This window comes from Microcoleus sp. OTE_8_concoct_300 (assembly GCF_031383065.1).
GTDB lineage: Bacteria > Cyanobacteriota > Cyanobacteriia > Cyanobacteriales > Microcoleaceae > Microcoleus.
Genome location: NZ_JANMZH010000104.1, coordinates 1 through 57,671, shown reverse-complemented (window position 1 = coordinate 57,671; position 57,671 = coordinate 1). Strand labels below are relative to the sequence as shown.

Genomic DNA, 57,671 nt, shown 5'->3' with positions numbered 1-57,671 from the left:
TGATTCAAGTATATTTTCTGACTTAGCCGCCCGTGTTAGGCGGCTATTTGTAAAAATGGAGGTAAAAACGTGGCAACAGTAACAGCAGGAACGGACGAAACAGCTAACGCTACAACAATCGAAGGTAAGTTGTTTCAAGTAGCACACTTAATCAACAGTGCAGAAAAGGGGTTAGCGGCCCAAAAATTAAGCATTACCAAAAGTGATGATTTAATTTTAGAAGGGAATTTTACAATGCCAGGCACTGTTACGTACAACGTCTCAACGGGAATCTTTTCTGTTGCAGCAGCACCATATTTACCAACACTTCCTTTTAGTGCTGGTTCGCCAGTTGGGACAATAAAATCTACTACTCTCAGTCAATATTTTATTGATGTAATTTCTTATATTGTTCATTGGCAAAAACAACCCGCTAAAAATCCAAACAGCTTGACTAACTGTACATTAAGCTTCGATTACAATTCTTTGGAATATGTAGGTAGGATTATTTTGCCTTATATTTCAACCTTGGGTCAAAACGGTTCAATTATTGAAACAGCTACAGAATGGTTGGTAACGTGAATAGAAAAAATTATCGTGATATGGTTCTGACTTACGTAGATAAGTTAGGAGAAATTGACAAGCTAGAAGATGAACTTGTTAATTCTGAAGGAGAAACAGGTGAACTAAAAGAAAAGATTAACGAGTACAAAAAAGAAGTAAGTGAATTAAAAAAAGAAATTGACAATCACAAACGGAGAAAGTAAATGACTCAAAGTGGAACTTGGGGAGTAACGATTGAAGATAGCGCGCTTGCTTTCTCAACCGAAGGTATTCAGCCTGGTAAATGGCTGCAAAATACTGCAAGTGAAGTATGGGGAGCTATCAAAAAAGGGGTACAGACGGTTATTGATTTTGGTAAAAAGATTTTTGAAGGAGGGAAAGAGCTGCTCGCCGCAATAGGGCGGGGTGACTGGGGTTTGTTTGGTCAGTGGTTGAAAGATGACCCGTTGGGCTTCCTTGCGGGCGGTGCAGCGGTAGCCGTTGCAGGATGGTTTATCGGTAGTGCCACAGGTTTGACCGCTCTTGCACAGGGTGGTATTGCATCAATGTGGAGTGCTTTAGGAAGTGTCAAGCTAGGCGGTGTTGCACTAGGAGCAATGCTTCCTACCCTTCAACAAGCAATTGTTGGCACTACAAACACAATTATTAATGTTGACTGGCTGCAATCTGACAGTGCAATTCTTGCTGAACTACAAGGTGTTCATAGCGCTTTTATGAATACCTTCGGAGAAAGCGTAGGTAGGCTGCTTGTGGGAATGTTTTTAGGAGGGGGGAAGTCTAATCCTAAATTGACATTAAATATTACAGGTGCAGCAGCAGTTTCGATTCAGGCAGAGCAAGATACAGGAAATAGCATAACTGAAGAGTTGATTGATGAATTATCAGACCTCACCAATGCCTTTATTCGATATGCTCGTAATCTTGCTTTTAAAATAGGGTATATGAATTTACGAAAATATGCCCGAGAAAATATTAAAACAGGTATTAAAGCGATTGATGATAAAATTGCTAACTGGGGATTACAAGAGGGGCAGTCTTTTGTTATCAATCAAAAAATTGATGATAAAATTGAAAAAATCACTGACACTAATCCTGACTTAGGTAATTTTTTAGAAGGACTTAAAGAAGGAGCGCTTGACGGGTTCAATGAGTTTGTCGCAATGACTTGATTCAAGTATATTTTCTGGCTTAGCCGCCCGTGTTAGGCGGCTATTTGTAAAAATGAAGGTAAATACATGGACACAGTTACACGTACATTTCCAATTAGTCTCACCAGTAGCTATACTGCTAACTCAATAATTGAGTTTTGCCATTTTAGAGACATGGTTTTTGATATCGATGAAAGAGTAGGTGTATACCTAGAATCTTTTTTCTGTAATTTAAATTTAAAAAGTTTTAATTTAGGAGTAATTCCTGATTTTGATGGTGATGAATCTGAAGCGGAAAAAATGGCGAAATTTAGTGCCGCAGAAGCTAAAAGTCAAAAAGTAGGATTAAGAATCCTAGCTCGGAAAAACAACATAGGTGACTGGGGAGAGGTAGCAGAAATAATTCTCATAAATAGAGGCAGAAAAGATTATTTTGATTTGTTACAGCCTTATTTAGCCAAAAATCAAGTATCAATTCTAGAAACAAACGATGCTTTGGCTATTCAATTAATAGATTACGGCAATGGATTACTAAAACAAGGTGACAGTTTACGTATTCAAGCAGGCATTACTATTACCATTGCAAAAAAAAATAGTTTAGAAGCTTTTGAGGCGCGGCTTGCTTCGTTAGAATTAGCAATAAAAGATAGAATAAATAATATTGCGCCAAATAGCCTGTTAGGTCGAAACACAGGCGTTGGAGTAGTAGAAGTTATTAGTCAATCAAAATTTGCTACCCCTGCAATGATTGACGAGGCAATTATTGGCTTAGTAGGTGGCGCGCCCGGCGCTTTAAATACATTGATAGAGCTTGCTAGTGCTTTAAATAATGACGCTAATTTTGGCGCCACAACGATAAATTTAATTGCTACCAAAGCACCGTTAGTCAATTCCTTACAGCTAACAACGCGTTCGGGGAGTAGTGGTGTATTTGATGCTAACAATTGGTCGCTAACATTCTTTGCGGGGCTAAAGTGGCTGGATGGAGGGGTGACGAACCTAGGTTTACCAACTGGCGTCAACACTGGGATGATAATCCAGTTTGATCCACTATTATCCACATCTGTTGCCAACAAATACTTGGTACAGATTCATTTTTCAGGGATTCGATTATTCTTTAGAATTCAAACTAATAGTGCTTGGGGCGCGTGGCGAGAAATTGCCAGCACAGTAGTTGCGTAATTTTTAAACATATAATTTATCTATGTCTCGTAACCCAAGAAAATCCCAACCTAATTTATCTAAACCATCCGAGGGGGGTAATTTTAGTGCAGGGAGAAAACCTAGTGAATCAACCAATCCGTTAAGTGGGTTAAATATCTCTAAAGAACGTGAGTTAGGTAGTGCAGGAGGTATTAAAGCTACAGGAAAGTTAACTGTTGGCGTAGATAATTTAATAGGGCAACAAGGACTCGATATTGAAATTGATGCGAGCAATCGTACCGCTCAAGCTGGGCTTGGAATCGGCAGCACTAAGGGTAAGTTAGGAGTAAATATTGGCGGGAGGATTGGGTATGATGAAGACGGAAAAATATCAATTAAAGGTGCTGAAGCGGGTGTTAATATTGTTGGGTTTGGGGGTAGCGCAAGTATAGACGAAGATGAGGGAATTAGAGGCTCTATTAGTGCTGCCGGAGGCAAAATTGAAATCGGAATAGGCAAAGATGGCAAAAAAAGCGTATCACTCTGTTATGGTGTACCGGGTGGTGAATTGTGCGTTTCTTTTGAGCCATCTTCAGAATTTAAAATACCAACAACACCAACAGTAAATCCTGGGATGGGTTATAAACCCAATGAAATGCCTCAATTAGATGAAGGATGTGTATACCATTTCTTGATTCTATGTAAAAGCTACAAATTAGAATGGTTCGACTTAATCGATCCAAATTATTTAATCGAAGGTCTGTGGAAAGACAAAAAACTTACCTATGGGGAAGGAACAACTTATATTAAAGATATTGTGCAAAATGCGGACAACACAGGGTGGGCTTTAGAAATTGACTCAAGTGATTCCAAGATGGTAAAAACAAGTACCTATTGGTATCACTACAATTTGCCAGACTACCGACGTGAGGAAGCATGGGAAATAAGAGGGAATGCTTGCAGCCCTGCTGAATTTACATACTACTTAGAAAGCTATTATAAGCGAATTTGGCCGTGGTCAAACGCCCTCACGATAGTACATAAACTTTTATATTGCAATGGTCCACAACCACCGGAAGATAATCCACCGCCACAGGAGCCACCACCACCACGTACTGACTTTTTAAGACTACCCAATTACCCACAACATTTTAAACGTATGAACTGCTGCGACAAAGTTGAAGAAATTTATAAGTATTTAGGAATTGCTAAACTTAAAAGAAATAAATTTCCAGTATCTAACGCTTTTCTCGTACCAGGGGGCGGCGGCAGCTCGGACTGCTTTGACTATTATTCGATTATGCAGGCTTTGTTTAGAATGCTGGCTAACGGTTTAATTATTAATCCTAAAAGTAAGCCGTTGGGTAGCGAATGGCAAAGCGTTAACGCTACCGCTTGGGCGTCAGCTATGTATGAAATGATGGCAGAAAGTATGAGTGACGGGAATAGCACTCAACGGTTTGAAGTAGCCGCAATAATGCAACTTGTTCAAATAATGTCAACTCTAGCTGAAAATGGAAGGAAAATTGAGTTTGTGGCTGATGCGATTGGGCTTGAACCTCTACCTACGCCAGAAGAAGTTCCCGTTTGTTTTACTATTTACGAAGAACATAAAGGGTTTGGTAAGAAGGAACCTAAAAAAATTAACGTATCAAAACTTAAAACAGACGATGATGTCGAAAACGTTCTCGGTAAAATGCTAAACCCTAGCTTGATACCGATTACAGCGTGGAAGTTTAAACCAGGACAAATATCAATAAATGAGGCGTTGAGGAGTAATGGCTAAATCATCAGGCGGTAGAAGCTCGGGTGGTAAAAGTTCAAGTGGTGGTGGTACTACCAAAGCAGCAACAACAGAACAACAGAGAGCAACGGCTGGCAAAGGTGCAATCAAAGAAGAACTTTTGAGAAAAAAGGATGAACTCATTAAACTCAAATCTCTTGACGTTTTTCTCATAAAAGATGTCCTTGGAACTAATCCCAAAAAAAGTGACATGAAACCAGAACTAAAAGAGATAGTTAAGCGACTTAGAGCAAAAAGCTCAAAGGGTGTTTAGGAGTCCATTTTTACAAATAGCCGCCTAACACGGGCGGCTAAGTCAGAAAATATACTTAAAAACAGAGAAAATTCACTTACTCTTAAATGTTATGTATAAAATAATACATTGAGTTTTTGTTCCACCGTGTAAGCCGTAGTTTTTGCCACGTTAATATTAAGTCCTCGTGCTATGTTTGATACATCAACGATATACGTAAGGGCAGTCACAATGAACGTTTGGAGCTTAATTATCAAGATTTTTACGATACTGGTAGAGCGCGACGCTATCCTGTCAGAGCGTATCGCTAAACTGGAAGAGGATGCCGGGCTTGAAATCACAGGCGAAAGCGTTACTCAATCGCAACTGCAAGCGCTACAAAAGTCGTTAGAATCTTTACGGGAAGCAATGCCGGGAAATCCCGCTGCGGGTAATTTTAAAGAGTTACCCGTAGTTACAGACGGCGAGTTACAGAGTGAATTAGGTAACTTAGAATACGATCATGCTCTCACTACTCCAGAGGAAGCTCTTGCAGATGCTGTTATATTCGGCTTCACCCCAGAGGAAGCTCTTGCAGATTGTCACTTTCAGATTAATATGCTTCAAGCAAATTATGACGAGCTTGAGGATAAGTATGAAGCGACAAAGCGAGAGCTTGCAGGATTACGATCGCAGTTTAAGGCAGTGCAGGCTATCCCCCAAATCACGTCAGCACCTGAAATTGAGCTACCAGACCCCGCCGACTTACTAAATCAATTCAAGGCCAAGTAACCCAAATCGAAGCTCACCTACAGCTAAACGAAGGCAATTTTGAAGATAATTGAAGAGTAAGCCCCGAAAGGGGAAATTAAGAATAATTATCGCCCCCTTCAAAAGGGGCTTTACTGCAATTGCTAGCAAATTAAAATATTCAAGTATATTTTCTGAGCTTAGCCGCCTAACATAGCCGCCTACTTGTAAAAATACCAGCAGATACTAAGACAAGCTCTCCTACTTTAAGTCACACTATGCACATTATGTGAGTGAAGGTTTCCTTCTTCCGTGCCGGGCGATCGCCAATAAAAAACCGCCCAATAAAAAACCGCCCTTTTTAGGGGGCGGTCGGTAAGGTAGGGGAGTAGGGGCTAGATATCAGTTATCTCAACCTCTGTATCAATCCCTAAATAGTGCCTTTGGATTACCTCAACACTGTTACCGCAGGCGGTTGCAAGTAAAAGTAGGTCTGTACCTGCGTGTGCTTGCAAGGTAATAAATGTGTGACGAGTGTGGTAGGGCGAGAGACAGCAGCCAATAACGCCAGTATCTGCCAATTGAGTAACAACACCAGGGTAATCATATTTAATACCCTTTTTAGTAGTATTTGAATTTACCCACTTTTCATATAACAAACCGCTGGTATAAGATGTACCCGCACTGTTAACAAACACTAAATCAGTAGACTTAGCATCTACAGGTTTGATTTTTAACAGCAGGTTTTCGAGTTTGGGGTATATCTTAAACAGTCGGATTTCACCCGTTTTTGTGACCTGTGTATTTTTGAGCCTCCCATTATATGACTTGCTAAATCGAATGTAATTTTTGTGTTTTCCCAAAAAAACATCCTGCCACCTTAACGCAAAAGCCTCACCACTGCGACACCCAGTCAGAAATAGAAATTCAACCAAAGGGCCAATTAAACGAGTAGCAGGTTTTTCTGATTCGTAAAAAGCCTTGATAATAATGTCACGTTCCTCCCTGGTAAAAGCACGTTTATCATTTTCTTCGGGATTTGATTCGATGTCGTCAATTTCCCACCATTCTTTAGTCACCCCTTCAGTTGTTACGGTTGTTTTGTACTTGTCAGCTTTATTCTCGGTTCCAGCTCCTATGAATGGATTAATTGTTATCTTTGTTTTACCTTGAGACTGCAAATGCAAAAAAGCTTCTGATAAAGCAGCAGTAACTCTACTTATCAGTCGAGGTGAACCCTGTAGTAACGGCACAAAACAATGATTGTCAGCTAAAGGCTTGTCCCATATCGAATTTTTCGCACTTATAAATTCACGCTTAGTCTTATCCCAAACTAAACCTTTTATTGCGTTAGTAAAAGCACTAACGTAATGAAATTCATAAGTTGTTTCTTCTAGCTGTGGCTTTTTCCACTCTAGGTATGCTTCCCACATTTCCCCCACGGTGATTTCTGGCTTAGCCTGTACTGTGCCTGGCAGTTGAAGCACATCGGCGAGTTTGGCATATTTGCCACCCCCCAGTCCGTACTTAGCCAAAGTAGGGTCAAACAGTTTTTCCCATTCTGGGTGGTCTAGGTCGGCTTCGAGTGCGATTGCAATTTGCGACGCCCGCTTCCAGTCCTCTGGGTTGTTCTTGTAGCCGTACTTACCTATCCCTAGGCACTTAGCTTTACCGTTGAGCGGTTTGCCATCCAGTTGTTCCCACAGCGGGTTATGACGCTTGGGGAAGCGCAAGGCTAAGGAGCCTTTGTCAGAGTACACGGTTACATCACACGGTTGGGGACGTTTGTCAGCTCTCATGGTTGTTTCTCCTGAAACTATTGGTTTTTCAAGGTTCTGGTTTTCTAGACTTTTTCTAGGTTTTTGCTCTAGCCTGTATTTCTGAGCTTAGCCGCCTAACATAGCCGCCTATGTTTCAGAACAGCATAACATAGTTTCCTGTCTAGCCGTCATGCTGGATATGCAAGCAGAGGCACACTTGCAGCCAGAGTATCTCGAAATTAACCCGATCGGCAAAGTACCGGCAATTGTTGACGGAGATTGGAAACTTTGGGAATCCGGGGCCATTCTGCTGTATTTAGCTCAAAAATATGGTAAAATGCCCGATAGTTTGGAGCAGCAAGCTGAAATTGTGCAGTGGGTCATCTTTGCTAACGCCACCCTCGGGCCGGGAATATTTACAGAAGCAACTCGCGATCGCGAAACTCCCCGCTTGTTAAAACCGTTAAATGAAATCTTCGAGAAACAGCCGTTTTTAATGGGCGATGAATTCGGCGTCGCCGACGCAGCAGTCGGGTCAATTTTAGCCTACATTCCAATGATGCTAAAACTAGACCTCAGTCCTTATCCAGCCGTTTTAGATTACATCAAGCGGATCTCAGAAAGACCGGCCTTCAAAAGTGCGATGGGCGGTAGCTGAAGGAAGGTACTACACGGATTAATTATTCATCTCTCTCTTCTCTTCCTCTGCGGTCTCTGCGGTCTCTGCGGTTAAATCATTCCGAAACAACCGTAAACGAGATCAGCCCAAAAACTCAACACGTAAAAGCAGGAGCAATTCATAAATTGCCCCTGCTTTTACTAAAATCAAACTTATCTGAACCCGACAGCCGCCTGCCAAACAAAAGCCAGCAGCAAGAAAAATACGGGAATGACCGGCAAAACATTAACCAAAGGCTCAAAAATCGAATAAGCTTCGGGCAGTTTTGCTAAGAGTAATGCAGCTTCCATGAATCAACCTACCTATCCAACACAATTTTATTGACACTCCCCGCGCGATCGCGACGGGGATTCTTAAGACTTTCGGGCCTTAATATCCCTATTGCCAGGGTTTCCGGGCGCAATCCTTTTGCCAAAAATGGCGGTCTGCTATCCTAGCCTTGCAACTAGCTCCTCGGTCGTGACTTTCCTCCAGTCCGGGGGTAGGTTTTAACGTCTTTTACTGACGATTTTATCGGTTCAGAACCTTAGTATTGGTTGTGATTAATTATTTTGAGCATCCGTACTGCTGTTAAGCTAGATACTTGATTTCTCAAAATTCGCAACTGTCGAATCTTTTGACGATAGCACACTTGCCAGACATTTGTGCAATTGGTGTATCTAATAGGCAGGATAAATCCTGCCATGCCCTTTCATCCCTGGACTCTAGTCACAGGGTTTTCAGGGTATTTTTTATAATTGTCGCATATCTTCACCCCAGGCAATCACGATCGATCGACTCTTGGTGCGAGCCAGCCGGCAAACTCTTCAGTAAATCGATCGGCCAAAATCGCCTCCCGCATCCTCCCTGTAAAGCGAATCAACTCCGTCACATTGTGAATCGCCAGCAAAGTATACCCCAGCACTTCGTTAGCCCGCGCCAAATGGGCCAAATAAGCCCGACTGAATTTTTGGCAGGTATAACAAGGACAAGACTCATCCAGCGGAGCAAAATCCTCCCGGAATCGAGCATTTTTCAAATTCCAGCGTTCCCCACCTACAAAAGCCGTCCCGTGGCGGGCCAGCCGAGTTGGAATCACGCAGTCAAACATATCTACGCCACTCGCCACCGCCAGCGCCATTTCCCGATAAGTCCCAATCCCCATCAAATAACGCGGTTTATTTGGCGGCAACAGGGGCGCTGTCACCTTGACAATCTCCGCGATCAAATCCCCCGATTCCCCGACGCTAACCCCGCCGATGGCGTAGCCTGGTAAATCCAAATCTACCAACTGGTTCGCCGCGCGCGATCGCAAATCGGGGAAAACGCCCCCCTGCACGATCCCGAACAAAGCTTGATCCGGACGCGAGTGAGCTTGAATGCAGCGTTGCAGCCAGCGGTAAGTGCGATTTGTTGCGGCCTCCACCTCCTCCCGTGTAGCGGGGTAAGGGGGACACTCGTCAAAGGCCATAATCACATCGGCGCCCAACTGATTCTGAATTTCGATCGATCGTTCCGGCGTCAAATTAATCATGCGGCCATCGCGGGGAGAGCGAAAAGTCACCCCATTCTCAGAAATAGTCCTCATTTGGCTCAAGCTAAACACCTGAAAGCCGCCCGAATCCGTCAGCATCGGGCCCGGCCAAGCCATAAATTTGTGCAATCCGCCAGCGCCTGCGACAATCGCTTCCCCCGGCTGCAAGTGCAAGTGATAAGTATTTGCCAAAACCATTTGAGAACCCGCCGCCTCAAGATGTGCCGGTGTCAAAGTTTTGACATTAGCTAGCGTCCCCACGGGCATAAATTTAGGCGTTTCCACAACACCGTGGGGAGTGGCAAAAACCCCTGCACGCGCTTGGGTATGGCTGCAATTAGCCTGACATTTAAAAGAAAATCCCGTCTTGTCTTCAGTCATTAGTCCCCGACGATCGTTAACCGCTACTCGGCCGTCCGTGTTATCAAAAATCTGGGTTTAAAACCCTGTCCTTCTAGGACGGCTTTAATTTCTTAAATCCCTTCCTAAAAGTCAGGAAATTTCTAGTATACTAGAGTAGTCAAGGTTAAACTCCTGTGCCCGAAGTGAAACAGGACATGAGACACACTTTTAGGCATAAATTGTTGGACGCAGAGCAGCGAAAACTCTTTAAACAGCTCGAGGCTGAATTCAGTAAGCCTTAAACCAGCAAAAACAAACTATTTAGAGACGTTCTGGCAGAACGTCTGTACAGTAGGGTAGGGCATACCCAAACTCTAGATAAATATTCTAGTACGCTTTTGGAGATAGACCCGCTGGGATTGTCTAAGTTAGGCTCGATACTTGGTTCAATTGAACGGGTATTTGGTTTAAGTAATGCCGTAAGGATAGTCAATTTTAAGGTCAGTCGCTGAATTAAGAATCCCCACGCCTTTAGGCTGGGGAGTGTCAACTAATCTATTGTTGTTGATATACTCACCGCCCTAAAAGGGCAGTGATTCTTGACGCTTCATTGGGAGATGCTACGGTCGTAGTCTTACTTTCCCTCTGCGTCCGTTTAGAGTCGTGGCGATATCCCATCCCGACTTTCTCTATATTTTTAGCGGCGTTTCCGTCTCTGTCGTGATGCGTCCCGCAATTGATGCAGACAACTTCGCGAACAGAAAGGTCTAACTTTCCCCATCTAAAATCGCATTCAGAGCAAACTTGACTGGTAGGCTCCCACCTACTAATTACCCTGAAATCGCGTCCAAACTTATCGCACTTAGCTTCGCAGAGAACTCGGAATTGATACCATCCTTGCCCACTAATTGCTCTTGCCAAGCGTCGATTTTTTACCATCCCCGACACGTTTAAATCTTCCAAAACAACAGTTTGGTTTTCTCTGACTATTTTGGTTGACAATTTGTGCAGGAAATCGGCGCGGCTGTCTGCTATCTTGTTGTACTGGCGGGCTATCCGAATTCGAGTCTTGTTCCTGCGCCTTGAGTCATGCCGCTGGCGGGCTAACTTCCTTTGCAACTTCCTGATTTTGCGGTCTGGTTTCGAGTAATCCGGGCTTTTTACCTGCGTTCCATCACTGAGGGAGGCAAAAGTTTTTAGCCCCAAGTCTATCCCAACTGATTGGTTCTTCGGGATCGGATTTGCAGGATTTATTTCGACTACAAAACTCAGGAAGTAGCGGTTTGCACAATCCTTAATTACCGTTACCGATCCCGGTTCTGAAGGAATTCCCACAGGCGAAATCGGACTGACATCTCCTACCTTAGCTAAGTAGACTTGGCATCCCTTAATAGAGAACCCGGATGTGGTAAACTCCGCAGATTGGCTGTTGGTCTTTTTCTTAAACTTGGGTGTCCCAACTTTTATTCCCTTTCTCTTCCCCTTGCGGTCATCGAAAAAATTTTTGTAGGCTACTGATAAGTGCCGCAGAGATTGTTGCAATGGAACGCAAGACACATTGTTAAGCCAACTCCGCTCTTGAGTCTTTTTGGATGCAGTTAATAAACCTGACAGTTGATTGTAATTGGGCAATCTTTCCGAACTTTTGCACAAATTTAAAGCATCGTTCCAGACTACCCGAATGCAACCGAACAACTGAGCTAAACTCTGCCGTTGTTGGTCTGTTGGATAGAATCTGTAGCGATATCTTACTTTCATAGCGGGGTTGATTTACTATCTAAAATAGTACCATATTGGCAGCGCACAAAATGGTACTATTTAAGCTGTTGTGCATTTAAAATGCGTATTTCAGAGGTTGAAACCCAATACTTGCTTAGATAGCCTCGAAAATTTAAATGATGAACAGCTTATGCGTATTTTTATTTCCATGCAACTTATGCCATTGAAGAGTAAAGCCGTCCTATAAAGACGGGGTTTCTACCCTGTTTTCTGATGACATCGCGACAAAAAACTCACAACCCCGCCCAAAAACGGATACAAGTTTCCGACAATCGTCGTGGAGGACAAAAAATTTTAGACCTTAGTTCTAACTCCCAGATTTAATGCTGCAAGTAAATCTAAAATCTAAAATCTAAAATCTAAAATCGACTGACTGACGATTAAAACGGGGAATCATCCTCATCCAATTGCAGATCCCAGTTGCCGGAGAGTACCTGATCGACAACCGCATCCAAAGCCGCAGCATTTAAATTCCGGGCGACTTGCTCTTGCAAAGGATTGGAGAGGGGAATTAACCGCAACTGCCGTCCGTCTTGAATTAAGTCAAAATAAGCACCATCGACCGGGGACTGTTTCAGTTCCAGGTAATCAAAACTATACACGTTCAAATAAAGCGCATGGTTGGCAATCAGGGTAGAACGATGGGGGTTGGCGAAGACTTCGAGCACATACCCTTCCCCTTCGCTGTAAATCTGGCCATCTTGTATGTGAAGGTAGCGGACACGTCCTAAATCAAACAGCAATCTTTTGATATCGCGTTTGTTGACGACAATCCCTGTATCGATGATGCAAGGAGCAACTACCCTGTTATTCAATTGGTCGTGACTCATGTAGTAAAAGCCTCTGTTGTAGTATGTTCCCGTTTTGGAAATCAGGGAGTTAGCTAGAATTCTTGGTACGGGAAACGGGGATCTTGAGTTTAGTCATTTTAGATAGGGAGATTCGGGATCGCTGCCGGCAGAGGTTTTCGGGGGAAAAGAGCGGGCGACAGGAGGAATGCCCAATCCAAAGGACTAGGGTATTACAGCTCCAATTCTGGCACACGCTAAGGGATTGACAACTGTATACGGCATGAAAAACTTTCAATCTTATGGTGGATGATAAATTGGTTCGGTCTACAATCAACTTTTTCCGGAATCAAGGTGCTGCCATCGCAGCTGCAGTCGCTTTTTATACTTGTTTGCCAGTACCGATGTCTTGGACTTTGGAGTTTCGGGGCATTGCTCGCTTGGCACCGGCGATCGGGCTTTTGATTGGGGGGATGCTGGGACTGGCGGATGTTGGGCTGCAGTTGTTGGGAATGCCTGCTCTGACTCGATCGGCCTTGGTGGTAGTCTTGGGCATCGCCGTGACTGGCGGGCTGCACCTAGACGGGGCAATGGACGCGGCGGACGGGCTGGCTGTACCCGACCCGGTACGCAGGCTGGAAGTCATGCGGGACAGCGTTACAGGGGCCTTTGGGGCGATGGCTGCGATCGCGATCGTGCTGCTGAAAACTGCCGCTCTCTCCGACTTGAATAACTATCGGTGGCTGGCTTTGATGGGTGTGGCGGGTTGGGGGAGGTGGGCCCAACTGGTGGCGATCGCCCGCTATCCCTATCTCCGGGCCGAGGGTAAGGGAGCTTTTCACAAAGAATCGATTTATTCTCCTTTTGATTTTATCCCCGGAGTGCTGTTGCTGCTGAGTTTGAGCGTGGTGCAAGTTGTCTTGGAGGGCGATCGGTGGCTGTTGGCGGTGGGGATGGCTTTGGGGGGCAGTGCGATCGGGATTTTTGCCGGAGCCTGGTTTAACCACCGTTTGGGCGGCCACACTGGCGATACTTACGGTGCTGTAGTCGAGTGGACGGAGGCTTTGTTGCTGTGTCTTTTGGCAGCTTTGGAAGGGTAAGTGATGCCATGTTGCTATAGTTTTAGTGAAGACTTTAGTCCTCAATTTACCAAATAACGACGGTTCTAGCAGGTGGAAACCCGCACTCATCGGGCAATGGTTTTGATCCTGTCTGCCCTCAAATGCCACGCTAGATTAGATACAGCAAACCTCAAACTTTAAAGAAAGCTATGGGATACTTTATTGCTGCGATCGTCCTCGGAATGTTAATTTGGGCTGGGTTCGAGATTGTCCAAACAATCCGCAATTGGGAAACGAATCCCGAAGAAACTACCAGCAAAATTCAAGCTGAAATGGTCCAAGAAACATATCGCGGTCAATTTGGTGCTGATGCGCTGGAGGGAGGGAGTCAGGCTGTCGGAAACGCACTCCACGCCGGCCACTGCGCCGCCGAACCTGCAGCTTGCGAATCTGCTCCAAGTGCGATCGGTCATCTGGTAGAAGGCTTGTTGCACGTGCTACACCATTAATATCGTGTCTGCTAGCGTAATATCAAATCTGTTAGCCTCGGAATTATTGATATCTCTATTCTCTGCATCTGCGTGAATCAGCGTCAATCCATTGTCATCTGCGGTTACCAAATTCTCTTTTTTTAACCGCAGATGAGGGCAGATTAACACAGATTAACGCAGATGAATTAGAGCTGTTCCGGTCGCCACATCGGTGATTGTTGACTGTTGACTGGATTTTACTATTCCGATGCTACCGGAATTTATATAAAATTTGCCAGTGTTTTTGGTGCTGTAGGGGCGGGTTTATGAGATTATTAGTTTTTGGCGTTGATAGTTGGTAAAACCCCCCCTACCCTGGCGCAAATTATATAAAAAATAACCAATCAAACATGATATAACCACAGAAAATGAATGGAAAAGGCAATTTAAAATTTTCCATTCATTCTCAATTTTTACGCTTTCGGCTCAACCCAAATCGTCACCCCCTCAACCCTCAAACCTTTGCCACGAGTGCCGCAATATTGACCGTTAGCAGTAACAGGAGTATCGCCCACATTTTGAATGTGAGCCGTATAAAATACGTCATACTTATCAGATTGCGGTCCAGTCAGTCGCGCGGCAAATCCCTCAATGCGCTTAGCTTGGCCCCGGAAACCGGCCAACTCGCCTTCGGAGATCCAAGCAGTATCGCCAACTCCTTCAACGTGAGCCATGTACTGCAAGTTTAAACCGGGAACGGGAGGCTCTATTTGAATTTGAAATCCTTCGACGCGGCGGCCTTGAGCTTTAGTACCCGCGTATTCTCGATCGCTAAAAGTTCGATCGCCAATTCCTTGAATATGCGCCAACACTTTTAAACCCACAGGCGCCACTGTTTGGGAACTCGCAGAGGGTGCGATCCAAACTTTGAGGCCCTCTATTCTCAAAGCTTTGCCGCGAGTGCCGCAATATTCGCCGTTGGAGGACACGTCGGTGTCGCCGATATTCTGAATGTGAGCGCTATAAAATACGTCGTATTTATCAGCTTGCGGTCCGCTCAACCGCACCGCAAATCCTTCAATTCGTTTCGCTTGACCCCGAAAACCCGCCAATTCTCCTTCGCTTAACCAAGGAGTGTCGCCAACAGCTTCGACGTGAGCCATGTACTCGACTTTTAAGCCGGGAATTGGCGGATCGATATTAATTTGAAATCCTTCGACGCGCCGCCCTTGACCCTTAGTACCCGCGTATTCTTGAGAACCGAAAGTTCGATCGCCAATTCCCTGAATGTGCACCAAAACTTTGATTCCCAAAGCGGCCTCTACTTCCGCCGCTTGTTGAATATCCCGAGGTGCCCCAAAGACAATGTTCCCCGAACCCGTTTTCTGGAGGGACTGAGGTACTTCTACGCTGGGAACAATAATCACCTCGTGCATGGGGGCCGAAGGTGCGGGGGATTCCAAAATCTGGATCTGTGGCGCCACTGCAACTTGTTTCGGCGCCACATTTCCTGACGGGATGATAATCACTTCCGGCAAGGGTTCGGCGCTGATTTTTTGTTGGGGCGCTGCTGGAAATCCGGGTTCGATTTTAGCAGGTGCTGCTTTTACCATCTCAGCAATGGTTAATTTGCCTCTGGAAATGGCGACGGCTATTTGTTTGCCAAAAGCGGCGCTGACTGTTTCTTCGAGGATTACCCACTGTTCGTCGTCTAATTTGTCTTGCTGTTCCACCAAGGCCAGCACTGCTGAAACTGGGTGTTTGCCACTGACTAAGGATTCTGCGTCGGAATGCAGTTGAGTTGGGGTTGATTCGGAAATCGCGCGCTGCAGTTCGCGGGCTTTGGCATGAACTGATTGTAAGGGCGCGAAGTCGCTTTGTTCGCGGTGGGCGATCGCCAATACTCGATCGATCACTTTCAAAGCTGCGTCGCGAATGGATGCTTTACCTTCGGAAGCTGCTGCTGTCTCGACTAAGTTTTGAATGTCTTTGAGGGAAGTAATTTCCCCTGGGGCGATGGCGGAGTTGTTTGCTTCGATAGCTTGTTTTTGCACAGCCGCAAAGTTGCGGCTGTAGGCTACGACTTCTTGCAGCAAGCTGTCGGAGGGAGGAAGGCCGGAGTCTTGCAGTTGTTTTGCTGCCATTAACAGGCGATCGGCCAAATTAGCATAAGTTTCCGATAGTCTGGCTATTTGTTGTAACAACTCTTTATGAGCTAGTTCCATATGTCTTGCAGTAAATATTTAACTTGCTGATTATAGACGCTGAGCGTCTTCTGAAGGTATAAGGCAGTAGTCATTAGTCATTGGTCATTAGTCAGATCTTCCTTGAAGATTTTCCCACTCTGTCGCGCGAGGGCGCGAGGGCGCGAGGGCTGGGACACTCGGACACTCCCTCACTCGGACACTCCTCCACTTGGACTCTCCCATCCCCCCCGTGATAGCCATCACAGCCGTGTAAATATTTCGTCACACTCGGAGACTCCGGCTGTCACCCCTGCCCCCTAAAAATGTCACACAAATCGAGCAATAGCCGTCACTGCAAGTTCAGTTAAAACGTTTGATACTGAGGCGTCAAACAATAAAGCGCAGAAATATTATGGTACTGATTCGCGACCTCGCCCAACAAGCTCTCGCTCTAGGCTATCTAACTATTGAAGCAGAAAATCAACTGCGGCGGATGTTAACTACCACCAAGTATGAGTTGGAAGACTTAAATGCTTTTATGGCTTTGCAACTAGCAGCCATGTCCGGTTTGGTGAAACAAGAGTCTCGCGAGCTGAAACAATTTGAAATCTTTGGCGAGACGGGTTCGGAAACTTCCTGTTAGTAATTAGTTTGCTTTTGATCTGTTCAAATTAGTAAGGGGACATTTCGATGGTGCAGATTCGTGAAGTTGTAAAACAAGCTATTGCCGCTGGATATCTTAGTTTGGAAGCCGAAAATGAAATGCAGCAGATTTTTTCCTCAGCTAAGTGTGATTTGGAAGATTTGAATGCTTTTATGAGCTTGCAGTTAGCTGCGATGGCGGGTCGCGTGAGGCAAGAGTCTTTGGAATCGATAAAAATGTCAAATTTTCACGACAAAAACTAATCAGCTTTCTTCTGTCATCAGGCTAGATAAATATTAATTTCTAGCTCAAAAAAGGCTCGTCTGAGAATTTAATTGTGCCAATTTATAGGCGCAACTAATTAATTAATTAATTAATTAATTAATTAATTTCAAAAATTTCGCTATTTGGGTTCGCTCAGTATTGAGCAAAATCAACTCAAATTAAAATAAATATTTAAGTCTCTACTGAGCACTTTAGTCCTCAAAGGCAAGGCTTGGATAACCCGAGCTGTCAAGGTGTAGTCAAGGTGTTTACGTCGTAACCTTTGATCATTATTCTTGTGATGTTATTTATTATTAATTGTCTATCAAATGAAGAAGATTTATCGATCGCCCGAAGCAGAGATTTCAAGTGTGTGAGCGACTTTTTCACCACCTTGACAAATTGAGATTGGATGAGTGGCAACAATTTACAGCCTATCCCCGGTTTATGAATTAGGGACAACCACCGGGTTCCGTGTCCCTACGGCGGGGATAGAGCTAATATTATGTACCCTCAATCGACTGCAATCAAATTGGTTCGTAGTGAGGACTAAAGTCCAATGGCACTGAAAAAGTGAGCCCAAAAAAATCTGTAAGGCAAGATCTACATAGATAATTGCCTTACAAACCAAAATATCTCTCTCCATTATGCCAAATCGTGCGTGCATTCTTAAACAACAATTTTTGCAGAGCGTTGCCTCACCTTGGGAGAAGCTGCTGCCAGAAGAGTTAGTCCAGGAGCTTCTAGCGGATGAGAAGATCACCTACTACCAAAGCATCTACACACCGATAGTCACCTTGTGGGCGATGATATCCCAGGTACTCGATCCCGACAAAAGTTTGAGTCAAGCCGTGAAGCGGATGAGTACGTGGCCCAGGGCGGCCGGAGTCAAGCCTCCTTCTTCTGATACCGGGGCATACAGTAAAGCTCGTAAGCGACTACCAGAAAAACTCGTTCAACAGTTAGTACCCATAGTCGCAGAGGCTCTAGAAAAGCAAGTTCCCATAGAACAACAATGGTGTGGACGACGGGTGCGGGTACTAGATGGGACAACAGTGTTGATGAATGATACTGCTGCTAATCAAGCCGAGTATCCGCAACAGAGCAATCAAAAAGCTGGGTGTGGATGGACCATCGCTAAAATAGTGGTACTCTTTTCATTGCTCACGCTTGGCTGTGGTATCCGCTGGCATAGCTTCCGAAAGCGAGCAGTGAGATTGTGATCAGCCGTTTGATTTATGCAAATTTAGTCCCCGATGATGTGATATTGGCAGCTCAAGCTTATGGTAATTATGTCGATTTAGTTTTGGTAAAACAGCAAGGAGCAGATGCTGTTTTCCGTAAAAATCATCTCCGTAAAACTGACTTAAGGGCGGGGAAAAAAGTTGGGAATTGGCGCTCACAAAGTCGTCTGGAATAAGCCCCAACAGTGTCCCAACCACATGACTTTTGAGGAATTCGAGGCATTGCCTTCTAGTTTCATCGTCCGGGAAGTATGGCGAATTAAGCGCCGCGGCTTCAGAGCTGAGCGTATCATTGTAGTGACAACATTGGTGGATGCCAAACGGTACACTGTTGAAAACTTGACTTTTTTATATGGGTTTCGTTGGTCGGCAGCCGAAGTCAATTTACGCTATCTCAAAACCAGGTTAAAAATGGAGATGTTAACAGCTAAAACTCCGGTGATGGTGAGAAAAGAAATCTGGACACACTTATTAGCTTACACTTTATTACGTACCATTATGTGGCAGGCTGTATCTTCGTCAGAAAATACAGTTTTTCAACTCTCATTCCAATCAACCAGGCAGCAGTTTAATTTGTTATTGACGCTGTTGGCAACTACAGGAAAACGCCAACAGCGACAATGGCGTCAATTACTTTTGGAACAGGTGGCAACTAATTTACTTACGATTCGACCTGAGCGTTCTGAACCTAGAGTTTTGAAACGCAGGCCGAAACCGTATCCTCGAATGCAGGAACCTCGCTCTGTCTTGAAAGCTAAACTGCGGGTGTGATTAAGCCTTTTTCAGTGCCATTGGACTTTAGTCCTCATAAAACTCCCTCGGACTTCCGTCGTCACTATAAACTTTATAAGGGTTATTTTACCAGACATTATATAATGACCGAAAGCATCCAGGATACAAGCCCCCGGATTCATCCGTCCAGAAATAAAAAACGTGTATCCGATGAAACTTGCCCCCCGAATTTATCCGTGGTCAATGCTTCAATCTAAAATCTAAAATCTAAAATCTAAAATCTAAAATCTAAAATCGATGGACTGAGACTATTTCCGACTCCGACGCTCTAACTTTTTAATTACTCTCAGAACAAACAGCGACATTAAAGCGCCAATTAATGCCAGTTGCCACAACCCGCATCCTGCCGCAGTTCCTAAAGCTGCTGACACCCAAATAGCGGCGGCAGAGGTGAGGCCGTGAACTTCTACTTTGCCTATTTCCTGTTGACTTTGCCGCAGGATTTCTCCGGCTCCCAAAAACCCAATCCCGGCAGTAATGCCTTGAATTACGCGCTCTACAGCATCTAGTCCGTTTTGATTTTTACCCATTGCCAGCGGTATTAAAACAAACAGTGCAGAACCCATACTTACTAGCATATGAGTTCTCAATCCCGCTGGTTTATTTCTGAGTTGGCGCTCCCATCCAATAATTCCGCCAACAAACATGGCTAGGCACAACCTTAACAGTATGCCTAGCCAATTATCGGGAGACCACAAGTTAGCGATCGACAATGTTTTACTGCAAATAATTAATCGGAAGATCCCAATATTAGCGGAGTACGATGTCCGATCGCAATCTTACTGCCAAATCTTGTTGCGGGCGAATCACGATCACGTCAACGCTGCGCCGCCCCAACAATGCACCAGCTAAAGCGCCGATCCCAGCGCCTCCCAATACTTCTTCAGTCGCGATCGCTTTGTCGCCGGTAATGCCTGCTAGTGCTGCTGCTGCAGCTGCACCCAATGCTGCACCTTGCGCTAATGAACCTGTGCTACTACCTTTTTGGACTCTTTCGGTTCTGGTAATAATTCCTGAAGTTCCGTCAATCCGATAGCGTTGGCGGCGGCTGATAATTAACTCTCTGGCAACAAATTGAGTACCCATTTGATTGCCTCTTCTGACAGGTTGCAATGCCCCGACTATCTGGCTGCCTGCGGGGATTAATACTCTGCCTTGATCGGTGCGGATGTCTCGCGCTACTGTTAAAGTTAAAGGTGCAGTTTCTTCGCGGGTGACAACTATTTTGTCTTTTTCATAGCTAACTGGAATTACACTGCCCGACGGAATTCGGATGCTATCAAATTGTGAAGTTCGTTGTTGAGCTTCTGCGGGAGTAGCTACCACCAGCGGCGCGCTGGTTCCAACTGTAATGCCCAGTGCGAGGATGGCTGCTGTTGCTGAACGCCATTTTTGAGAAGTAATCATAGGAATTGTCTCCTTGCTGCAGTTTTGGTTTACTTAGGAACGCACTAATGCTAAATTAGTTTCTGGTTTCGCATTCATCTGATGTTTTAATTATGGCAGGCTGGAATTCTACAAGTTGGGAAGATAAGGTAGATAATCCAGAATTTTAATATTTGGAAAAAGAGAGAAAATCCGCAAGACAGGGGCGATCGGGAAGATAAGGAAGATAGTCATTAGTCATTAGTCATTAGTCAGCAGTCAACAGTCATTAGTCATTAGTCAGCAGTCAGCAGTCAACAGTCAACAGTCAACAGTCAGCAGTCAACAGTCAACAGTCAACAGTCAACAATTAATTGTTGAGAGCGTTTAAGGCTAACAATCCAGCACCGAAAGCTGGTTCGTATCGGGGCGAAATTACCTTAGCTTTTGGGGCGATCGCACTTATTGCCGCTTCAAACCGACCCCGGCAATTTGCCTCGCCACCCCACACACCTCCTATGAGCACAATTTCAAATTCTTCTGTTTGGTTAAATAGCGCTGAAATGGCTATTTTTGTTGAAGAGGTTAATTCTGCCACAGCACTATTGATAATGCCGTCAGCGACGCGATCGCCCTCTACTGCGGCTCGATCGACAATCGGCGCCAAAGCTGCAATTTCTTTCACTCCCCAACCGCGCCGGTAAACGACTTCTACCAATTCTTCTAGGTGATTTAGGCCTAAATGGTTTTGAAATTTTTCCGCAAGTGCTGTAAACTCGGCGCGTCCGTCATAGAACTTCAAAGCAGCTTGCAAACCCTCAATGGCGATGTCATATCCGCTGCCTTCATCGCCTAAAATATATCCCCAACCGCCGACTCGTTTAGTTTTCCCTTGACTGTTTTGCCCGAAAACAATCGAACCGGTTCCTGAAATAACGGTGATACCCACTGGATAGCCCGTGCCGCCAGCAAGTGCGATCGCGCAGTCGCTGCAAATTACTATATTTCTGGGCAGGAATGATTGGGTTACTGGTAAAGTATTCGTCAACTGCAAGTTCTGCACTACAAATTGCACTATTTCAAGATCTTTGGGACGCCCGACGCCTGCTAGTCCCAGACCAATTGCTTCTATGTTGAGATTACCCACAGCGTCGATATTAGCGGACATAACTGCTCGTTCGATCGCCAATTGGATCGATTGTTTTGCTGTCTCAATTCCCAGCGTTTGATAATTTGACGGCCCTGCTTCGCCTCGTCCCAAAACAAGGTGGTTTTCGTCCATTAAGATGCAGATAGTTTTAGTGCCGCCGCCGTCGATGCCGAATACGTAACTCATGAATAATTTACAGAATAACAGAGCAACCCAGATTAACAGAGATATCTCTATACTACGCTTTGTACAATCCGATTAAATCGACAGAGCAATGCTAATAATAATTAAACCTAATAAAGCTAACCAAACGAGATGGCGCTGACACCAATTTTTGATTGATTGTGACCAGCCACCGCTGATGTAACGGCTCGTCTGTGGCACAAGCGGCTCAGCTTGATCGTGATAAAGCGTGCATTCTTTGGCAAAGGGACGCTGGGGGTAGTTGCAAGTGTCGTCTTCGTGATAAATACAGGTAGTGCACAGAAATTCTTCGGGTGGCGATCGATAAAGGGGGATACCCGGATGACCGAAAGCCTTGAGAGGGGTTTTGCAGTGCGCACAGGCGATCGCTCGGGCGTCTACAGGTTGGTGACAGCGGGGGCAATCAGGCATAGACAGCAGGTGATTGGGTAATTTTGTCGGTAGCTCATTAGCGGGTTTACCGAACGCTGATCGACACGCTCGACTCGCCATCAGGCGGCTGGATGCTCCAAAATAGAAAGGTAGGTCAGCGCTGATGTAACTTTAAGTGTACAGATGGTTTGGCAGCGACAGCAGGCGACCTGAGCCGATCGGGTATGAAGGGGCAAACAGTAGGAAAAATATATGGATAACAATAGCAACTTACTCAAACAACTGGTAATGTTCGGCATTGGTACTACCTCCCTGGTGGCCGAGAAATTGCAGGAGGTCAGCGAGCAATGGGTCAAAGATGGCAAAATCAATTCCGAGCAAGCCAAAACCTTTGTCGATGACATGACCGAGCAGCTCAAGTCCGAGCAGGGCAATTGGGATACGCAGTTGCAGCGGCAACTACGGAATATCCTGCAAGATATGGGAGTTCCCCGACAGTCCGAAATGGATGAGTTGCGGGGAAGGCTCGATCGTCTTGAACGTCAGATGCGGGATTTAGAAAACCGTAACTGGCGCTGAGTTCGATCGGACTCGACGGTTCGCGGCTATCTTGTGATAAGATTGTCACCCGAAGGCAGAAGGCTCAAAAAGGCACTTATGTAGAAGCCACTTATGTAGAATTACACACATTCTGACTTCATACTTTTGCCTTTAAAATTATCTGACACCTGCCCTTTTTTGGTGGAAAAGTTCAGATAAAATTTGGTAGTTTTTGTTGTACTAGATGTCTTAGATATCTGAGATATCGCGGTTTAAAGTATCAGGAGGATTAATTTTGCGAGGAGTTCTAGTCAGCTTGGGGGTAATGCTGGTTTGCTTTGTGTTTTTGATAGTCGCTCAAATGGGCGGTTCTGGGTCCCAAGCAGTTGCCGCCGAATTGAACAATCTTTTACCCGAGACTGCTATTGAGAAGTTGTCAGCGCCTTCTTTGGAAGAAGATAGCTTGCTAGTAGCTGATGCTACTTTACCAGAGGTACCAGCTACTATCGCTGGCAATAACATGACTGATAATACTGAGAAAACTGTCACCACAGATTCAGGTCTGAAATATGTTGAATTGAAAGAGGGTAATGGGGCGACTCCAAAAACCGGCCAGAGGGTTGTCGTGCACTACACTGGAACTTTGGAGGATGGCACGAAGTTTGACAGTTCGCGCGATCGCAATTCTCCTTTTGAGTTCAAAATTGGCGTGGGTCAAGTAATTAAGGGTTGGGATGAAGGTGTCGGTACGATGAAAGTTGGAGAGCGCCGCCAGTTGATTATTCCCCCTGAACTAGGTTACGGCGCTCGCGGTGCCGGCGGGGTGATTCCTCCTGATGCTACGCTGATTTTTGATGTGGAATTGTTGAAAATCGCTGGCTAGGTAGCTCAACTTAATTAAACGTAAAACTTTTACGGTGTTTAGAAACCCGGTTTTTTTAAGAAACCGGGTTTCTGTGTAATATCACGTCTGGTAAATTAACCACAATATTTGTAGGGGCAGGTTTTATATCAAATCCGGTAGCATCGGAATTATTCATCTCTGTATTCTCTCCCTCTGCGTTCTCTGCGCCCTCTGCGGTTAAATCATTCCGATGCAACCGGAAACGATATCACCAACAATCTTTCATTCCTATCGACAATATCTATAAACTCGGCCCCACTCGATAGACAAAATTTTATAACGGCCAATTCAACAAACATAATATAAGCCGTGGTTAATTTAAGATCGCTTCGGAGATGCCAGATTGCGAAAGCAGGTAAATTGGGGGTCAAATAATAGTTTGATGATTCCTGTGGGCCCGTTTCTGTGTTTGGTAATAATTACTTCTGCAATTCCGCGATCGGGGGAATCAGGGTTGTAATATTCATCGCGGTAGAGCATAATTACTAAATCTGCGTCTTGCTCGATCGATCCGCTTTCGCGTAAATCAGACATCATGGGCCGCTTGTTTGTCCTCGCTTCCACACCCCGACTCAACTGAGATAAGGCAATAATCGGCACGTTGAGTTCGCGGGCTAAACCTTTAAGACTTCTGGTAATTCGAGATAGTTCTTGCACGCGGTTGTCGCTGCTACCTTCCATTAATTGCAGGTAATCTAGCAAGACTAATCCTAGGGTTCCGCCTTGTTCTGCTTGGAGGCGGCGGACTTTCGATCGTATTTCTGTGACGGTAATATTGGGAGTATCGTCAATAAATAGTGGTAGTTCTGATAAATTGCCAATGGCTGTACTGATTGGTTCCCATTCGTTTTGACTGATTCTACCCGATCGCAATCGGTTACTTTCTATTTTGGCTTCACTCGACAGGATACGCTGCACTAGCTGTTCTTTCGACATTTCTAAGCTGAAAACGGCAACCGGCAATTTCTGCTGTCCGGCGGCGATGTGATGGGCGATGTTGGTACAGAAAGCGGTTTTGCCCATCGCCGGCCTAGCTGCAACGATGATTAAATCCGATCGCTGAAAGCCTCCTGTCATAGCATCTAAATCGTAAAAACCGCAGGGAATGCCGGGAAGCGTGAGGCCTTCATTGCGATTTTCTAGGTCTTGAAATGTTTGGTTTAGCGTTTCGCCGATCGACACTAAATCCTGTTGCGGACGTTCTTGAGTTATGCTGAAAATTTCTTGTTCGGCGCGGTCTAAGACTGTTTCTAGCGGTGCTGCCGTCTCGTAGCCTAATTGTACTATGTTATTGCCAGCTTCGATTAATTTGCGGCGCTGATATTTGTCTTCAACTAAAACTGCATATTGGTCGATGTTGACTGCTGAAACTGTGCGATCGACTAATTGTGCTAATTTAGTTAGTCCTCCTACTTGCTCTAACTGGTTGCGGTCGGTTAGCCAAGTTGTTACCGTCATTAAATCCGTAGGCTGACCCTGTAAAAATAGCCCTAATGCCGATCGATAAATGACTTGATGAGCGGTGATGGCAAAAAACTCCGGCCGCAGAAGTTCGGCAATTCGGGAAATAGCTTCGGGGTCAATTAAAATCCCGCCCAAAATTGCTTCTTCTGCCTCTATATTTGTCGGCATCAAATCGCTCATTAGTCAATAGTCCTCAGTCATTAGTTGTTAGTCATTAGTCATCAGTCATTAGTTATTAGTCATTAGTCATTAGTTATTAGTCATCAGTCATTAGTTATTAGTCATTAGTTTAGGACTTACGCACCAACTCTATCTGTAGGCTGCTTATGGGCGCACCTTATTCCTACCTATAGCGCCTTCAACCATTTTTTGCGTAAATCCTATAGTTATTAGTTGCCAGTGATTAGTCCTCAGTTTTAAATCTGCAAGTTAGCAGTCCTCAGTCCTTAGTTAGCGTTACTCACTTCTTAGTTAGCGGTACTCAGTTCTTAGCTAATGACTAATGACTAACAACTAATGACTAACAACTAATGACTAACAACTAACAACTAATGACTAACAACTAATGACTAACAACTAATGACTAACAACTAATGACTAACAACTAATGACTAATGACTAATGACTGATGACTCTTAATTACATCGGAACAACTTGAATATCAACTTCGGCGGTAACTTCTGCGTGTAGTTTGATTTCAGCTTTGTATGTACCAGTTTGGCGAATTTCCGGTAGGGTGATGCCGCGCCGATCGACTTCTTGACTGGTAGAGTTGAAAATCAGTTCTGCTACTTCTTGGTTGGTAACTGTACCAAAAATCGCGTCTGCTTCGCCAACTTGCTTGGAGATGATGAAAGGCCCAGCCGATTCGAGGGCGGTTTTGCGGACTTCAGCTTGCTGCTTGAGCTCTAGCTGGCGTACTCTTTCTTCTTCACGGCGGCGCTCTGCTTGCTTGAGAATGCCCGGAGTGGCTCTAAATCCCATTCCTTGGGGTACTAGGTAGTTGCGGGCGTAGCCCGGGGCTACTTCTACTACGTCGCCAGCTTTTCCGAGTTTGCTGACATCTTTATTTAAAACTAATTGGACGCGCTTGGCCATGATCGTTGCTTCTGGGGTTTTAACTGCAACTTTTTATAATAGCGAAGTTTGAGGGGCGATCGCAAGGAAGTTCGGCAACGGATTATGTAGCGGATGTAACGGATTTAACGGATTTAACGGATGGATGTTGAGATTCGAGGTTCGAGATTCCAGGTTCGAGGGAAGAAACAGGGATAATATTTTTAACGGGCAAATTCAGTTTGAAATTACGCCAAACAGGGGTGCTGTAATGAGCCAAATCAACTACAGTGCAATGTCTTACCGATCGCTCAGGCTTTATTTTCAAGGCGCTGGGCGACGATCGATCGCGCTACAGTAGCAACTAACTGGGTCGGATCGATCGGCTTGGCTAAGTGTTTTTGAAATCCTGCTTGCAAAACTTGGCGCTCGTTCGCTTCTCCAGCATAGGCCGTTAAGGCGATCGCCAACAACTGCCGATACTCAGGCGCAAGCTGAGTGCGGATACGATTTATCAACATATATCCGTCCATCTGGGGCATTCCGATGTCGCTGACGAGCAAATCCGGTGCAGTTTGTTCGATCGACTCTAGCGCCTCAGCAGCAGATGACAGCGAAATCACCTCTGCACCCGCTTCCTCAAGCACAAAAGCGACAAAATCTCGCGAGTCGAGTTCATCATCTACCACCAAAATTCTCAATCCAGCTAGTGGCAAGGATGAGAGATCGGGACTAGCACCCCCATGACGTTCTTCCTCCTCCTGCCTTCTAGAATCATCATTTAATAGCGGTAATCTCACCGTAAACGTCGCTCCTTGACCAACTCCTGCGCTTTCTGCAAACACCGTTCCGCCGTGAAGTTCGATCAGTTGGCGGACGATCGCCAATCCCAATCCCAAGCCGCCAAATTTGCGAGTTGTGGCGCCATCTTCTTGTCGGAAATGGTCAAAAACATAAGGCAAGAAATTGGGAAGAATGCCTTTACCAGTGTCTATGACTTGAATTTGAGCTTGGTGTTCGATTTTGCCTAATCGAACTTCAACTTGACCGCCTTCGGGCGTAAATTTCACCGCGTTTGACAGCAAATTCCAGACAATTTGCTGCAAGCGACTTGTATCGCCGACAACTTGCCCGACATCGGGACTTAAAATTGTTTTAATTTGAATTTTTTTTGCTTGGGCTGCTAATTGCACGGTTTCCACCGCAGACGGGATAATAGTTGCCAGATTCACCGGAGCGACATTCAATCTGAGTTTCCCTTGCAGAATCCGAGACACGTCAAGCAAGTCTTCGATTAATTGAGATTGCAGCCTGGCGTTGCGCTCGATCGTCTCAAAAGCCTTAGCAGTTTGAGGCCTGTTCAGCTTGCCGCCGACGAGCAGTTGCGACCAGCCTAAAATCGGATTCAGAGGCGATCGCAACTCATGAGAAAGCACCGCCAGAAACTCGTCTTTAATGCGGTTAGCTCGCTCGGCTTCCGCGCGGGCAGTTTGTTCTAATTGGAGAACCATATCGCGCTCGGTTTCGACTTGTTTGCGCTCTGTAATGTCGATAACAGAGCCGATATAACCCTCAAATTGTCCCCTTTCGGTAAATCTGGGAGCAGCCGCATCGATCACCCAAGAATATCCGCCATCCTGGCGCCGGAGGCGAAATTCTACGCGGTACGGTTCCTGGCGTTCGTTGGCGGTCAAGAACGCATTTTTGGCCTGTTCTCGGTCTTCTGGATGCGCCGCGTTTACCCAACCCAATCCCAAACCTGTTTCCTCAGTTTGACCTGTGAAGTCATACCAGCTTTCGCTCAAGAAAGTGCAATAGCCTGTGGAGTTTGTTACCCATACCATAAAGGGAGCGTTGTTAGCCATATTGCGGAATCGTTCTTCGCTTTCTTGCATCGCTGCTTCTGCTTGTTTGCGTTCTGTGATATCCCGACAGACAATCACTCCGCCTTTGATTTCACTGCTAGCATCAACTACCGGATAACCGCTGATACTGATCCAGCGATCTTCGGAATCTTCGCGGCGGACAAATACCTCTACATCATTGACATATTCACCTTTGATTGCTCTGGCTAGAGGTAGTTCAGCGTCGGGGAAGAGAGTGTTTTTGTCTGGCAAAAATAGCCCGTAAGTGCTCGACCATTCCTCACAAGATTTTTCATTCGATAGCTGACCGAATATCCGCACGGCGGCTCTGTTAAACAGCACAAACTCCCCTTGTTGGTTGGCCAAAATCAAGCCATCACCAATGCTGTCAATGATTACTTGCAGTAACTTAGTTTGTTCTTCCCGGGCGACTTCTGCTCGTTTGCGATTTGTGATGTCGCTGGAGATGCCAATCAGGCCGATGACTTCTCCCGCCTGATTGCGGTAGGGAGCTTTCATTGCCACAAATGTCCGAATGCCATCGGGAGATTCTTCGACGACTTCTGTTTCTCCAGATTCCATAATGCGCCGATCGTTTTCCGTGACTGTGGCTCCAAGTTCTGCTATTGGGTATAAATCGCGATCGCGCCGGCCAATTACTTCAGCTGCAGGTTTTCCCAGTACGTCCAGCGTGGCTGGATTTGCATAAATAATCCGTCCTTCTCGATCTTTGACAAAAATTGGCGTGGGCGCTGACTCGTTAATCAGGTTCAAAATCGCATTCTTTTGCCGCAGTTCTTCTTCAGTGCGTTTGCGATCGCTAATATCGCCCCAATAAGCCGTAAGTCCTTCGGCCGCAGGATAGGCGCTTACTTCTATATACATCTGGAGCGACGGCGAGAACTCTTCAAACTTGACAGAAACTTGCTCGTTAACGACTCGATGAAATTCTTGATATGACCTTGAATTTGATTCTTTCTCGGCGGGGAATACCTCCCAGATCGATCGACCTAACAAGTCGGCTCTCGATCGAGAAAGCAGTTTTTCTGCTGTGGCATTAACGTAGGTATAGCGCCATTGTGAATCGAGCGCCATAAAGGCATCGGTAATACTTTCTATAATATTGCTGACTTGCTGGGAAGCCGCGCCCGCCGCGAGTTCAGCGTTTTTGCGCTCGGTGATGATTTCGCAAAAAATCATGATGCCGCCAATCTCATTGGTGTTGGTTCGCCAAGGATGAATTTCCCAGCGCACCCAGTCGACGCAGCCCTCAGGGCGGGGAACCCGATCTTCAGGGCAGATTTCGACTGCTCCCGCCAGACAGCGCTGGTGGATTTGTTTGAAACGATCGGGCAAATCCGGAAAGATGTCGTAGTGCGATCGGCCCACAATGTTTTGAGTGCCGAGTCCGTAACTTGCCAGCCAGCGGTCGCTCACCAGCATATACCGCATCTGGCGGTCAAACATCGCCACCCCCGCAGGCGAATGTTTGACGAACAGCCGCAGTTGCTCTTCCTGTTGCCGCAGCAGATTCTCCGATTGTTTGCGATCGGTGATTTCTTTGAAAAGTAAGGCGACTTGTCGGCTTTGCGGCTCAGGAGTGCGGAACGCCAAAACCTCGAACCAGCGGTTCATGACTTCCGAGCCGTGCTCGAAGCGCAAGGACTCCCCCGTGAGCGCGACTTTGCCGTACACCTCAAACCAATAATTTTCGTGATCTGGAACGAGCTGTCGCATCGTTTTACCTGCAGCTTGTTCGAGTCCGGTTTGTTTCAAGAAAGCCGGATTGACTTCCAAAAAGCGGTAATCGATCGGCTTGTCGTTGTCGTCAAACAGCATTTCGATGATGCAAAAGCCTTCGTCTAGGCAATCAAACAAAGTGCGATAGCGTTCCTGGGAGCGGTGCAAAGCAGCAAGAGCTTGTTTGCGATCGCTAATATCCATAAACGCTGCCACAGAGCCGCGAACTGCGCCCTGCTCGTCAAATAACGGCACCGCATTCACCAACCAATCAAAGGCTACCCCGTCCGATCGCACCATTTGAATTTCCACATCTCGCACTTCGACGCCGTTCGCCACGGCCAGTTGCATCGGCAGTTGTTCTCCCGGAATTTCTTCTCCGTTGCGGAATCGTCTAAACGGAAGGGCCCAGGCTTGCTCTCCGGTTCCAGAAACATTGGTATCGGGCGGCACTATCAACATCGCCTGGGCAAATCGGTTAGCGCGAATTACTTTACACTGGGGGTCGCGGGCGATCGTAATGCCAACGGGTACAGCATCAAGTATCGATTGCAGTTCATTAACTTGTCGCTCTAGTTCCTGGTTGAGCCGTTGAATTTCTTTTTGGGTAGCTTTGCGATCGGTAATTTCCTGCACCGTCACATTCACGCCCAACACGCGATCGTCCTCGGCCCTGAGCGGATAGAGACTCAACAGCCAATCCTGTTCCACTCCCGGCTGTGCTGAGTTCGTCCTGCGAACTTCGAGCTGTTGGAGGGGAACTTTAGTTTCAATAACTTGTTGGTAAAGAGGCTCTAAATCATCTGCCATTTCTGGTAAGATTTCGCGCAATGTTTTGCCGATGTGGGCGGCGGCTGGAACTCCGTTAATTTCTGCTAGCCGATCGTTGAGGCGGACAAACCGCAACTCGGTATCGATAAAGCAAAGTCCGATCGGCGCACTAGCATAAATCGCCTCGATTTCTGCTAGTTGTTGGTGTGCCGTTTGCGCTTGTTGAATAAAAACAGCCCGAGCCGCCTTCTGCTCGGTCACATCTTGAAAATAAACGGCTAGTCCCGATGGGATCGGATAGGCTCGTACCGCATACCAAGCATTGAGCGGCGGATAAAAAGATTCAAAACTAACCGTAACTTGTTCCCGAACAGGCAAGATGCCTGTTCCACAAGAAAATTCATCTTTTGTGGAACGGGCATCTTGCCCGTTCTTGAGAATGGTGCAAGATGTGAACTCAAACAAACTGCCCACTGATTCGGGAAACTCTTCCCAAACGCAGTTGCCAATCAAATCTTTCGATGCTCGATTCAGCCACCGCGCCGCTTGCGAATTGAGGTAGGTAAATCGCCAGTCTCGATCCAAAGCAAAGAACCCGTCCGAAATACTTTCGAGGGTGTCTGACAGTTGTGGCGCGGGCGCGTTACAAACTGGTTCGGGCTTTTGTTGAGCGAACTCCGTGAAGGTTGTTACTACCGCATAGGGAGTCGATCGATCTCCCTGAAATAAAGGTTGAGAATTGAGCGTCAACCAAATCAATTCTCCCTGTTGCTGATAAAAGCCCATGATGACATTTGAGCATGGTTGCCCGGTTTGCAGCGCCACCATCGCCGGATGCGTCTCGCCAGGAAAATCCGAGCCATCTTCATGCACAGTATGCCACAGACTATTTATTGAAGTGCAGCCCTGCATCTGTTGTGCTGTCATCCCCAACAGCTCCTGGGCGTGAGAATTGCACCCCTGAATGCTACCATCTGCTAATTGCAGAAGCATCCCTACATCTGTTGGCAAAAGCGCGCCTGGGTAGAGCGGTTTGTTAGAATCCGTTGAAACAGAGGGGTCGATTTTGGGTTGGAGTTCAGTATTGCGTGGATTTTGCATCGGTTTCTAACAACGCTCGTTTTACTTTTGGCAAAGCCAATCGCGCTCATCTATAATAGGGAAATAACCAGAGGAACTTTGGATTTAATCAGGGTGACAATCTAACCTAAGAGGGATGTCGATCGTCCTACTGGGAAGTCAAGCTCGGGACAGTTTATTTTATGGTAGAGTTCCACGTCTTAACCACTTGCGAGATTTAGCACAGGCGACGGGCCAATTTCTGGCTGTTTGAAATGCGAGGTCAGTCAGTCTCATCAGTTTTCCGCGTTGCTGGATCTTACCGACGGCTGTTGGTGGTTTTAGGGCGCGAACAGATAAAACTTGCGCACAGGTAAATAAGTGGATTAAGCTTGAAAATACATAAGCCCTCTCTTGCAGCGAGTGAAACGAAGCAATCGCTCTTGTTACGCCCGCCTTACATTCTGTTACATTGTAAACTTTATTTGCGCCTGCCTACTTAAAAACCCGGTTTCTTTGTGTAAACCAGATCGTAAATTTAGGCAAGGTTATGTTCGTCTCAACGTTAAACGGGCGATCGTATTTACCCTATACAGGGCCGCCTGCTTCCTGCCGTGCCGACGTTTGTGTCAAGTTTGACCGCGCGCATTTTACCTTTGTTAATTTCACCAACTTAATTCTATGCACATATTCACCGCCGGCGATCGCAACTATATTCTGGGGTTAGCAGCACTTCTTAAGTCTATAGATCTGAATGCTAGTAAATCTGGACAGGAGCAGGTAAAAATTAGCATTGTATCTACAGACATAAATCCACAGCAAAAAAAACAGTTACAGAATTGCTGCAAATACAAGATTGAATGGCAAGACTTGCAATCTAAATACGACCAACTTCTTTCGATGGCAGGTTCTAAACTTCCTTACGTTAAATTGGAGCCGCGAAAATATACCAAGGAAACAGAAAGGCTGATTTGGCTCGACAGCGACGTGATCGTTCTGGGAAGTTTAGAGCCGCTGTGGAACCTAGATCTTCAAACAATGCCGATAGCAGCCGCACCCGACCAGTTTGGAAATCCGAACAATTCTCAAGATCGAAACCCTTATTTAAATAGTGGCGTTTTAGTTTACAACATGAAGCTTTGGGAGGAAGATCAACTGTCCGAAAAGTTGATGAAAAACGCTCAATCAAACCTTTGGGTCGATCACGATCAGGGTACATTAAATTCATTTTTAGCAGGAAGGTGGAAGCAATTAGAGCTAATATGGAACAACCCCAATACTAAAGATATGTCAACTCAAGTGATGCACTTTATGGCGAGACCGAAACCGTGGGAAAGCTCCGCCCCCAATCAATTATGGCTCGATATGTTGTCTCAGACACCGTTTAAGGACGAAGTGGAAAAAATTCCAAATAAGCTTAAGGGGATGTCGAGATTTAAGATAAAATCCAGAAGAATTGACGAGTGGTTGAGGGAACCGATACTCAAGTTTAAGAGTTACCTGAAGAGAAAAAAACGTTAAGGTCAAAACCGATCTTTCATGCCGCGCAATCGAGCGAAGGTTTGCACTGGATCGTGGGTGTTGGTGGCTGATTGGAGGTTGGGAAAATCCCAGCGCAAAAATGGGTTTGTGCTTTTTTCGAGGCCGATCGATGATGGTATTGTAGGTTGCGATCGACTGCGCGCTTCCTTGACGGAGTCCAAGCGCTGCTGCAGATCGGAATTGTCGCCATCTACGCTGATGGCAAATTGCAAGTTTTTCAGGGTGTATTCGTGGGCGCACCAAACTCTTGTATTGTCGGGCAAGTTTCGCAGTTGCCCGAGGGAGGCTAACATTTGGGCGGGAGTGCCTTCAAATAGTCTGCCGCAGCCTCCAGCAAATAAAGTGTCGCCGCAGAACAACTCGCCGGTTTCCCCTGGGTTGCTGGGGGGGAAATAGTAGGCAATGTGAGCTTTTGTGTGGCCGGGTACGAAGAAGATTTCGGCGCTTCTGCCAGCAAATTCAACGTGATCGCCCGCTTGTAAAAACACTTGCTGTCCGGGTATTCTGCCTCGGTCTTGGGCGCCGCCGTAAACTTTAATTTGGGGAAAGCGATCGATCAGTTGCTGGTTGCCGCCTACGTGGTCGCTGTGGTGGTGCGTATTGAAAATTGCGGTTAATTCGGCTCCGAGCGAGATCAGTTGCTCCAAGACCGGCTCTGCTTGCGCTGGATCGACAACGGCTGCTGTGCGGCGATCGGGGTCGTGCAGCAAGAAAATGTAATTGTCCGACAGTACCGGAAGCCGATAAACCTGCATAGAAAACTGCCTCTCTAGGAAAAATATTATATAATTAAATTAGTCTGAACGCTATCGGAAGACTGAATGCCGAATTATCAAGTGCGCACATCTATCTTTGGAAGTAAAACTCTGATACGTTATTTTTGCTGTTGAGCAAATTGATTTGCAGTCGGGTACGCATCATTTTTTTTTGGTCAAGAACGGCAATCTAATTTACCTATTGTGACATAAAAGCGATCGAATAAATGCGAACATCTCACCACAAATCGAACTTAACAATTTCTCAAATGGTCGATCGGATTGTAGCGTCTGGCAATATCACTCGCCGGGAACATTTATTTTTGACTTCTGCTCTCCTCTCAGATGATAAAATTTCAGAAGAGGATCGACATCAAATCAATCGGATATTTGATTATATCCAAATTGGTCGCCTCAAGTTTATCGATTGAACAGAAAGACTTGCTCCCTCAGCATCTGTCTGGAGTGTAAAAAGCGTTTTTTAGGAGTGCGAGCGTCCCGTCGGGCACAGCAAAGCCTATATATTTCGCTTGAATTCTCCGGCTCACGCGGAGTGTGAAAGCGTCAGATGTGGAAGTCTCAAATTAACAAGGCTCTTGGCAATCCCAGCTATAAAAACAGGCAGAAGAAAATGAGTGCAGAAAAAGAAACTATTTTGGTGACGGGTGGAGCTGGATATATAGGTTCTCACGCGGTATTAGCACTGAAAAACGCCGGTTACGGTGTGGTGATTTTGGATAATTTAGTTTACGGTCACCGAGATATAGTAGATCAGGCTTTGCAGGTCGAGTTGGTAGTTGGCGATACGAGCGATCGCACTCTTCTCGACAACCTGTTCGCTAAGCACAAAATTGATGCGGTAATGCACTTTTCTGCATACGCTTACGTGGGCGAATCTGTTACCGACCCAGCTAAATATTACCGCAACAATGTCATCGGCACTATTACCCTTTTGGAAGCAATGATTGGTGCTGGGGTGAATAAATTGGTTTTTTCTTCTACTTGCGCGACTTACGGCGTACCGCAGAAAATTCCGCTCACAGAAGACCACCCACAAAACCCGATTAATCCCTACGGTGCTACTAAGTTAATGGTAGAACGGATTTTGTCGGATTTTGACGCTGCGTACAATTTCAAGTCTGTTTGTTTCCGCTATTTTAACGCGGCTGGAGCCGATCCGAACGGGTTAATAGGAGAGGATCACAATCCAGAAACTCACCTGATCCCGCTGGTGTTGTTCGCTGCTTTGGGTAAACGAGATTCTATCTCGATTTTTGGCACGGATTACGATACTCCTGACGGTACTTGCATTCGGGATTACATTCACGTTAACGATTTGGCATCGGCTCACATTTTGGGATTAAAATATTTGCTCAATGGTGGCAAATCTGATTTCTTTAATTTGGGCAACGGCGGCGGGTTTTCGGTGAAAGAGGTGATAGAAACGGCTCGCCAAGTGACGGGAAAAGAGATTAAGGCTGTTGAGTGCGATCGCCGTCCTGGAGACCCGCCTGCTTTGGTTGGCAGCAGCGAGAAAGCCATCAAAACCTTGGGTTGGTCTCCCGAATATCCCGACATTAAGAACATTATCTCCCATGCTTGGCAGTGGCACCAAAAACGCCACAACTCTTAGTATGTAGGGTGGGCATTGCCCACCTTACCATTACAGCAAAGTTTGATTGAATTATTGTGGGGTGGGCGTCCCGCCCGCCCCAAAAATACAATATGCTAATAATATCTGCTAAATCGGGACAACTCGGCAACCGACTGCTGCTTTTTGCTAATTTCATTGCTTGGGCGATCGAGCATAATTTGACTGTTCTCAATCCTGCTTTTGACGAATATGCAGAATTCTTTGTGGGAACCGCTGGTGATTTTTTGTGTTGTTATCCTCCTCCATATTTTACCGCAGCAGGTAACAATTTTGTCAGAAGCAAATATTATAATTTTATTAAATATTTAAGCAACAAAAAAATATTAAAAACGCAAGAAATAACCCGAAAAGAACCTTTTAGTTGGCTAAAATATCAGGATATTGAACAAATCAAGCAAGGTTCAATAGTTTGTTTTCAAGGCTGGCTATTTCGAGATGGCTGGTTTGTAGAAGATGTCCCCAAGTTACACAAGTACGCCGACCAGATTAGAGCATACTTGGCACCATTAGAGCGATATAGAATCAATGTAGATCGTTTGATATTTAATTTAAAAAATAACTCTGATATGCTCGTCGGAATTCACATTCGTCAAGGGGATTATGCTCAGCATCAAAACGGGAGATACTTTTACACAACAGAGCAATATTTAGAAGTCATGAATTCGGTGGTAAGGCTATTTGAAGGGAAAAAAATAAAGTTTTTGATTTGTTCTAATATTCTTCCGCAAAATTCGAGTTTATTTGATAATTTTAACTGTGGATTTGGCAGCGGTCATTTAATAGAAGATATGTATGCTTTGGCTGAGTGCGACTATGTTGTCGGGCCGCCTAGCAGTTATACTATGTGGGCTTCTTTTTATGGAGATAAACCTCTTTACATGATCGCAAATGTCCATAAAACAATTAACCTAAAAGATTTTGTACATTTTTATGAATGGCAAGGAGTTTTTCACGCTCGAGATGACTGGAGTGAGAGCTTTTGGGAGTGGACACACGCTCGGTAAATAAGTAAATCAATAAGTAAATTAATGAATTCAAATAAATTAGCAGTTAAGGGATTTATCACTATTTTAACTGGTCTTTACTCTTTCCAGGATTGCGTTCATTTTCTGGCTTCTGTCAGGAAGTTTCACCGCGAACCCATTATTGTTTTAATAGATAGAGTTCCTCAAATTTTATACCCTTTACTTCAGGTGTTCGGAAATGTCATATTGAAACCTGCACCGTCTCACGAAAATCCTGTTTTAGCGTCGCGGCTAGCTAAGCTGGCTTTGTACGGGGAATCTCTGTTTGAGAAAACTATTTATATGGATTGTGATATTTGTTTGCTGTCGCCAATAGATGAGGTTTTTGATTTTCTTGACGGGGTGGATTTGTTGGTGACGGAAGATGTGCAGCCTGCGATTGCTAAAGCTGCAAATTTATTAAGAGTCAAACAGGATATTCTGTCCACTTTGCAGTCTGTCGGGTTGCCGCTAAATGAAAATAGCATTCAATACAATGGCGGATTTATCGCTTTTACGAAAAGCAGTAAAACTCAGGAATTGTTCACAAACTTTAAGAAATATTTCGAGATGGTAGTAGCACATCAAAATGTGCTACTCTTAAAAGACCAGGGTGCTTTTGCGGCTGCTGTTGAATCTGTGAAACCGAAAATGACAACTTTGTCCCCTGTTTACAACTTCTTGGATAAGTGGAAGGAAATTTATGCGATCGACAAACCGATTAAAGTAATGCACTGCACTTATCCTTACCGCCCTCAGTACGCCAAGAACGTGACGCGATCGCTCTTTACTAGAATAGTCGATCGCACGGCTAAAATATTTTTACCAAATCAACTTAACAATCCTTGGCGTTTAAAATAATTAAAGTTGGTTAACCATCTCCATCAAAAGCAACAAAATTTAGGCAACAATACAAAAAAAATTAGCCTCAACCTATCCAAAAATTTACCTATAATAAGTATTACTGGCTTGAATAACAGTCCTGGGTGCATCACTGGTTTGTTTTTACCAAAATACTTCGTTGCTGCCCTTTTCTCTGGTTAAAAACCCGGTTTCTTTGCTCAGGGATCGCGCAAGTCCCCCTCGCCTTGACAAAAGCTCGGTTAACCAGGAAAATCAAACAAATGTTTTCAACAAAATCCTCAGTAAAAGTTTCATTAGTAGTGAGCGATTTGTCAGGAGGAGGTGCAATTCGTGCTTTTCTTTTAGCTCAAGTCCTGATCGAGCTTAAATGTGATGTAGAAGTAGTGGGATTTCAGTTTGGCAAGGACTTGTATGCTATTCCTCCCAGAGACATCCCGGTATGTGCCATACCAGCTCAAAATTATCCGGGGTTTTTGATGGATGCTCAAAAACTTTGGAAAAAAATAGATGGGGATATTATTTATGCAGTCAAACCTAAACCTACAAGCTTGGGTTTATCGCTGCTAAAAAAACTGGCGACTCGCCACTCTATAATTTTAGATATAGACGACTGGGAACTGAGCTGGTACGGTGGAGATGAATGGCAATACCGTCCCTCTTTCAAACAACTTTATCGAGATATTTTTAAACACAACGGTCAATTGAGAGAACCAGATCATCCCCTCTATCTCAAGTGGATGGAAAGTCTAATCCACCGTGCTGATGCAGTCACCGTTGATACTGAGTTTTTAAAACAGCGTTTTGGTGGTGTATATATGCCTAATGGCAAGGATACTGCAATGTTCGACCCTGCTAAATACAATCCTGAATTGAGCAGACAGCGTTATGGCTTGTCCGGCTATAGAATCTTAATGTTTCCCGGTGCGCCGCGACCTCACAAAGGTGTTGAGGATGTTTTGATGGCCCTCGAACAGTTAAATGAACCCGATTTAAAATTAGCGATCGTTGGCGGAAGCCCTTATGATGATTATGATGATAAACTTGTGAAACAATGGGGGCGTTGGATTGTTAAACTGCCAAAGTTTCCAGTCGAGATGATGCCGTCGGTTGTAGCGGCAGCTCACGTTGTCGTTGTTCCTCAGCGAGAAACTCTCACAGCCGTGGCTCAGTTTCCGCTCAAGCTGACAGATGGTATGGCAATGGCTAAGCCTGTTTTATCTACGCGAGTGGGGGATATTCCAGCAATTTTAGGGGGAACTGGTTATTTAGTCGATCCGAGTTCTCCCGCTCAAATTTCACAAAAAATTCAATGGATATTTCAAAATTTGACTGCCGCGAATTTGCAAGGAATGAAAGCTCGGGAAAGATGTGTGAAAAAATATAGCATTCAAGCAATGGCACCGATACTCTCAGATATAATTGCAGGTATGTCAAGGTAATTTTAAATCGACTCAATGGAGGAAGAAAAACTGGCTGTCGTTAAAGAATATTTTGATATGTCGTATTGTTTAGCTGGGAATGCTTTATGTCTGCCAATAAGCTACTCCTAAAATATGCCAGACGATATCCCGGCAGAATTATCTTAACTGTGATGCTGGGCTTTTCTGGCGCTTTATTTAACGGTATCAGCACTACTCTAATTGTACCAGTGCTTTTAAGTTTTTTAGAGGAAGCTATCGAGCTGCGCGGCGCTCCACCTCTAATTAAAACTTTGATGCATCCCTTTGAGGGACTGCCCGAAAATCAGCGTTTAATCTTGATGACCGGGGCGATTGTGCTGGCAATTTTTTTGAAAAATGTTACGAGTTATATCAATACTTTAGTAGCTACTTCTCTGACGCGCTCTCTGACTTCTGATTTGCGACAAGCAGGTGTGCGGTTGTTGTTAAAAGTAGATTTAGAGTTTTACTCTCAAACTAAAGTCGGGGACTTAATTAATATATTGGGCGGAGAGATTGGTCGGACTGCTAGTGCAGTTAGCACGGCGATCGCAATGTTTACTACCTCAATGACTGTTTTGGTGTTTGTGGGTCTGCTGCTTTCTCTCTCGTGGAAACTGACGGTGACAGCTACAGTTTTGCTGGCGTTAGTTGCTTGGGCAAATCAATATATTATTAACCGTTCCAAGCATTTTGGCTCCCAGCTTTCTGCAATGTCGAAAGATTATTCGGTTAGGGTGCTGGAAACTCTTACTGGGATTCGGCTGGTCAAGTCAACGGGGAACGAGAAAAGAGAGTATCAGCAGCTCAAGCATTTAATTCAAAGGCGAGAAGAAGCGGATTTTCAGGCTCAGGTAAATTATGCGGCGATCGGCCCAATTAACGAAGTTGTTAATTTAATAGTTATAATTTTGATTGTATTTATAGGTCGCACAATATTTGCAAATGAGATAGAGTCTCTCTCTACAATTTTATTAACCTATTTATTGGTACTTATTAGGTTAATTCCTTTAATTTCTCAGTTGAATAGCGGGCGCAGTCAATTTGCTAGTACATCGGCTAGTGTAGAGGTGGTTAATAAATTTTTGAGGCGCAAGAAGAAGCCCTTTATGCGGAACGGTTCTGTGCCGTACACTCCTTTGCAATCGGGAATTCATTTTAATAAAATATCTTTTAGTTATCCTAACAACGAAAAATTTTTTCTGAAAGAAGTTGATTTATTTCTACCTCGCGGCACTACTTTGGCTTTGGTAGGAGCTTCGGGTTCTGGCAAGTCAACTTTGGCAGATTTACTGCCGAGATTTTACGATCCTACTGAAGGTCAGATCTCGATCGATGGCAGGGATTTGCGCGACTTTGAGCTGAAAAGTCTGAGAAAAGCGATGGGTATTGTTAGCCAAGATACGTTTTTGTTTAATGCTTCAGTGGGCGAAAATATTGCTTACGCTAAGCCCGATGCGACTCAGGCAGAAATTGTGGAAGCGGCGAAGGGAGCGAATGCTTACGAGTTTATCGAACGGTTGGAGAACGGGTTGGATACTCACATTGGCGATCGGGGCCAGATATTATCGGGAGGGCAGCGTCAGAGAATTTCAATTGCTAGAGCTTTGCTGCAAAACCCGGAAATCTTAATTTTAGATGAAGCAACGAGTTCGCTGGATACGGTTTCGGAAAAATACGTGCAAGCGGCGATCGAGAAATTGAGCTGCGATCGCACAACCTTGGTCATCGCCCATCGCCTCTCCACAGTCCAAAAAGCCAACAAAATCGCCGTGATCAAGGACGGACAAGTAGTAGAAATGGGTTCCCACAAAGAATTGCTAGCAAAAGGAGGTGAGTACACTAAATTGTATTCAGTGCAATTTGCCGAAGACAGCGCTCGCGATGAAGCTCTAATTAGAGGTTCTTACGAAATTCGCACTAGCCTGAATTTCATGATAAATTTCCTCACAGTGCTAGTAGATGAAATGGGAGACTCTTCCGAAGAAAGAGACGAGTTTATCAGTAAATCATATGACTCTGCTGCTAATATTGTCAAGACTTTAGAATCTATAGAATATATTATTAAGCGTCACGCTGTTAAAAAGTAGTCAGTTGGCAGTTGGCAGTTGTCAGCAGTCAGTAGTCATTACTCAACAGTCTGCACAGTCAACAATTACCAATTACCAATTACGATGTCTAAATATTATGTATTTTTTACCAGAAATATTTTGCCGCAACCCAATGTAGCGAGTTTAGTTCAAGTTGCACACTCTGCCAATGCCGCAGCAAATCTCGGTTATCCAGCAGTTTTGGTATACCTCCGCAAAGGCTGGAGTGCTTTGAATCCGGTTGATTGGCTTTTTCCTTTTCAACCGAGTAAACCGGATGACAAACTTGCCAAAATTTACAATATTCAGGAAAAATTAAAAGTAGCAGATTTGCCCATGCCTTGGCCGATCGACCTTTGGGATAACAAGTGGACGAGTGCGAGTACCATAGTATCAAAATACTATTTACCGATTCACCTGCTTAAATCGACTCAAATTGTCCATACCCGGGACTGGAACTTTGTCCAAGCAGCAATTAAAAACGGAATTCCCGCTATCTACGAACAGCACCACCATGAAAACAAGCAATTTGAATCAGAAATTGTCCGCAATCCTCTGTTTCAGATTTCCGTAACTGTTGCCGATACAGTGCGAGACAGCATGATTTTGAATGGGATGCCGCCGGAAAAAGTAATTACGCTGCACAACGGTTTTAACCATTTGTTTCTCGCCCGACAAACAGAAGCTGCCCAGAATTGGCGACAGCAATTATTAGAAGATGACAGACAGCATTTAGCAGTTTATGCAGGCGGACTTTACCCGTTTAAAGGTGTCGATATGCTAGTGGATGTGGCCCGGGAGTTGCCGCGAGTTCAATTTGCGATCGCGGGCGGTGATTCATCCCAAGTAACAGCCTACCAGCAATTAGCCAAATCGAAGCAAGTTAACAACATTAAATTTCTCGGCTACCTGCCTCAAAATCAACTGGCTAGCTTGCTGCAAGCAGCCGATGTTTTGACTCACCCGCACTGTTTGACAGAGGCCGCGACGTTCACATCTCCTTTAAAATTCTTTGATTATATGGCATCGGGAACTCCGATTGTAGCGACGGAGATTGCATCTTTAATGGAATTTAAATCGGGAAATATAGCAGCAACTTGGTGCGAACCCGATAACCCGCACCAGTTCGCGCAAAGCATTCGAGATTGTTTAACTAAATATCCGAGGAAAAGCGAAGGTTATGCAGAAACATTGAATTTTGTCAAGCAATTTTCCTGGGAAAATAGGATACAGAAAATTATGGGTTATGTAGATGACCAAGTGCGATCGCAAATCATTCATTAATTCTCATCCGATAATTTCAAAATCCGTAGGGGCAGGTTTTACCAACAATCATCGCCTAAAATTAATAATATCATAAACCCGCCCCGCCCACACGCAAAAACCAGATTTATTATTAGATATGAACCAAAAAATCATCATCCGATAATTTTAAAATCCGTAGGGGCGGGTTTTACCAACAATCATCGCCTAAAATTAATAATTTCATAAACCCGCCCCGCCCACACGCAAAAACCAGATTTATTATTAGATATGAACCCAAAAATTATCGGCACAATCACCACCTACCCAGGAATGAATCAAAGCGACTGGCTGTGGCAACAAACCCCCCAAAACTTCGGCAAATGGGGCAACATTCAAATGCTAGCAAATCACCCAGAACCAGACTTTTTACTGATGTATCAATTCGACTTTCCCAAACCTTCCAAAAATCAATCCTGGATCGACAAAATCCGCCGTCCAAGCCCCCAAAATCCCGAAAATGACATTCGAGAAAAATTGCGCGGTGTCCCCAAGGAACGCATAATTTACCTAATCCGGGAGCCACCATTACCAGAAGTTATTGAAATTACCAAAGCCAACTACGAACAAGCCAAACTTTATTGCGGTTACGTTTCCGGGCCCGACGATTTCGCACCAAAACCTGATTATATGCCCGCGATTTGGTATCACTCTAACTCGTTTCGAGAACTCGATGAAATGCCTGCGCCACCGAAAACTAAATCCTGTTCTTGGATTACTTCAGGTGTTAGCCGCACCGCCAATCACCGCCACAGATTAGACTTTATCAAATTGCTGCAATCGCAAGAATTGGATTTTGACCTTTACGGGCGAAACTTGCCAACTTGGGCGCGCGGGAACGGCACTGTGAACAATAAATGGCACGCCGTCGCGCCATACTATTACAACTTAGCTATTGAAAATTATGCAGAAAACGATTGGTATGTCAGCGAAAAGCTTTGGGATGCTTTGTTAGCTTGGTGCTTGCCAATTTATTACGGCGGTTCGGCGGCGGATAAGTTGTTGCCTGCAGGGAGTTTTCTGCGGCTGCCGAGTTTGGATGAGAAAGGAGTAGAATTTATTAAAGAGGTTGTGGCTGATGCGGATTATTGGCATGAAGCCAGGGATAAAATTGCCGAAGCCAGACAAATCATTCTCCACGAATTGAACTTGCTCAATTGGCTGTCTAACTTTGTATCTCAGGCAATAAATTGTAATGATTCGTAACAGCAAGAAACCGGATTTCTATGATAAGTTATTGGGGGAAGAGTGATAGGATGAAGGGGTGGCTTGACTGGCCAGTACGATCGCTCCTGTAGAGTATGTTGTATATTTTGAAATACCGAGGAGAAGCTTGTGGGTTTAAAGAATTACGGTGTTTTAAAAGGTCGTCCTGTGGGACGCCGTTTGGGGATTACGTCTAATGCTCATTACCAAGTTCACTTAGTTTCGGAAGATACAGACTACCGAATTGCTGTAAACGTAAAATCGCAGGTAGAACCGTCGGAATTAGAGTATTTGGTGGATGAAAATTTTTCTCATCCCATTTTGGCAGGTTTGGCAGAGTTGCCTTTGGGCTTCAAGGAATTGGAGAGAAAGCCCGGTAGTTTGGCACTTGATTTTATCCGCGGCAATCTGTTCGATCGTACTAAAATGATACCTCTACCCTTCGATGTACCTGGTGCGGATAATGACTTAAACGAGAAAATTGACAAATACGTGCAGCGGGCAATGTCGGATGAATCAGCTCATATCTATGCTTTCGGCGAGAAATGGGGGCCCGAAACCATCAAAGACAAAATCTTCGGCTTTTTGCCCGGTAACGGCATTCACGACATCCACATGAATCAGGGGAATGCCGGCAAGTTTGCCAATGATAACGGTGTTTGGCAAGACGGCGGAATGCTGGTACACTTCCCGTCAGAGAACCGCTGGATAGGCATTTTCCTGAAGTTTCAATCGCAAACTTGGCACACTGATGACCATTCGGGACAGCCCATCGACACTATACCCTCACCCATTATCGGCAAACCTCCTGTCAAACCTGGCAAAGGAGGTAAAGTTCTAGAACCTGACTATATTGTCAGAATTGTGGCGGCGTTAGTAAGTCCTGTGGGTGAAGATGCTGGAAAGGAAACCGTAACGCTGCTGAATGCTTCACCGGATGCAATCGATTTGACTGGATGGTCGATCGCAGATAAGTTAAAAAACAAGCATAGGCTTTCCGGTACGGTTGCTGCTGGTGCTTCTGTTGTCGTTACCTTGCCACGAAACGTGCAGCTAAGTAAAAAAGGTGGCTTGATTACGCTGCTAAATCAAGAAGGTTTGAAAGTTGACGGCGTGTCGTACACTCAGCAACAAGCACAGCGCGAAGGTTGGACGATCGTCTTTTAATTAGTTATGGACGGACGGGTGGTCAGAAACCGGTTTTTTTTCTGAGAAGACGGATTACAGCCGACAGAAACAGCAAAAAACCCGGTTTCTTTGATAGTCCTGGACGCACAGGCGGTCAGCCCTTGTAGGGTGCGTCGCTAGCAACAATTCTTGCTACTTACAAATATGCGACAAGCGAGGCACCCTACCACAATTTATTCACTAAATATGAATGGAATTTGCACGCTTGCTAACGATACAGTTTACGACCAACTAATTGCTTTACTCAACAGTATTGAAGTTATCTTAGGCTCAAATACTCCTGTCTGTATTTATCCTTTCGACGACCAGATACAGCAAATCCAAGCTGAAATTGTTAACCGTCCCAACGTCTTTATTTATGAAGATAGCGCCTCAATCCAGCGATGGGACAAATTCATGCAAGCAGCCGCACCCGAGCGTTTGAACCGCAAAAAATTTCGGCTTTACGGCGCACATCGGCGCTTTTGCGCTTTCGACGGCCCGTTTGAAAAGTTTATCTACATGGATGCGGATACTTTGGTGATGAATTCCCTTGATGCGGTTTTTCAGAAGTTAGAGTCATCGGATTTTGTGGTTTATGATTTTCAATTTCGCGACCCAACTAAAGTATACAATATTCAGTCACCAAAACTGCTAGAAGTTTTTGAGCAAAATCGGATCGACTCGGAAATATTTTGTTCTGGATTTTACGCCAGCAAGCAAGGATTGTTTGAGCAAAATACTAGGGAATGGCTGGTAACTCAACTGCAATCGGGCGAGGCGGAAATTCTCTATGAAGGTGCGGGAGAACAGCCGTTGCTCAATTATATGGTGATGAAAACGGGGATGAATAGCTATAATTTTGCTTATAGCCTCCCGGATGGCGAAAAAACTGGGTGTAGCGTCACTTCCCAACATTTTGAAGAGCAAAATCAGATTTTGTACGACAAGGGAAACCGACTTACTTACATTCATTATATTGGTGTGCCGCCGGATTTAATTCGCAGAGTTTGTGCGGGCGAAAATATTGAGTTTCCCTATCGCGATTTGTTCCTGCATTACCGCTATCTCCGCGAACCGTCCAAGGGTCCGATTTTTGTCCAAGCGCCAAAGTCTTATACTGAGATTTCTGGGGAGAATTTGTTAACCAGGGTATTGAGAAGGTTGAGGATAAATGTTTGATGTAGTTGGGATTTTTTTTTAATGATTAAACCGCAGAGTACGCAGAGAACGCAGAGTTAGAGAAGAGAGAGATGAATTATTCTGATGTTAATGGATTTGATGTGAGTCGCGGTATTTATATTGTTGCGAATGATAAGGTGATGGAAAGTGCGATCGCCCTTTTAAACAGCATACGTCTGTACAATTGTCAAGTACCTGTTTTTCTGATTCCCTTCGACGACAATTATCAGCAAGTCGCAGCCGCACTCAGCAGTCTCCACGGGGTGCGATTGTTCCCAAATCTGGAGTTTGTGGAACAGTTTACCAGAGAAATTGGCCAAAGGTTCGATCGCAACTTTTTAGCCCTCCCCAACAAAATGCGAAAACTCGCCGCCTGGTTTGGCCCCCTTGACGAATTTCTGTACATCGATACCGATATCATCGTCTTTGAAGACATCGCAGACAACTTAAACAAACTATCAGAAGTAGACTTTTTTTGCTGCGACTACCACCACCTCAGCGAAAAACTGCGAAATGTATTTTCACCCGCTGTAAAAGAACAGAATATCTTTACAGACTCACAGCTTCAAGATGTATTTAACAGCGGTTTTTGGGCTTCCAGAAAAGGAACTATTACAGAATCGCAAATGTATGAAATTTTGCGAGAATGTTCCCAGCATCGAGAATATTTTGACTTTACTCAAAATGTCACAGACCAACCTCTACTAAATTATATCATTCTTAAGCTGATTCCCAAGCGCTGCAATCTTGTTAAAGATTCAGCAACCGAACCTGGAAGCTGGGCTGGTTCTAATCATTTTCAAGAAATAGATTATGTTCTTTATGACAAAGGCAAAAAGTTAAAATATATTCACTGGGCTGGAATACCAATTAAATCGGGTAGTCCTTATTGGAAACTTTGGAAACATTATCGTTATCTCAATGAAGAAAAACCAAATTTAGTAGATTTTTTATTTCGGGCTTTCAGTAGGTGAGGATAAGCTCATATGTTGTATGATTATCAACAAGCTTTGAATAACAGGCAAGATGCCTGTTCCACAATTCATAAATTTGGTTGTGTTTTTGACACCAAGCAAGCTGGGAATAACAGGCAAGATGCCTGTTCCACAATTCATAAATTTGGTTGTGTTTTTGACACCAAACAAGCTTTGAATAATAGCCAAGATGCCTGTTCCACAATTCATAGATTTGGTTGTGTTTTTGACACCAAACAAGTTTTGAATGAGTAGAATTCTTCAATCTAAAATCTAAAATCTAAAATCCCATGACTGATGGCATTTATATTCTAGCAAACGATGTTGTGTTCGACCACTTAGTCGCTTTATTAAACAGCCTCGAAGTCAACGGCGCAAAAAATATTCCTGTTTGTATCATTCCCTATGATAATCGAATGAAAAAAGTGCGAGTAGAAATTGCAACTCGTCCTCATGTCACCCTGTTTGAAAATACCGATTCAATCATTTTCTGGGAAGACTTTGCGACTCAAGTTTGGAAAACTCATGCAAAAGCTCAAAAAGTTTGGCAAGCTAAAGGTGGGAAACCAGTTCAATGTTTGGAAATGCACCGGAAATTCTGTTGTTTTGACGGCACTTTTGAGAAATTTATCTATTTTGACGCAGACACTTTGTTAATGGGTTCTCTAGATTACATTTATCAAAAACTAGATGAATTTGACTGGGTAGCAAACGATTTTCAATACAAATCAGACCTGAATTATATATTTGATTTGTCCTCCCCAAAATTACCTCAAATTTTAAATTTGGACGAACTGCAATCTCATACTTTTTGTGCGGGTTGGTTTGCGTCAAAAGCCGGGGTTTTAAATCGAAATAATTGCTATCAATTTTTAGAAAAATTAACATCAGGAGAAGCGGAAATTATGTCTTTAGGGTGTCCTGACCAATCTTTATTTAACTATTTAGTGGCCCGCAGCAAAATATCTTTTTACAACTTTGCATATGCTCAACCCGAACAGGTAACGGGAAATCATTGGTCTTCTCGATTTGAGGTGATAGATGATGTTTTATATGATAAAGGACGGCGGCTTACTTATTTGCATTACATGAGTATTTCGGCTGCAAAAATTAATCAATTGTGTGCTGGTGAAGATGTTGAGATTCCCTACCGAGACGTATTTCTGCACTACCGCTATTTGAATTCGCCGGAAACACAGCCAAAACTCGCACCTCCAAATTTGTTGGTTCGCTTGCAGAGAAATCTCAAAAGTTGGGTAATTCAAAAAGTTAACAATGTTCAATTTAAGTGGCGGAATTTCTGGGATAAATAGTATCTAACTGTACAAAGACTGAATCCACTCCCATTCGCGCCTTAAACCTTCTTCTAAAGCAACCTGCGGCTGATAACCTAAGATTTTCTGGGCTTTAGACACATCCGCGCTAGTGTGCCGCGCGTCTCCCCTCGCAGCTTCGGTAAAATCTATCCGAATAGGTCGATCGACTATCCTCTGTATTGTATCAATAACTTCTTTCAAAACCACCCGACTTCCCCCACCAATATTAAAAACTTCCCCCGCAGCTTCCGGAACCTCAGCCGCCGCTAAATTCGCAGCAACGCAATCGCTGATAAACGTAAAATCCCGCGTTTGCAATCCGTCGCCGAAAATTGAAATCGCCTCATCAAACAAAATCGACTTAAAAAACTTGTGAAAAGCCATATCGGGGCGCTGTCTGGGCCCGTAAACAGTAAAATAGCGCAGGGAAGTAGTCGGAACGCCAAAATTTTTGTAATAAAGTCCGCACAAACGTTCACCGGCTAACTTCGTAATTCCGTAGGGAGAAACTGGCTGCGGACAAGCGTTTTCATTCGTGGGGAAAGCTTCAGCATTTCCGTAAATTGAAGACGATGAGGCATACACAAACCTTTGTAAATTGGGCGCATCTTTTGCCGCTTCTAACAATACTTGGGTAGCGTTAATATTGCGTTCCGTATAACTGCGGAAACCGTCGCCCCAACTGGCGCGGACTCCTGCTTGCGCCGCCTGGTGAAAAATACCCTCTGCATCCGATAAAAGACCTCGCCAATTCAGAGATAAAATATCCCCCTCAATCAATTCAAAACCGGGATATTTTTCTAAATGTGCAGTGTTTTTTCGCTTCAATGCCGGATCGTAGTAATCGTTGAACTCGTCAACACCTATTACCGTATCCCCTCGATTTAAAAGAGTTTCTACTAAATTAGATCCGATAAATCCTGCTGCACCCGTAACAATAAAAATACCCATTCGATTTTAGATTTTCAATTTTAGATTTTATCTGGGAAAGTTTCTAGATATATTTCTACATAAATTGTGAGTCTCTTCTTTCTCTTTCTCTGCGTTCTCTGCGTCCTCTGCGGTTCGTTCAAAAAGCGTCAAGGATAATCATCTAGAACTATCAACCCCATTCCTGCTCAGAAAAAAGGGTTGATAGTTAACTTTCATTGTTCAAAAGAATCCAGATCCAGCGCTTGGGAACCTCCGCGTTCTAGCTCGATCAAAAGCTTGCCCAACTGAGTCCAAACTAGCCAGCCCGTGAGTAGCGTCAGCGGCAAAGCTAGCGCATAACAAAGTAGTTTTGGGAAGCCAAATATCTCCATCCCCGAAGCTAAAAATACACAAATTCCTCCGGCCATTCCCAGAAAAGGTATGACCAATTGCAGCCTTGGCAGGTTAGCCAAGGTGCGAGTAGAACGATTTTTAGACCACTGTTGTACGGCTTGTTTGAGAGTTGCTTCAAATGCTACGCCGGAGGCCATACCTGCTAGTAATCCCGCCGACATTAAAAAATAGGGAGGCTCTGGAAAATAATACACGAATAATTCCTTAGTTTGGGTAATTGGAAGTTGGGAATGGGGAATGGGGAATGGGGAATGGGGAATGGGGAATTGGGCATTGGGAATTGGGCATTGGGCATTGGCAAGAGTAGAATTATTTTTCTTCCTTCTTCCTTCTTCCTTCTTCCTTCTTCCTTCTTCCTTCTAATTAAAATCGAGTTAGCGCGGCTGCTCCTTCTGTGGAAAACTCCGCCAAAGCGCCTAGAGCAACGTTGAAAAGGCGACCTGGTTGCAAGTCTTCCTTGACTAAGTTCCACAGGCTGCGAACTTCTTCGGTGTGGAGTCGATCGTCCTCAATCAAAGCTAAGATTAGCTGGCGTCTCAAAAACGACCCTTCCTCTGACAGCAAAAATTGCAAGCCTAGTTGGGCGGTGGGGAGCAAGTCGAAACTGCGATCGGAGCGGGCGATCGCGATCATGTCCTCCAACCTGTTCCACTGGAATTTGCCATCCTTGAATAATACCTCAATCAGACGCCGCCGCAGTGCCGGAGATTCTCCGTTCAACAAACGCCGTGCTACATAAGGATACGCCACCTCGACTATCTTGAAATCGGGATTCAGGGTCAGGGCCAAACCTTCTTCTGTCACCAGAGAGCGAATAATTAAGGCAAATTTCGCCGGCACTCGGAAAGGATAATCGTACATCAACTCCGAAAACTGGTCTGTAATCGTCTTGAAGTTAAAATCTGACACCTTTTCGCCGACGATATCGCCGAGCACAGATTCCAACGCCGGGACGATCGGCATAATATCTGTATCTGGAGTCAAAAAGCCAAGTTTGACAAAATCCTTGGCTAACTCTAAGTAATCTTTGTTGATCAAATGAACGACAGAATCAACCAAAGTTTCTTTAGTTGTTTCTTCCATCTGATCCATCATCCCAAAATCAATGTAAGCCATGCGGCCGTCCGCTAAGGCAAACAGATTTCCCGGATGGGGGTCAGCATGAAAAAATCCATGTTCCAGCAACTGTCGCAAACCGCTGCGGACTCCGACTTCAATTAAACTATCGGTATCCAAACCTGCGGCTTTAACACGTTCTATATCTGTCAGCTTGATGCCCTCAATCCATTCGAGAGTCAGAACGCAATTTGAAGTATAACGCCAGTAAATACTCGGAACTTTTACTGTCGGGTCATCGGCAAAATTTGTAGCAAATTTCTCGGCATTCCGTCCTTCATTGATATAATCAATTTCCTCGAACAATTTGATACCGAATTCATCGACTATTAAACAAAGGTCGTGACCGAGATTCAGCGGCAACAATGGGCCCAACCATCCAGCCGCCCGGCGCATTAGATAAAGATCAAGGCTCAAGACTGGGAGCAAATTTGGTCGCTGAACCTTGACTGCTACTGCTTCCCCGGTGAGGAGGCGAGCTCGGTAGACTTGACCAAGACTTGCCGCGGCGACAGGTTCGGGGGAGATTTCGCTGTAAGTTGCGCTAATTTTGCGATCGAGTTCCGCTTCAATAATCTCGAAAGCTCGCGCGGAGTCAAAGGGCGGCAATTGATCCTGAAGTTTGATCAATTCTTCGAGAAAGTCTTTGCGGATCAAATCCGGTCTGGTAGAGAGGGCTTGACCGACTTTAATGAAAGTGGGGCCCAAGCGAGTAAGTATTTGTCGCAGGTGGGCGGCCCGTTCCGGCTGGTGTGCTGCGACTTCGTGCTGCCAACTGTCCCACAGCATCCCCAGCACAAAGCCTGCAAAAGACCAAATAACGGTAATTGCGCGCCAAATTGCTTTCCAAGGACGGTTGCGGTAATAATGAGCGATCGCTTGTGGATCGTAGCGTCTAGCCTGAGTGAATTGATACTGAGGCACTCGTTTATTTTCCTCTTATCTTATGAAAATTACAGGTTAAATTGAGAATTGGGCATCGGGCATCGGGCATCGGGCATCGGGCATCGGGCATAAAAGCATCGGGGATTGAAAGTCGAAAATTAAAAGTTAAAACATTAATTATTCTTCCTTCTTCCCTCTTCCCTCTTTCCTCTTCCTGACATCCGTTACATCCGTTACATCCGTTACAGAATCCGTTGCCGAACTTCCTTCTTCATCATTGACCGATCGCATTGCAAGTTTTAGGCGAGCGGAAAATGCACCCGTTCGAGGCGGATTGCCAGCCTAAATTTGTTTCTTTTCATTAAATATAGTACATAAAAGTACAAGTGATCGGTCAAAATACTTAACCGCTCTCCCTAACCGCTGCAAATTTTCACGGCACTGCAACCCTGTAATTCCTCTGTGTTCCTGCGTTTCCCTCGCTGTTGCGATCGCCCCAAAGCTATCGGATGCGATCGGCCTTTGCCAAGCAATCTTTGAGCCCATAAATCGTCCGCTCTTGTTGATCCCTCGAAAGTTCCGGAAACATCGGCAAAGACAAGACTTCGCGACAAACTTGCTCAGCCTGTGGCAACTGACCGACAACATAGCCCAAAGATTTGTAAACAGGTTGCAGGTGCAAAGGTAACGGATAGTAAACCATCGAACCGATGCCGCATTCCTGCAACTGAGCACGCATCCAATCTCGAAAATCGCCAGAGGGATTTGGCGCGGATTCTGGACTTGTCAGCCGGATTGTGTATTGATTCCAAACTCCTTTTGCCAAGGGCAATTCTTTGGGGACGGCAACTCCGGGCACGCGGGAGAGAAATTCGCTGTAAAGTGTCGCGTGAGAACGTCGCTGGGCGTTCCAACTGTCGAGATATCGCAATTTAATGCTGAGAATCACCGCTTGCAGGGCATCTAAACGGCTGTTGTAGCCGATTTCTTCGTAGAAATACCTAGAAGACTGTCCGTGTTCTTTGAGCATTCGCATCGAAGCTGCGAGGGCTCGATCGTTTGTCGTCACCGCGCCACCGTCACCGCAAGCGCCTAAGTTTTTGGTCGGATAAAAACTGAAGCAGCCGACATGGCCGATGCTGCCGACTTTTCGAGACTGCCACTGGGCCCCGACAGACTGGGCGCAATCTTCAATTACGGCTAAATTGTGCCGAGTCGCAATTTCCATCAACCGAGTCATGTCTACCGGTTGGCCGAAGATGTGCACGGGCATAATTGCCTTGGTTTTGTCGGTAATTGCCGCTTCTAGGAGCTCGACATCCAGATTAAAAGTCCCGCTGTCAATATCGACAAATACTGGAGTTGCGCCGACGGCGCTAATTACCTCAGCCGAAGCAAAAAAGGTAAAAGGAGTGGTAATGACTTCATCGCCGGGACCAATTTTGAGAGCACGCAAAGCCAAAATCAGGGCATCGGTGCCGGAGTTGCAGCCAACGCACTCGGAAACGCCGATATAGTCGGCGAAATCTCCTTCAAAACTCTTCACGGCCGGGCCGCCTACGTAGCCGCCAGAGGCAAGCACTTTTTGCACCGCAGTGGTTATCTCGTCGCCAATCTGCGCGTATTGGCGGGTTAAGTCGAGGGGGGGAACATTATTCACTCTTCACACCATAAATTTCAAGCATTATCAAAGCAAATTCTTGCAGCAAAACTGTTTCCCAGAAACGTTTATTCAAATATCTTATATTTGGACAGGCAAACAATCACGTTATCGAAAGGGTGGACTGGTGTTAATTCAGCTAGATTTTACAGATTTGGGTTGGGCTTTGGGGATGGTGGCGATCGCGATCGGGCTTTCGGCGTGGCAGGGATTGGGATTGGAGGGGGCGATCGCGATCGCGGCGGGGCGCACCCTGATCCAGCTAATCTTAGTCGGATACGTGCTCGCAGTCATCTTTGACCCGGAGGGGAAAAATCCTTGGCTGGTTTTAGCAGTTTTAGCAATCATGCTGACAACTGCTAGCATGGTTGCCAGCAACCGCATCAGCAAAAAAATCAAGAACTTACTGCCCTTAGTTTGGGGTTCAATTTTTATCAGTACGGCCTTGACTCTCGCCTATACAAACTTGCTAATTTTGCAACCTGACCCTTGGTACGAACCGCAATACCTGATTCCTTTAGCGGGTATGATTTTGGGCAATGCGATGAACTCTGGGGCGATCGCGGGCGAAAGACTTCTGAGTACAGTTAATAGCAGCCAGTTAGAAATAGAAACCCATTTAAGTTTAGGTTCGACGCCGCAGCAAGCAGTAAAGCAGTACCGCAAAGATGCCATCAAAGCTGGATTAATCCCGCTTTTAAATACAATGACGGTGGTAGGAATCGTGACTTTACCCGGGATGATGACAGGTCAAATGCTGAGCGGTGTCAGTCCTCTCGATGCAGCATCTTACCAGATTTTGATTATGTTTGTGTTAGCGCTGGCAACTGTAATTGCAACTCTACTTTTGACTGAGGGATTGTCCCGGAAGTTTTTCAATCAAGATGCACAATTGATCAAATGGTAATGTGGAAATTGGGCATTTAACTGGTTCCCAGGCTCTGCCTGGGGAACCCATATCCAGAGGCTCTGCCTCGTCGCTTCCCAAAATGGAGGCAGAGCCTCCAGATATGCGTTACCAGGCAAACCCGCACTATTTTTAAGAACAGGCAAGATGCCTGTTCCACAAGACTTAAATTTTCTTGTGGGGTGGGCATCTCGCCCGCCCGAAAAATACAATTTTAACTTCCAGGCTCTGCCTGGGGAACCCATATCCAGAGGCTCTGCCTCGTCGCTTCCCAAAGGAGAACAGCCATGATTCAAATAGCAACTAAACCGCTAACTTTTGAAGAATTTGCGGAATGGAAGCCCGAAAATGCACGTTATGAACTTCACAATGGAGGGATTGTTGAAATGTCACAGCCATTAGGAGACCATGAAGAAGTTATCGGTTTTTTAGCCTCAGAGTTAACTGCTGAGTTTAGAAAGGTAAAACTTCCGTACTTCATCCCCAAACAAGCATTAGTTAAGCCGCCGGAAAACGAATCAGCCTATTCGCCCGATATTCCGATCTTAAATCGCCCCAACTTAGCATCAGAACCTTTATGGCAAAAATTCTCTACTGTGACTCAAGGAGCATCAATTCCGCTGGTTATTGAAGTAGTTAGCACCAACTGGCAAGATGACTACATCAGGAAAGTGGGCGAATATGAACTAATCGGGATTCCTGAATATTGGATTGTGGATTATCTCGGTTTGGGGGGTCGCAGGTTTATTGGCAATCCCAAGCAACCGACTATTTCGATTTATCGGTTGGTTGATGGTGAGTATGAAGTTAGTCAATTTCGGGGAGATGAGACAATCGAGTCGCCCACTTTTCCTGAGTTGAAATTGACGGCGCAACAAGTTTTTCAAGCGGGATTGACTGCGGATGAAATTGCTGGAAATACCGATATCGGGTAGGGACACGGCAATGCCGTGTCCTCTATTTCATCGCCGTATCGTGTATTTTATCCGCCCACTGAGATCGCCTAGGAGGCTAGGCTTATTTCTAGGCTTTGCCCGATCGCCTGATGAGGACACTGACAACTTGTCCCGGCTGTGGGCCTCGCTGCAACTTACTCCAATCCCCGACAGCGGCAAATCCCAGCCTGTACAAAGTGTGGATGGTTTCTAACACGGTTTTGCGGGAACCGACAACCGATATCCGCACGACTTCTTGTTCGGATAATGCTGAGTCGGAGTTTGGACGATCGTCTGGGAGGGCTGGGCTAACGAACGAGTTATCCTCAGGCACGAATTCCTCTGGCATAATATGGTCTCCTGGTTTTTGGTTTTCGAGGAAAACCCAAAAACCTAGCCGCCCCGCACAGTAACGACAAGCAGGGCGGCTGCAGAGAATGCTAAGATTCTCGATCAGCCTCCAGACTGGCCTAAACAGTTTGGCGGTTAGCTGTCCATTGCTGTTGGTAGCAGCTTTGGGCAGTGCAACTAGATTTTCGGGCGACGCGGGCTGCTTCATCTTCCGGCAAAGCAACCTTAATTTCACAGCGTAGGCGCAAGAGGGGGCCGCCGTCAATGGATTTTAGATTTTAGATTTTAGATTTTAGATTGTGCTCCAACAACTCGGACTCTCTCTCTGAAATTTATTCAGCAGATCCAATGATTGGAATTAATCGTTCCTCGATTTCATCAATATAGGCTGTTAAGCCTGTATGAACACCGTTTTTTCGTAGATATTCCAGACTCGTCTCTTCCCAGCACTGTTTTTCGCGCTCCATCTTGCCACCTGTTAGCTTTTCGACAACTACTTTAGGATTTCTAAGGCGATCGGGTTCTTCCCATGAGTTAGAGCGTAGTCTGTGTGACTCCTCGCAAGGATTAAAAGTCAATTCGGTCGTTATCTCTTGAAGAATTTGTTTTTCCTGTTGATTAAATGGAATAAACCCATTCAAGACCCAAGCTTCCCGCATTCTGTCGGGTGTACCAATAATAATTGCTAATTTAGGTTGTGGATCGATCTGTTCTAAACGTGCTTGCTCGATATGTTCTCTTCGCTGAGGTTGATTGTCTAAATCACGCATAAAAATAACGGCTTTAATATCTCTCTTTTGTTTGTGTTGTAGAAAGCTGATTAACTTCATAATTTTATTAGCTGATTGACCATCACTTTTAAACCTTCCATTTGATCTGATGGTGGGGAATTTAAATTTTTCGGAAAAACGTTTAGTTATATCATCGATATTTTTCCAGCAAGAATTCTCTGTGCCAGCTTCTAAACCACTCCATGGAAATAGATGTTGCAGCATCTCAGGTTCTAACCAATCAACTTTATCCACTAAAAGGCGATCGGCTAATTTAGTAGCGGTTCGTGCATCTGCGCTACTTTCCACAATCACCACAAACTCAATCATTTATTTCTCCTGCAACCACCCAATATTCTCCCTCCGCATCCCAGAATTCTCCGGTGGTTAAAGTTTGTTTTGCCCATTCTACATCAGGATGTTCATCCAATCGTTTGCAACGAGTCACACCGGAGTTGTTATTACTTAATACATGAACTTGAGAAGGAATAAGTTCATCGACAATGTAAGGAGAATGCGTCGAAAAAATAATTTGCAGGTTGCTGTTTTCTTGAATAATTTCCTTGAAAACAGCGATTAATTCTCGTTGCGCTTTTGGGTGGAGTCCCTGTTCAACATCATCTAGTAACACTAAATTAGGTTGATTGGGATTCATCAAAACAGTCAGTAATCCGAGAGCGAGCATTGTGCCTTCGCTAATCGCATGGGCTGGAATACGCTTACCAGTATTCATATCTAGAACAACTTCTTGCCCTGCAATTTCCTGACTTTCTTCGTAGGAGATAGATTTGCCATCGACTTCGATTAAGCGTTGGCGATTGACCATAACTTTAGCTCGCCTTACCCCTACCTCGCGTACACCTGGTACAATCCGTTTCAACATTTCCTGTAAAGATTGAAATTTATCTGGAGCTTCGTCACGAAGATAATCTAAGGTAGGTGCTAACCCAGAACCATCGAACTCAACTCGCGGTGTAATTGCATCACTGTAAGCTGCTTTAGTAAGATTACTGGCTACGAGCTTCAGGTGAACTGAGTATCTCAAAGATTGGGGAATTGGATATTTAGCATCGCTTAATGAACTTTGCCATCCTTCCGCATTTCCCGGATCTTGATCGACCTTCCATGATGCTGTCGGGAACCAAGGAGAACTAACGCTTTGTTGCCGCCAGTTATAGGAAGCTTCCCAATGCTTCTGATTTGTGTATCCCCAAAAACCACTTGCATTAACAGACATATTATCTTGCCCAATTGTTGTAATAAATTGAGGCGATCTTTCATGCTGAAAAATATTTTTAAATGATGAATTAGCAAGCCGACTGAGATAATGCAATGCTTGCAAAACTGATGTTTTACCAGAACTGTTTTGTCCTACCAGTGCGTGCAGGCGTGAACTATCTAAACTAAGTTCTGTATCCTTATGACTTTTGAAGTTATGAAGTTTGACCTTTTCTAGCATTTGATTGCTAACATCCTTTTATACAGTTTGATTGCCGAGCTTGTAGTGTGTGTTCGGATGTTCTAAGGATCGTGAATTAAATAATTTGCATAAGCCTGTGGGATGGGCGTCGAGCCCCGCGCGTATATAAGGGCGAGACGCCCCAACCACAAAAACA

General features: G+C 44.9%; 52 protein-coding genes and 1 pseudogene. 31 read left to right on the top strand and 22 right to left on the bottom strand.

What is annotated here, in order from left to right; genetic code table 11:
- Positions 1-69 precede the first annotated feature (69 nt).
- From ACUVJL_RS04945 to ACUVJL_RS04915, 7 genes are all read left to right on the top strand, one after another.
- Complete coding sequence (locus tag ACUVJL_RS04945; RefSeq protein ID WP_445244830.1) at positions 70-561, top strand: hypothetical protein; 492 nt, start codon at positions 70-72, stop codon at positions 559-561.
- A complete protein-coding gene (locus tag ACUVJL_RS04940; protein WP_445244829.1) occupies positions 546-746 on the top strand; it encodes a hypothetical protein in 201 nt (66 codons plus the stop codon). Before ACUVJL_RS04945 ends, ACUVJL_RS04940 begins: the two co-directional genes overlap by 16 nt.
- Positions 747-1,712: a hypothetical protein gene (locus ACUVJL_RS04935; RefSeq protein ID WP_445244828.1), complete on the top strand. Its 966-nt coding sequence runs from the start codon at positions 747-749 to the stop codon at positions 1,710-1,712.
- A gap of 66 nt (positions 1,713-1,778) precedes the next feature.
- Positions 1,779-2,873, top strand: a complete 1,095-nt coding sequence (locus ACUVJL_RS04930; RefSeq protein WP_445244827.1) for a pyocin knob domain-containing protein — start codon at positions 1,779-1,781, stop codon at positions 2,871-2,873.
- A 22-nt stretch (positions 2,874-2,895) separates the two neighbouring features.
- Positions 2,896-4,620, top strand: coding sequence for a hypothetical protein (locus tag ACUVJL_RS04925; RefSeq protein WP_445244826.1), 1,725 nt, complete (start codon positions 2,896-2,898; stop codon positions 4,618-4,620).
- A complete protein-coding gene (locus tag ACUVJL_RS04920; RefSeq protein ID WP_445244825.1) occupies positions 4,613-4,891 on the top strand; it encodes a hypothetical protein in 279 nt (92 codons plus the stop codon). The genes ACUVJL_RS04925 and ACUVJL_RS04920 overlap by 8 nt, the downstream gene beginning before the upstream one ends.
- A 210-nt stretch (positions 4,892-5,101) precedes the next feature.
- Positions 5,102-5,641, top strand: coding sequence for a hypothetical protein (locus ACUVJL_RS04915; RefSeq protein ID WP_445244824.1), 540 nt, complete (start codon positions 5,102-5,104; stop codon positions 5,639-5,641).
- 353 nt (positions 5,642-5,994) lie between these two features.
- Here ACUVJL_RS04915 and ACUVJL_RS04910 read toward each other — a convergent pair whose 3' ends face one another.
- On the bottom strand, positions 5,995-7,398 hold the full coding sequence (locus ACUVJL_RS04910; protein WP_445244823.1) for a tyrosine-type recombinase/integrase: 1,404 nt from the start codon (positions 7,396-7,398) through the stop codon (positions 5,995-5,997).
- Positions 7,399-7,558: 160 nt separating this feature from the next.
- Here ACUVJL_RS04910 and ACUVJL_RS04905 point away from each other — a divergent pair, with 160 nt between their 5' ends.
- Positions 7,559-8,017 (top strand): glutathione S-transferase family protein, encoded by a 459-nt coding sequence (locus ACUVJL_RS04905; protein ID WP_445244822.1) that lies wholly within the window; start codon positions 7,559-7,561, stop codon positions 8,015-8,017.
- Positions 8,018-8,190: 173 nt separating this feature from the next.
- On the opposite strand, the gene ACUVJL_RS04900 is transcribed toward ACUVJL_RS04905, so the two are convergent.
- From ACUVJL_RS04900 to ACUVJL_RS04885, 4 genes are all read right to left on the bottom strand, one after another.
- The gene (locus ACUVJL_RS04900) at positions 8,191-8,328 is read right to left on the bottom strand and encodes a photosystem II reaction center protein K (protein WP_006634808.1); all 138 of its coding nucleotides are present in this window, start codon (positions 8,326-8,328) and stop codon (positions 8,191-8,193) included.
- 473 nt (positions 8,329-8,801) lie between these two features.
- Complete coding sequence (gene tgt, locus ACUVJL_RS04895) at positions 8,802-9,932, bottom strand: tRNA guanosine(34) transglycosylase Tgt (protein WP_445244821.1); 1,131 nt, start codon at positions 9,930-9,932, stop codon at positions 8,802-8,804.
- Positions 9,933-10,466: 534 nt separating this feature from the next.
- A complete protein-coding gene (locus ACUVJL_RS04890) occupies positions 10,467-11,651 on the bottom strand; it encodes an RNA-guided endonuclease InsQ/TnpB family protein (RefSeq protein WP_445244820.1) in 1,185 nt (394 codons plus the stop codon).
- Positions 11,652-12,052: 401 nt separating this feature from the next.
- Entirely contained in the window at positions 12,053-12,502 is a 450-nt protein-coding gene (locus ACUVJL_RS04885) for a hypothetical protein (protein ID WP_333335543.1), read from the bottom strand.
- Positions 12,503-12,762: 260 nt separating this feature from the next.
- On the opposite strand from ACUVJL_RS04885, the gene cobS reads away from it, so the two are divergent.
- On the top strand, positions 12,763-13,560 hold the full coding sequence (gene cobS, locus ACUVJL_RS04880) for an adenosylcobinamide-GDP ribazoletransferase (RefSeq protein WP_445244819.1): 798 nt from the start codon (positions 12,763-12,765) through the stop codon (positions 13,558-13,560).
- 170 nt (positions 13,561-13,730) lie between these two features.
- Entirely contained in the window at positions 13,731-14,030 is a 300-nt protein-coding gene (locus ACUVJL_RS04875; RefSeq protein ID WP_445244818.1) for a hypothetical protein, read from the top strand.
- Here ACUVJL_RS04875 and ACUVJL_RS04870 read toward each other — a convergent pair.
- Both ACUVJL_RS04870 and ACUVJL_RS04865 read right to left on the bottom strand, forming a co-directional pair.
- A complete protein-coding gene (locus ACUVJL_RS04870; protein ID WP_445244817.1) occupies positions 14,019-14,141 on the bottom strand; it encodes a hypothetical protein in 123 nt (40 codons plus the stop codon). The two genes, ACUVJL_RS04875 and ACUVJL_RS04870, sit on opposite strands and share 12 nt — an antisense overlap.
- Before the next feature lie 323 nt (positions 14,142-14,464).
- Positions 14,465-16,216 carry a hypothetical protein gene (locus ACUVJL_RS04865; protein WP_445244816.1) on the bottom strand — a complete coding sequence of 584 codons (1,752 nt, stop codon included), beginning with the start codon at positions 16,214-16,216 and terminating at the stop codon, positions 14,465-14,467.
- 373 nt (positions 16,217-16,589) lie between these two features.
- Here ACUVJL_RS04865 and ACUVJL_RS04860 point away from each other — a divergent pair, with 373 nt between their 5' ends.
- From ACUVJL_RS04860 to ACUVJL_RS04850, 3 genes and pseudogenes are all read left to right on the top strand, one after another.
- A complete protein-coding gene (locus ACUVJL_RS04860; protein WP_445244815.1) occupies positions 16,590-16,820 on the top strand; it encodes a hypothetical protein in 231 nt (76 codons plus the stop codon).
- Between the two features lie 47 nt (positions 16,821-16,867).
- A complete protein-coding gene (locus ACUVJL_RS04855) occupies positions 16,868-17,083 on the top strand; it encodes a hypothetical protein (protein ID WP_445244814.1) in 216 nt (71 codons plus the stop codon).
- A gap of 648 nt (positions 17,084-17,731) precedes the next feature.
- Positions 17,732-19,099: pseudogene (locus ACUVJL_RS04850) on the top strand (IS4 family transposase).
- Positions 19,100-19,368: 269 nt separating this feature from the next.
- Here the strand turns inward: ACUVJL_RS04850 and ACUVJL_RS04845 are convergent.
- The 4 genes from ACUVJL_RS04845 to ACUVJL_RS04830 all read right to left on the bottom strand — a co-directional run bounded on the left by ACUVJL_RS04845 (position 19,369) and on the right by ACUVJL_RS04830 (position 22,250).
- Positions 19,369-19,767, bottom strand: a complete 399-nt coding sequence (locus tag ACUVJL_RS04845; protein ID WP_445244813.1) for an MgtC/SapB family protein — start codon at positions 19,765-19,767, stop codon at positions 19,369-19,371.
- Between the two features lie 103 nt (positions 19,768-19,870).
- A complete protein-coding gene (locus ACUVJL_RS04840; protein WP_445244812.1) occupies positions 19,871-20,527 on the bottom strand; it encodes a hypothetical protein in 657 nt (218 codons plus the stop codon).
- A 328-nt stretch (positions 20,528-20,855) separates the two neighbouring features.
- Positions 20,856-21,821 (bottom strand): N-acetylglucosamine kinase, encoded by a 966-nt coding sequence (locus tag ACUVJL_RS04835; RefSeq protein WP_445244811.1) that lies wholly within the window; start codon positions 21,819-21,821, stop codon positions 20,856-20,858.
- Positions 21,822-21,893: 72 nt separating this feature from the next.
- Positions 21,894-22,250, bottom strand: a complete 357-nt coding sequence (locus ACUVJL_RS04830; RefSeq protein ID WP_445244810.1) for a zinc ribbon domain-containing protein — start codon at positions 22,248-22,250, stop codon at positions 21,894-21,896.
- Positions 22,251-22,463: 213 nt separating this feature from the next.
- Between ACUVJL_RS04830 and ACUVJL_RS04825 the strand changes: the two genes are divergently transcribed.
- Both ACUVJL_RS04825 and ACUVJL_RS04820 read left to right on the top strand, forming a co-directional pair.
- The gene (locus ACUVJL_RS04825; protein ID WP_333135833.1) at positions 22,464-22,790 is read left to right on the top strand and encodes a phasin family protein; all 327 of its coding nucleotides are present in this window, start codon (positions 22,464-22,466) and stop codon (positions 22,788-22,790) included.
- Positions 22,791-23,046: 256 nt separating this feature from the next.
- Complete coding sequence (locus ACUVJL_RS04820; RefSeq protein ID WP_445244809.1) at positions 23,047-23,634, top strand: FKBP-type peptidyl-prolyl cis-trans isomerase; 588 nt, start codon at positions 23,047-23,049, stop codon at positions 23,632-23,634.
- Positions 23,635-23,973: 339 nt separating this feature from the next.
- Here ACUVJL_RS04820 and dnaB read toward each other — a convergent pair whose 3' ends face one another.
- The 3 genes from dnaB to ACUVJL_RS04805 form a co-directional block, all read right to left on the bottom strand.
- Entirely contained in the window at positions 23,974-25,299 is a 1,326-nt protein-coding gene (gene dnaB, locus ACUVJL_RS04815; RefSeq protein ID WP_445244808.1) for a replicative DNA helicase, read from the bottom strand.
- A gap of 459 nt (positions 25,300-25,758) precedes the next feature.
- Positions 25,759-26,217, bottom strand: a complete 459-nt coding sequence (rplI, locus tag ACUVJL_RS04810; protein WP_332957781.1) for a 50S ribosomal protein L9 — start codon at positions 26,215-26,217, stop codon at positions 25,759-25,761.
- Positions 26,218-26,486: 269 nt separating this feature from the next.
- Positions 26,487-31,652 (bottom strand): PAS domain S-box protein, encoded by a 5,166-nt coding sequence (locus tag ACUVJL_RS04805; protein ID WP_445244807.1) that lies wholly within the window; start codon positions 31,650-31,652, stop codon positions 26,487-26,489.
- A 639-nt stretch (positions 31,653-32,291) separates the two neighbouring features.
- Here ACUVJL_RS04805 and ACUVJL_RS04800 point away from each other — a divergent pair.
- Positions 32,292-33,131: a glycosyltransferase family 8 protein gene (locus ACUVJL_RS04800; RefSeq protein ID WP_445244806.1), complete on the top strand. Its 840-nt coding sequence runs from the start codon at positions 32,292-32,294 to the stop codon at positions 33,129-33,131.
- A 2-nt stretch (positions 33,132-33,133) separates the two neighbouring features.
- Here the strand turns inward: ACUVJL_RS04800 and gloB are convergent, their stop codons facing one another.
- Positions 33,134-33,907, bottom strand: coding sequence for a hydroxyacylglutathione hydrolase (gloB, locus tag ACUVJL_RS04795; RefSeq protein WP_445244805.1), 774 nt, complete (start codon positions 33,905-33,907; stop codon positions 33,134-33,136).
- 227 nt (positions 33,908-34,134) lie between these two features.
- Here gloB and ACUVJL_RS04790 point away from each other — a divergent pair, with 227 nt between their 5' ends.
- The 13 genes from ACUVJL_RS04790 to ACUVJL_RS04730 all read left to right on the top strand — a co-directional run bounded on the left by ACUVJL_RS04790 (position 34,135) and on the right by ACUVJL_RS04730 (position 48,102).
- Positions 34,135-34,338, top strand: a complete 204-nt coding sequence (locus ACUVJL_RS04790; RefSeq protein WP_445244804.1) for a hypothetical protein — start codon at positions 34,135-34,137, stop codon at positions 34,336-34,338.
- Between the two features lie 200 nt (positions 34,339-34,538).
- Positions 34,539-35,540, top strand: a complete 1,002-nt coding sequence (gene galE / locus ACUVJL_RS04785; RefSeq protein WP_445244803.1) for a UDP-glucose 4-epimerase GalE — start codon at positions 34,539-34,541, stop codon at positions 35,538-35,540.
- Positions 35,541-35,632: 92 nt separating this feature from the next.
- Positions 35,633-36,565, top strand: coding sequence for an alpha-1,2-fucosyltransferase (locus tag ACUVJL_RS04780; protein WP_445244802.1), 933 nt, complete (start codon positions 35,633-35,635; stop codon positions 36,563-36,565).
- Between the two features lie 24 nt (positions 36,566-36,589).
- Complete coding sequence (locus ACUVJL_RS04775; protein ID WP_445244801.1) at positions 36,590-37,426, top strand: hypothetical protein; 837 nt, start codon at positions 36,590-36,592, stop codon at positions 37,424-37,426.
- Positions 37,427-37,689: 263 nt separating this feature from the next.
- Positions 37,690-38,868, top strand: coding sequence for a glycosyltransferase family 4 protein (locus tag ACUVJL_RS04770; protein WP_445244800.1), 1,179 nt, complete (start codon positions 37,690-37,692; stop codon positions 38,866-38,868).
- 86 nt (positions 38,869-38,954) lie between these two features.
- Positions 38,955-40,958 carry an ABC transporter ATP-binding protein gene (locus ACUVJL_RS04765; RefSeq protein ID WP_445244799.1) on the top strand — a complete coding sequence of 668 codons (2,004 nt, stop codon included), beginning with the start codon at positions 38,955-38,957 and terminating at the stop codon, positions 40,956-40,958.
- An 84-nt stretch (positions 40,959-41,042) separates the two neighbouring features.
- Complete coding sequence (locus tag ACUVJL_RS04760; RefSeq protein ID WP_445244798.1) at positions 41,043-42,242, top strand: glycosyltransferase family 4 protein; 1,200 nt, start codon at positions 41,043-41,045, stop codon at positions 42,240-42,242.
- A gap of 249 nt (positions 42,243-42,491) precedes the next feature.
- Entirely contained in the window at positions 42,492-43,466 is a 975-nt protein-coding gene (locus ACUVJL_RS04755) for a glycosyltransferase family 10 domain-containing protein (protein WP_445244797.1), read from the top strand.
- A gap of 129 nt (positions 43,467-43,595) precedes the next feature.
- The gene (locus tag ACUVJL_RS04750) at positions 43,596-44,633 is read left to right on the top strand and encodes a DUF2278 family protein (protein ID WP_445244796.1); all 1,038 of its coding nucleotides are present in this window, start codon (positions 43,596-43,598) and stop codon (positions 44,631-44,633) included.
- Positions 44,634-44,840: 207 nt separating this feature from the next.
- Positions 44,841-45,815 carry an Npun_R2821/Npun_R2822 family protein gene (locus ACUVJL_RS04745; protein ID WP_445244795.1) on the top strand — a complete coding sequence of 325 codons (975 nt, stop codon included), beginning with the start codon at positions 44,841-44,843 and terminating at the stop codon, positions 45,813-45,815.
- Between the two features lie 101 nt (positions 45,816-45,916).
- Entirely contained in the window at positions 45,917-46,789 is an 873-nt protein-coding gene (locus tag ACUVJL_RS04740) for an Npun_R2821/Npun_R2822 family protein (RefSeq protein WP_445244835.1), read from the top strand.
- A 12-nt stretch (positions 46,790-46,801) separates the two neighbouring features.
- Positions 46,802-47,044, top strand: a complete 243-nt coding sequence (locus ACUVJL_RS04735) for a hypothetical protein (protein ID WP_445244794.1) — start codon at positions 46,802-46,804, stop codon at positions 47,042-47,044.
- A 35-nt stretch (positions 47,045-47,079) separates the two neighbouring features.
- Positions 47,080-48,102: an Npun_R2821/Npun_R2822 family protein gene (locus ACUVJL_RS04730; RefSeq protein WP_445244793.1), complete on the top strand. Its 1,023-nt coding sequence runs from the start codon at positions 47,080-47,082 to the stop codon at positions 48,100-48,102.
- Between the two features lie 3 nt (positions 48,103-48,105).
- Here the strand turns inward: ACUVJL_RS04730 and ACUVJL_RS04725 are convergent, their stop codons facing one another.
- The 4 genes from ACUVJL_RS04725 to ACUVJL_RS04710 all read right to left on the bottom strand — a co-directional run bounded on the left by ACUVJL_RS04725 (position 48,106) and on the right by ACUVJL_RS04710 (position 53,092).
- The gene (locus ACUVJL_RS04725) at positions 48,106-49,056 is read right to left on the bottom strand and encodes an NAD-dependent epimerase/dehydratase family protein (protein WP_445244792.1); all 951 of its coding nucleotides are present in this window, start codon (positions 49,054-49,056) and stop codon (positions 48,106-48,108) included.
- Between the two features lie 194 nt (positions 49,057-49,250).
- The gene (locus ACUVJL_RS04720; protein ID WP_332957742.1) at positions 49,251-49,625 is read right to left on the bottom strand and encodes a hypothetical protein; all 375 of its coding nucleotides are present in this window, start codon (positions 49,623-49,625) and stop codon (positions 49,251-49,253) included.
- Between the two features lie 169 nt (positions 49,626-49,794).
- Positions 49,795-51,471 carry an ABC1 kinase family protein gene (locus ACUVJL_RS04715; protein ID WP_445244791.1) on the bottom strand — a complete coding sequence of 559 codons (1,677 nt, stop codon included), beginning with the start codon at positions 51,469-51,471 and terminating at the stop codon, positions 49,795-49,797.
- 463 nt (positions 51,472-51,934) lie between these two features.
- On the bottom strand, positions 51,935-53,092 hold the full coding sequence (locus ACUVJL_RS04710) for a DegT/DnrJ/EryC1/StrS family aminotransferase (RefSeq protein ID WP_445244790.1): 1,158 nt from the start codon (positions 53,090-53,092) through the stop codon (positions 51,935-51,937).
- A gap of 127 nt (positions 53,093-53,219) precedes the next feature.
- Here ACUVJL_RS04710 and ACUVJL_RS04705 point away from each other — a divergent pair, with 127 nt between their 5' ends.
- A complete protein-coding gene (locus tag ACUVJL_RS04705) occupies positions 53,220-53,999 on the top strand; it encodes an ABC transporter permease (protein ID WP_445244789.1) in 780 nt (259 codons plus the stop codon).
- A gap of 287 nt (positions 54,000-54,286) precedes the next feature.
- Positions 54,287-54,934, top strand: coding sequence for a Uma2 family endonuclease (locus ACUVJL_RS04700; protein WP_445244788.1), 648 nt, complete (start codon positions 54,287-54,289; stop codon positions 54,932-54,934).
- Positions 54,935-55,022: 88 nt separating this feature from the next.
- Here the strand turns inward: ACUVJL_RS04700 and ACUVJL_RS04695 are convergent, their stop codons facing one another.
- The 3 genes from ACUVJL_RS04695 to ACUVJL_RS04685 all read right to left on the bottom strand — a co-directional run bounded on the left by ACUVJL_RS04695 (position 55,023) and on the right by ACUVJL_RS04685 (position 57,514).
- Positions 55,023-55,493 carry a hypothetical protein gene (locus ACUVJL_RS04695; protein WP_445244787.1) on the bottom strand — a complete coding sequence of 157 codons (471 nt, stop codon included), beginning with the start codon at positions 55,491-55,493 and terminating at the stop codon, positions 55,023-55,025.
- A 124-nt stretch (positions 55,494-55,617) separates the two neighbouring features.
- Positions 55,618-56,385, bottom strand: a complete 768-nt coding sequence (locus ACUVJL_RS04690) for a hypothetical protein (RefSeq protein WP_445244786.1) — start codon at positions 56,383-56,385, stop codon at positions 55,618-55,620.
- The gene (locus tag ACUVJL_RS04685; RefSeq protein WP_445244785.1) at positions 56,378-57,514 is read right to left on the bottom strand and encodes an AAA family ATPase; all 1,137 of its coding nucleotides are present in this window, start codon (positions 57,512-57,514) and stop codon (positions 56,378-56,380) included. The genes ACUVJL_RS04690 and ACUVJL_RS04685 overlap by 8 nt, the downstream gene beginning before the upstream one ends.
- Positions 57,515-57,671 lie beyond the last annotated feature (157 nt).

Excerpts from the sequence above, each read along its gene's own strand:
- ACUVJL_RS04940 (WP_445244829.1), top strand. The coding sequence starts at position 546 with ATGGTTGGTAACGTGAATAGAAAAAATTATCGTGATATGGTTCTGACT.
- ACUVJL_RS04935 (WP_445244828.1), top strand. The coding sequence starts at position 747 with ATGACTCAAAGTGGAACTTGGGGAGTAACGATTGAAGATAGCGCGCTT.
- ACUVJL_RS04930 (WP_445244827.1), top strand. The coding sequence starts at position 1,779 with ATGGACACAGTTACACGTACATTTCCAATTAGTCTCACCAGTAGCTAT.
- ACUVJL_RS04925 (WP_445244826.1), top strand. The coding sequence starts at position 2,896 with ATGTCTCGTAACCCAAGAAAATCCCAACCTAATTTATCTAAACCATCC.
- ACUVJL_RS04920 (WP_445244825.1), top strand. The coding sequence starts at position 4,613 with ATGGCTAAATCATCAGGCGGTAGAAGCTCGGGTGGTAAAAGTTCAAGT.
- ACUVJL_RS04915 (WP_445244824.1), top strand. The coding sequence starts at position 5,102 with ATGAACGTTTGGAGCTTAATTATCAAGATTTTTACGATACTGGTAGAG.
- ACUVJL_RS04910 (WP_445244823.1), bottom strand. The coding sequence starts at position 7,398 with ATGAGAGCTGACAAACGTCCCCAACCGTGTGATGTAACCGTGTACTCT.
- ACUVJL_RS04905 (WP_445244822.1), top strand. The coding sequence starts at position 7,559 with ATGCAAGCAGAGGCACACTTGCAGCCAGAGTATCTCGAAATTAACCCG.
- ACUVJL_RS04900 (WP_006634808.1), bottom strand. The coding sequence starts at position 8,328 with ATGGAAGCTGCATTACTCTTAGCAAAACTGCCCGAAGCTTATTCGATT.
- tgt (WP_445244821.1), bottom strand. The coding sequence starts at position 9,932 with ATGACTGAAGACAAGACGGGATTTTCTTTTAAATGTCAGGCTAATTGC.
- ACUVJL_RS04890 (WP_445244820.1), bottom strand. The coding sequence starts at position 11,651 with ATGAAAGTAAGATATCGCTACAGATTCTATCCAACAGACCAACAACGG.
- ACUVJL_RS04885 (WP_333335543.1), bottom strand. The coding sequence starts at position 12,502 with ATGAGTCACGACCAATTGAATAACAGGGTAGTTGCTCCTTGCATCATC.
- cobS (WP_445244819.1), top strand. The coding sequence starts at position 12,763 with ATGGTGGATGATAAATTGGTTCGGTCTACAATCAACTTTTTCCGGAAT.
- ACUVJL_RS04875 (WP_445244818.1), top strand. The coding sequence starts at position 13,731 with ATGGGATACTTTATTGCTGCGATCGTCCTCGGAATGTTAATTTGGGCT.
- ACUVJL_RS04865 (WP_445244816.1), bottom strand. The coding sequence starts at position 16,216 with ATGGAACTAGCTCATAAAGAGTTGTTACAACAAATAGCCAGACTATCG.
- ACUVJL_RS04860 (WP_445244815.1), top strand. The coding sequence starts at position 16,590 with ATGGTACTGATTCGCGACCTCGCCCAACAAGCTCTCGCTCTAGGCTAT.
- ACUVJL_RS04855 (WP_445244814.1), top strand. The coding sequence starts at position 16,868 with ATGGTGCAGATTCGTGAAGTTGTAAAACAAGCTATTGCCGCTGGATAT.
- ACUVJL_RS04845 (WP_445244813.1), bottom strand. The coding sequence starts at position 19,767 with ATGTTTGTTGGCGGAATTATTGGATGGGAGCGCCAACTCAGAAATAAA.
- ACUVJL_RS04840 (WP_445244812.1), bottom strand. The coding sequence starts at position 20,527 with ATGATTACTTCTCAAAAATGGCGTTCAGCAACAGCAGCCATCCTCGCA.
- ACUVJL_RS04835 (WP_445244811.1), bottom strand. The coding sequence starts at position 21,821 with ATGAGTTACGTATTCGGCATCGACGGCGGCGGCACTAAAACTATCTGC.
- ACUVJL_RS04830 (WP_445244810.1), bottom strand. The coding sequence starts at position 22,250 with ATGCCTGATTGCCCCCGCTGTCACCAACCTGTAGACGCCCGAGCGATC.
- ACUVJL_RS04825 (WP_333135833.1), top strand. The coding sequence starts at position 22,464 with ATGGATAACAATAGCAACTTACTCAAACAACTGGTAATGTTCGGCATT.
- dnaB (WP_445244808.1), bottom strand. The coding sequence starts at position 25,299 with ATGAGCGATTTGATGCCGACAAATATAGAGGCAGAAGAAGCAATTTTG.
- rplI (WP_332957781.1), bottom strand. The coding sequence starts at position 26,217 with ATGGCCAAGCGCGTCCAATTAGTTTTAAATAAAGATGTCAGCAAACTC.
- ACUVJL_RS04805 (WP_445244807.1), bottom strand. The coding sequence starts at position 31,652 with ATGCAAAATCCACGCAATACTGAACTCCAACCCAAAATCGACCCCTCT.
- ACUVJL_RS04800 (WP_445244806.1), top strand. The coding sequence starts at position 32,292 with ATGCACATATTCACCGCCGGCGATCGCAACTATATTCTGGGGTTAGCA.
- gloB (WP_445244805.1), bottom strand. The coding sequence starts at position 33,907 with ATGCAGGTTTATCGGCTTCCGGTACTGTCGGACAATTACATTTTCTTG.
- ACUVJL_RS04790 (WP_445244804.1), top strand. The coding sequence starts at position 34,135 with ATGCGAACATCTCACCACAAATCGAACTTAACAATTTCTCAAATGGTC.
- galE (WP_445244803.1), top strand. The coding sequence starts at position 34,539 with ATGAGTGCAGAAAAAGAAACTATTTTGGTGACGGGTGGAGCTGGATAT.
- ACUVJL_RS04780 (WP_445244802.1), top strand. The coding sequence starts at position 35,633 with ATGCTAATAATATCTGCTAAATCGGGACAACTCGGCAACCGACTGCTG.
- ACUVJL_RS04775 (WP_445244801.1), top strand. The coding sequence starts at position 36,590 with ATGAATTCAAATAAATTAGCAGTTAAGGGATTTATCACTATTTTAACT.
- ACUVJL_RS04770 (WP_445244800.1), top strand. The coding sequence starts at position 37,690 with ATGTTTTCAACAAAATCCTCAGTAAAAGTTTCATTAGTAGTGAGCGAT.
- ACUVJL_RS04765 (WP_445244799.1), top strand. The coding sequence starts at position 38,955 with ATGTCTGCCAATAAGCTACTCCTAAAATATGCCAGACGATATCCCGGC.
- ACUVJL_RS04760 (WP_445244798.1), top strand. The coding sequence starts at position 41,043 with ATGTCTAAATATTATGTATTTTTTACCAGAAATATTTTGCCGCAACCC.
- ACUVJL_RS04755 (WP_445244797.1), top strand. The coding sequence starts at position 42,492 with ATGAACCCAAAAATTATCGGCACAATCACCACCTACCCAGGAATGAAT.
- ACUVJL_RS04745 (WP_445244795.1), top strand. The coding sequence starts at position 44,841 with ATGAATGGAATTTGCACGCTTGCTAACGATACAGTTTACGACCAACTA.
- ACUVJL_RS04735 (WP_445244794.1), top strand. The coding sequence starts at position 46,802 with ATGTTGTATGATTATCAACAAGCTTTGAATAACAGGCAAGATGCCTGT.
- ACUVJL_RS04730 (WP_445244793.1), top strand. The coding sequence starts at position 47,080 with ATGACTGATGGCATTTATATTCTAGCAAACGATGTTGTGTTCGACCAC.
- ACUVJL_RS04725 (WP_445244792.1), bottom strand. The coding sequence starts at position 49,056 with ATGGGTATTTTTATTGTTACGGGTGCAGCAGGATTTATCGGATCTAAT.
- ACUVJL_RS04700 (WP_445244788.1), top strand. The coding sequence starts at position 54,287 with ATGATTCAAATAGCAACTAAACCGCTAACTTTTGAAGAATTTGCGGAA.
- ACUVJL_RS04695 (WP_445244787.1), bottom strand. The coding sequence starts at position 55,493 with ATGAAGCAGCCCGCGTCGCCCGAAAATCTAGTTGCACTGCCCAAAGCT.
- ACUVJL_RS04690 (WP_445244786.1), bottom strand. The coding sequence starts at position 56,385 with ATGATTGAGTTTGTGGTGATTGTGGAAAGTAGCGCAGATGCACGAACC.
- ACUVJL_RS04685 (WP_445244785.1), bottom strand. The coding sequence starts at position 57,514 with ATGCTAGAAAAGGTCAAACTTCATAACTTCAAAAGTCATAAGGATACA.